This window comes from Aeromonas sp. s4, assembly GCF_040907855.1.
Taxonomy (GTDB): domain Bacteria; phylum Pseudomonadota; class Gammaproteobacteria; order Enterobacterales; family Aeromonadaceae; genus Aeromonas; species Aeromonas caviae.
Map to the genome: position 1 here is coordinate 1 of NZ_JBFOCP010000039.1, position 55390 is coordinate 55390.

Below are 55390 nucleotides of genomic sequence, written 5' to 3' on the forward strand. Positions count from 1 at the left end.
GCGGCTACATCGCACCCTGCTGGATGAACACTTCCGTATCAAGGGGAGGACAACCTGGTATGAGTCGGTAGAGCAGATGCAGACAGACCTGGACAGCTATCTGGATCACTACAACACCCAGCGGCCACATCAAGGCAGGATGATGGAAGGACAGACTCCCTACAGCATGTTCAAAAAGGGTCTGAAATTGATACCGAAGGAAGTGCGCACTAAAGTAGCGTAAACAAGACACCGGTTTGAGGCCGGTGTCAGGTGATAACTAGATCTGTACACATCACGAAATTCTATAATACCTAAACAACTCTGCAAGCTTACCTTTTGAGTACTCACCTCTCTGACAAAACTGGCTTTCAATTACTTCCCTATTCTCGACAAGAGCATTCGGCACTTCAGTTGTTTGGCTTTTGCTTGCAAGACCAATAATCGTTTGCAATATTTCGCAAGCGGTAGACTCATCATCTTCCCTGATTAAAAATTCGATAGTTTCACTTATAAAACAAAATGCTTCAGATGGACTCATTTTGCAGATGGCATCATCTCTAAACTTTTCAAAAAACCACTCATCCTCTATAGAGCCTGAGTTCCAATGCTGAATAGCCTCATTCAGTGCATCACGATATGACATAATCACCCCCTAATTTTGACACCACCCAAAAATCCTGACATCACATTTAAGAAGAGTTCAAATTTTCCAAGATCATTATCTATACTTATGAAAATATTAAACCATAAATCAATGCACTTCTGCATACTCTCTTCACAAAATCTCGACTACCCACATGGTCAAGATTTTAGATCTGCCCATATCTCTGTATAAAAACTCGCACATCTGGTACCCACAAAGGCGAAGTCCGTCACCATACCTTTCTTATTTATTATATCAGTACACTGCTCTCGTCCTTGACTCTCTTATAAAGTTACGCAACTAACACCTTCACCATCTCTGGCGTCCCTATTCCGACGAACCCTGACTCTGGATCATCAAAGGCACCAACCATTTTAAGAACCAGACCATTACTTTTAACAATCTCGCACAATAACCTTGTATCTATCAATTCACTAGCATTCCACCCTCTGCATATTAACGCATGAACTTCAAACTCTTCTGGCACAGCAATAAGATAGGAGCATGATTCCTCCTCCATCAAACTCACCACTGATTCAATTGACAACTCAGATAATTGAGCAGCACCAAATAACTTCAACTTTCCATCTGATTCTACTAGTTCTTCCAAAAAGTGAGCTGCGTGGCTTATCTCTACCCCTCGTTCCTTTAATCTCTTAAAAAGTTTATTGTGTCTTATAATCCGTGTATCACTTTGCCAAACTGAGTCACCAACAACACACCACAACTTAAATCCAGGTATTTTTTTAACAATAAGACTAAAAATAAACCTTAAAACTATAATTCGCGCTTCAAGGCGATTTCGAGAAGAAATCTGCCATCGAACGGCAGCTACCTTCAAATTAACCATTTGAGAAATTTCACTGAGATTGTACGTTTCGTTTTCTCTTGAAACGTCCAACGTGCATACAACATTAATATTAGTCATCAATGTCTTCACCAGCCTTGTCATTCAAGTGGGCCATCTATTTTCATGATCGCCATGGGTCCTGTTCATGACCTACAGTATTATCACTGATTTTACCGTTCTGGTATTTATTCCAGAGCCTAAATCTCATGTTGCAACGCACCTTCTTTGCAACCCTCGTCACCTCCTATGTAATGCTGGCAACGTTAGCAGCACTCGCCGTTGATCCGGTAGCCTTGGTGTTGATTTTGACACTCACATCAACATTAATAGAATATTACTCTATGAGGGATCATATATAAAATCATGATGTATCCGACATTACCAATGTGCACCTATAATATACATAGACCGTATCAAACATTGTTAAATACATCCAGATGATAGTCACCGGTTTCTTCCCAAGCATAAGGGAAAATAGCGTGACTCCCTCGACTCAAAATTACTTTTATGGCATCGACTACATTTAGGTTGAAAGTAGATGTTTTAGTTTCTCTAGATATAAGAGACGACAATTCATCTATCAACAGAGTAAAATCACCATCATGAACGGTCTCTTTAACGATTTCTTTTGAAAACAAAATACCACTTTCACTCTCAGATATAAAATTCAATATGAATTTAGCATTTTCCCGTGTTAGCCTAACGACACCATAAAAGATTACGTAATTATCACTAAAAACTGTTCTCTCGAGAATAAAGCTCAATGGTTGTCCATCAACAAGTTTATTTATCGACCTACTTAGTCCATTGTATCGCACAATACGAGAGTCCAATCTCCAAGAAGGGCTAACGATAAAACAGTATATATCTATTTTTTTAGAAAGATATTTATCCTCTATATAATTAAATATTATAGATGCAGAGTCTTTCCATGCCGAATAACTCTCACCGTTTACATAGATTTTAGTAACACTTACAGTGTCTTTCAGAGACGACTTGTCAAACCGATTAAACTCATAGTCATCATCACTCACCATACAATGATCACAAAAAAGTTTATTCATAGTGTTAATATTCATGATAGTTACTCATTAACCCCTTACCACCATTATTTAAATGCGCTTCTTTATATCCATTTACATCGGATAAATTATGGTCTTCGGGATGATATTGAACTTTATAACTGTCACCAAAGTCATACTCTATCGCCGTTCTTCTCGTACCTAACTTATCCGCGGGAAGACCTTTAAATGGGTTAAATGTGTCTGCGATGTCGGTATTTTTGCACCTCTTTTAGTAGCTCGAAAGGTCTGTCTCTTTGGCTTAAGCCGCTTTACATCCTTGGGATGTCGAATTTTTTCCCCCCGCAGCACCTTCTGTCTTGGTGGCAACTTTAGCAGCACTCGCCGTTGATCCGGTAGTCTTGATATCGATGAAACCAATATGAAGCATCTTGGCTCCTGAATCCAGCCTTGGAAGAGGGAAACTCTGCGATATGGCGATATGGATATGAGATTTACGATCAGGGATTACTTGTATTTTTCCATCCCCTCCCTTTACAACAGGATTTTCAGTGAAGTGTGAGAAAGAGTGATTCAGCAAGCTGCATATTAAAAACATCAAAGATATGAGCTTTAATAACTACAGGTTAATATCATCAAGAATTCTTTGAAGCTTATCGGGATCAGCAGCATTACCAAAATAATACTCTTTTCCTCCGTCAGCTTTAAATTCTTCAGGAGTTTTCATTTCATAAAGGACATCATATTTTCCTGACAATAAATCCTCCAACCCATCGGCATCATTCCAAGTTGATACTCTGATGTATGGACCTGAATCATCGTTGATCAATACAACTATTCGCTCACCTGTTTTTGAATCAATCATAGCCTTACCAATCAATACTCTTAAACCAACCTAGTTCTTCCTGGGCTGGGGCTATTTTCGTACTAAAACATCTTAATTCCGTTTAGGTCTCGTACGATCTGGTTTTTAGGAATTTACTTCCGTTTCTTTAACACGAGTTTTTGTCATATCGAACTCAGAGCCATCTTTGTATGTAATCTTAACTCCAAACTCACCTGGTTGACCACCTAATAGAATTGTATTTTTTGTGGTGCGAGTGGAGATTGTTCCAATTTCGTCTTCCCCCTTTACAACCCCCAGAGTCTCCTCTGCCTTGGTGGTAACTTTAACAGCACTCGCCGTTGATTCGGTAGCCTTTATCGATGAAACCAATATGAAGCATCTTGGCTCCTGAATCCAGCCCTGCGAGAGCGAAGCTCTGCCGATACTACTCAAGAGCAGTGACTCATATATCACGTTGAATGCTATAGAGTCAGGCATCAACCAGATTTTCAACTACACCCAACCAACTCGATTCTCGCTTCCTAGAATAGGAAACGAAGGCATCTTGCCATAATCACAGTGATCTTTCTTTTCGTGAACTACTTTAGTGATAGCTATATCTGCACAATCATCGTAACTCTTTGCAATGTCATTTAATCGGAGGTTACATCTCCAATATCAAACAGACCTAATTCTTTCTTATCCTTTGATTGATACCGAACAGTCGTTTTGTCAACCCATCTAATATCACCAATACGAGCATTAAATAAAAACTCATCCGGTTCTTCAGAGAAAAGGTGTTCATTAAGAAGCTCTTTACCATCATTATCTTTTATCACAATGAAACAGTTAAACGCTTCTTCATCATGACTTCCCACCAACTCAGCTGACATGCTTTTATTCCGACTTAACTTACGTTTTATTGTGTATAAATTCACAAAATTTTCTCGAACAACCATCTCGTACGCTTCATGAAAGGGGCTCTTCGGCCATCCTTCCATATCGCACAATGAAATAAGTGAGCTGTATAGTGCATCAAGAAGAAACCTTTTCTTGGCGATTATATTCAACCCCTCAAAATAGTCAAAATCGAACGTCTTATAATACTTAATCACTGAGCTACTTAACTCAGTGGTACCAACTCTTTCATCTGGCCCACAAAGTTTTACAACAACCCTATAAACACCATCTGTTTCTATAGGATCAAAGTGGCGCTCAAAATGGGCACAAACACATCTGCTGAACAGCGTGAATTTTCGTGCCAAACCAAGTTCAAGTTTAAATGCCCACAAACTAAATTCTGTCAGTTTCATATCCATACAAACCTATATTGTTTGGCCTTTTTTGATATGGCAGTTCATACTCTGGTTGGCGAATGCCTTCTTCAAAGTGGATTTTTCCTTCCCTCGATATTGCTCCAAATTCAATTGATGAGCCATCATCTTCAAGTTGATAATTGACTCCATGGGAAGCACTACTTTCATTAAGTCACTGATCGCTGATGTCTTTCTTTTCACTATCGATGTCTGTATCCTGAATCAGATAGAGAAACTGATTTTAAGTACTCATAGTCGCATCTCAGTGTACTTCTTTTCAACTCAGCTGATTTCTCTTCCTTGACTGCAACACTAGTAGCCTCCCCAGCAAGCAGGTACGAAGGGGGCTGGCATCATCACGGTTATTCTTATTTTCCGAACAACGTCATTGACAAGATTTCTGATACCAGTTCGAGTGTTGGCAACATGCTCAGCAGATAATCGGCAAGATAAGATTGTGAGCAATCTTGACATACATAACTTTTCTTCCGGGTTGTAAGCTACCCTCAAAAAAATGCATGAATATCATTCATGATTGATTACTCAAGATAACACTTCCATCACCTCCTCTCGGGTATGGGAGTAGTGACGCTTATTAGCAAACAACATTTTCTTTAATGTGGGAATGTCCAACAAGGACGTTAATTCTCCATCTTCAATGGTTGTGTCCCCTATAAAGATGATACTTTCTAATGATTGGCTGTGTGCAAGTGGCCTCAAAGATTTAACTGCCCCACAGTCAGTTAATACAATCTCTTTGAGGTTTTTTAGCTCACTCAAAATAGCTATATCATAAACTCTTTTACAGTTTTCAATTTCTACAATCTCTATCTGCTGACACTTATCTATGCCTGAAAGATCTTCTAGCTTAGGACAGTCGGCCAAATCTAGAATGGATAACGAGCTAAGTTCCTCTATTCCTGACAATGATTTTATTTTTTTGGAGGTTAGTTGTAGACGTCTTAATAAAGACATTCTATTAAGTTCTTTCAAGTTTTCTGAAGGATAGTTAACAATATTTAGCAGATTCAATTCATCACAAGAGAAAATCGTCTTCGCTTTAGGCCTCCAAAAAAGCTTAAGTACTTTTAATTTTTTTAGTTTGGAAAAATCAGGAGCCTTCGTAAACTCACACTGTAATCCTAAATAATAAAGATTACTGATAGACTCTAATGGAGTGATATCCTTGACACCACAAGAATAAATTTCAACGCCAGAAAGAGAAGGCAAGTAATTTATAAATGAAATGTCATTTCCATTCCAGCCTGCGGATTGACTTAAACGGAGCACTGAAATATTTTCTTTATCGATTATTGATTTAAAACTATCCGACCAAGGAGCTGTCAAGACAAGGCAACGTCCCATTCCATTTTCAACCTCATCGATAAAATATTTTTCATTATTTATCAAGGAATTACCTCCTATTTATACCAATGGGGTAAATGTTGTTTGATACGTTTTGGAGAAATGGGCAAGCATACCACCCATGGTTCTTAATTCGATGTTCCTCCGCCTACTCTTCATCTATCTTCCAAGTAAAATTCTGTAACATGAACATATTGATTACAGCCTAGCTAATTTTTATACTTATCTTAATAATCATAGGACTTAACAAATACTTATCGAAATATCAACTGACTCGAATCAATCATAATAGCCATTTTCAAAGACGATAATACTTTCAGCAGGTAATGATGTGTTGTCATCCGCATCAGGAGCGTATGCGCCAATCCCCAGCACATGGGATGTTAGCGAATCAGACTCTACTTCTAGGCCCTTGTCTTTATCTGAAAGATACGTGATCAAGTCCTTGAAATGAATTTTTAGCAAGTCCATTTCTTCGAACTCTGGAACCGCTGGTTCAGTAAACTCTATCGCCTCCAAAACGCCAGAGGCGTTGTAATATGCGAACACGCCCAAATTCTCAAAGTAATCACATGGGAAGACAGACTCCTCCGCTCTTTTAAAAGAGTCAAACACTCCCCCTAATAATAATCTCACTTGGTCAGGAGTCATGCCAAACTTGATTTTCCCTGCCCCCACAAAGGGGGAAATTAAAAATCGCATAAAATACTCTCACTTAAAAATCAGTCACATGCTACAGACATAGTTCAGCATTTCGTTTTGGCATCAAATGTTTAATGGAGTATTTCAATGATGCATATCAAATGACTTTATTCATTCTTTTGGGCAAGCGCTTAGCCCGACAGGGCACTACACCACAGCAATAATTTGACCGTATTTAATCCAAAATAAAAACGCCCCAGGCGGGGCGTTGTTTTCATGGCGGCCATTACATGGCGTTGGTGGATTCGAAGATCTTGTCGGCCGACGCTTCGACGAAGCCAGGGTAGAGCACGCCGTCGGCCTGCGGATAGCGCAGGGCAAACTCGTAAAAGCAGCTCGGGATGGTGCGCACGCCGTCGCTGAAGGGCACCTCGGCCTTGTCTGCCATGGTGGAGGATTGCTCCAGCATCACCTCGGGATCGCCCTTCACCTCGCCGCCAACGGTGTTGAGCACGAAGCCTGCCGCCTTGAGCGCCGCATTCACCTGCTGGATGGTGTCGAAGTCCTTCAGGCGGTTGATGTTGACGGTGAAGTGGTTGGCACGATAACCCCAGGCGGCCATCCAGGCGGCATACTCGCTCTCTGCCAGCAGGGTCTGGTAGTCGGTGTGAGAGACCTGCCAGGGCGCGCCGGCGTAGAGGAAGGCCGGGGTGTCGGTGAGGTGATCGGGTACCTGATCCACCAGCTTGTGGATGATGGCCTGGGCACCTTCGGAGAGCTCTTCCACCTTCAGCTCGCTGATGAACACCTTGGGCGCATCAGGATCTTTATGCTCGAAGTGTTTGGCATAGAGCTTCTTGGCCTTGAATACATACTCGCCCTTCTCTTCGTACCCCAGGGCGCGGAAGTGGGCCGCCAGTTTCTCGAGACCGAGCTTGGGCAGGTTGTAGGTCCGAAACGCCACGTGATCGTTGATGATGGGGGCACCGCCGCCCAGCAGTTGATGAACCTTGTGAGCACTGGGGGTGACCTGAATGTAGTTGTCCCACAGATGGCCAAACAGGGTGTCGATATCCTTTTGCATCTCTCTTTCCTTTGATTGCGGGTACAGACAGGGGCACCTGTTCAGTGCCCCTCTTTTATTTTCTTGTTATCAGAAGGTCAGACCGGGAGACAGCTGATCCGGCATAGCAGCCTTGCTGTCTTCGACGGAGGCGACCGGGTAAGCACAGTAGTCGGCGGCGTAGTAGGCGCTCGCCCTGTGGTTGCCGGAGGCACCGATGCCGCCAAACGGCGCGGCACTGGAGGCACCCGTGATGGGCTTGTTCCAGTTGACGATACCGGCACGGATGCGCTTGAAGAAGTGGTTCCAGTCCGCTTCATTGTCACCGAGCAGGCCGGCCGAGAGACCGAAACTGGTGGCGTTCGCCTTCTCGATGGCCGCATCGAAGTCGTCGTAGCGAATGAGCTGCAGCAGCGGGCCGAAGTACTCCTCATCCGGCAGCGCGCTGACCGCGGTCACGTCTATGATGCCCGGGGAGACAAAGCCGGTGCCCGCTTCTAGGTGCTTGAGGGCAAGCAGGCTTTCACCACCGAGGCGCTGCAGGTTGGCTTGCGCCTCGACCATGCCGAGTGCGGCCTTCTCGCTGATCATGGCGCCCATGAACGGCTGCTCGGCGGCGTCATAGAGGCCGACCTTGATCTGGCCGACCACCTCCACCAGGCGCTTGACCAGGGCATCGCCCCGCTCGCCTCGCTCGACAAACAGACGGCGCGAGCAGGTGCAGCGCTGACCGGAGGTAATGAAGGCGGACTGCACGATGGCATGGACGGCGCCGTCGATGTCGCTCACATCTTTCACGATCAGCGGGTTGTTGCCACCCATCTCCAGTGCCAGGATCTTGCCCGGCTGGCCGGCAAACTGCTGATGCAGGAAGTGGCCGGTACGGGAGGAGCCGGTGAAGAAGAGGCCGTCGATGTCCGTATTGCCCGCCAGCGCCTTGCCGGTGTCGACCTCCCCCTGCACCAGGTTGAGCACCCCCTTGGGCAGCCCCGCCTCCTGCCACACCTTGACCATGGCTTCAGCCACCATGGGGGTCAGCTCGGAAGGCTTGAACACGACCGCATTGCCGGCGATGAGCGCTGGCACAATGTGGCCGTTGGGCAGGTGGCCCGGGAAGTTGTAGGGGCCGAACACGGCCACGACGCCATGGGGCTTGTGGCGCACGAACGCCTTGGCGCCCGGCATGGGGTTTTCCACCGTGCCGGTACGCTCGTCATGGGCACGGATGGAGATGGCAATCTTGCCCTGCATGGCCGCCACTTCGGTGCGGGTCTCCCACAGGGGCTTGCCGGTTTCACGGGCGATGGTCAGGGCCAGCGCCTCCTTGTGCTCGCCGAGCAGGTCGGCATAGCGGCGCACGATGGCAAGGCGCTCTTCAAGGGCTAGATCGGACCAATGGTAGAAGGCCGTGCGGGCCGCCTTGACGGCCGCATCCACCTGGGACTGGCTTGCCGCCTCACCACGCCAGATCAGCTCGTTTTTGGCCGGGTCGATGGATTCGAACGGCTTGCCTTCACCGGCCAGCCACTGGCCATCGATAAACTGGACTAAAGACATCATCAATTCACTCCCTGTGGGTACGCAGGCCGCCTCGGCAGCCTGTCTCAATGCTGTGCTGCGGGGCGGGTCAATCCAGATCGACGACGCGCACCATGTCGCCATTTTCCACCTTGAGGGCGGCCGCCATCTTGGGCGGAATGATGGCTTCGTGCTTGTCCAGATCGACCCGGATGTTGCCGTAGCAGGCGCGGTATTGCTCGAACCTGGTGTTGCAGATGAGGTAGGTATGGCCGCCGATGGGCTCACCCACCAGCACCGCCAGCTTCTGGCTGCGGCGCACGCTGCGAATGTTCTTCACCTCGCATTCGACGGTGGGGCCGGCGTCGAAGATGTCGACATAGCCGCGATTCACGAACCCCTCATCCTGCAGCATCTTGAGGGCAGGCCGGGTCTTTTCGTGGGTCTTGCCGATGACGGCGCGCGCCTCGTTGCTCAGCAGATTGACGTAGATGGGGTACTTGGGCATCAGCTCGGCGATGAAGCGCTTCTTGCCGATACCGGTGAGATAGTCGACTGTGGGAAAATCCATCGAGAAGAAATGTTTTTGCAACCACTCGTAGAAGGGGCTGTGGCCGTTGCCATCGGAGACACCACGCATCTCGGCAAAGACGGTACTGTCAAACAGCTCGGGGTGTTCGGCCATGAACAGGAAACGGTGCTTGGAGAGCAGACGGCCGTTGAGCCCCTCGCGGGCGCATTCACGCAGAAACAGGGTGCAGAGCTCGGAATTGCCGGTGTAGTCGTTGGAGAGGGTGAGGGTTTCCACGACATTGTAGATGCCGAGCTTGGGGGAGGAGTGCACCACCTTGCCGATGTGATAGTTGTAGAACGCCTGGGACAGGCCGACCGCCGCGTCGATGGCGCAGGTACCGACCATCTCCCCGGTCTCCAGATCCTCGGCCACGAAGAAATAGAGGCACTCGCCCTTGCCGGCGGGCTTGTCCAGGAAGGTCTGGGTCGAGGCATCGATCTTGCGTTGCAGCAGCTCATCGTTGACCGGCAAGGATGTCATGCCGGTGCCGGATTCGATGGCACAGGTCTTGAGGCCGGCGAAGTCGCGCTGCTCGATAGGACGGATAACCAACATAAATGACAACTCCCTTTCATTGACGACAGGTGGGGTCCCGGCTCCTGCCGGGAGGGCTCCCCACCTCAATTTGGATCAGGCGTTGACCACCTGAGCGACCGCTTTCTCGAACCGGGCCAGCCCTTCCTTGATGTCCGCTTCCGGGATCACCAGGGAGGGAGCAAAACGCACCACGTTGGTACCGGCAACCAGCGCCATCAGACCCTGATCGATGGAGGCCAGCAGGAAGTCTCGGGAGCGGCCCTTGAAGTCATCGTTGAGCACGGCGCCCAGCAGCAGGCCCTTGCCGCGCACTTCGCTGAAGCAGTGGTACTTGGCGTTGATGGCTTCCAGCCCTTCGCGGAACAGCTGCTCGCGCTGCTTGATGCCGCTCAGCACTGCCGGGGTGTTGACCACGTCGATCACCGCCTCGGCCACGGCACACGCCAGCGGGTTGCCGCCGTAGGTGGAGCCGTGAGTGCCCACTTTCAGGTGGGAGGCGATCTCGGTGGTGGTCAGCATGGCCCCGATGGGGAAGCCGCCGCCCAGCGCCTTGGCGCTGGTGAGGATGTCCGGGGTGATGCCCAGGCCCATATAGGCAAACAGCTCGCCGGTTCGACCGACACCGGATTGCACCTCGTCATAAACCAGCAGGGCGTTGTGCTTGTCGCACAACTCGCGCACACCCTTGGCAAACTCGTCGGTGGGGCTGATGATGCCACCCTCGCCCTGCAGCGGCTCCATCACCACGGCGCAGGTGTTGTCGGAGATGACGGCAGCCAGCTCCTCCAGGTTGTTGTAGGCGACGTGGGTGATGTCGGCAGGCTTGGGACCGAAGCCATCGGAGTAGGCAGCCTGGCCGCCGACGCTGACGGTAAAGAAGGTACGGCCGTGGAAGCCCTGGTGGAAGGCGATGATCTGGGTCTTGTGGGCCCCGAACTTCTCGATGGCGTAGCGGCGGGCCAGCTTGAGGGCCGCTTCGTTCGCTTCGGCGCCGGAGTTGCAGAAATAGACCTTCTCGGCGAAGGTGGCGGCGACCAGTTTCTTGGCCAGGCGCAGGGCCGGCTCGTTGGTCATCACGTTGGAGAGGTGCCACAGCTTCTCACCCTGGGATTTCAGGGCCTCGACCAGTTTGGGATGGCAATGGCCCAGGCCATTGACCGCGATCCCGCCCGCGAAATCCACATACTCGCGGCCTTCCTGATCCCAGACACGTGACCCCTCGCCGCGCACCGGGATGATTTTGGCCGGCGCATAGTTGGGAACCATCACTTCATCAAACACTTCACGTGTCACTGCCAACAACTCTGACATATTGCTCTCCTGCTATCTCGCGGCAGAATAATCCACCGCCCAAAAGTTAAATCCGTGTAAACGTGGCGGAATTATCACAGAAAAAAAGTAAAAAGTCTGTAACTTAACCGCCTATAAGGAACAATGTTCGATTGCCTTTGAGATTTTAGGCAACCGCATTGCATAACGGCTCAGGGGGTGTTGGCAAGAGATAATTTGGACAGGGAGGAGGGTGAATAAAGTCTCAGGGAAATTTTTTTTTGCCTCATGACGGTTTTGAGACAAACATCTCAATTTTTTCAGGAAACGGCCAAAAAGTTGGCCAGCAACTGGTGCCCCTGTTCGCTCAAGATGCTTTCCGGATGGAACTGCACTCCCTCCAGCGCCAGTGTTTTATGCCGCAGCCCCATGATCTCGTCCTGGCTGCCGTCGGCATGTTCGCTCCAGGCGGTGACCTCGAAACAGTCGGGCAGCGACGCCGCCTCCACCACCAGAGAATGATAGCGGGTCACCCGCAGCGGGTTGTTGAGCCCCTTGAACACCCCCTCCCCTTTGTGACGGATGAGAGAAGTCTTGCCGTGCATCACCTGACGGGCACGCACCACCCGGGCACCAAAGGCCTGTGCCAGCGACTGATGGCCGAGACAGACGCCGAGGATGGGGATCTCGCCGGCAAAACGGGAGATGGCGGCCAAAGAGATGCCCGCCTCGTTTGGCGTGCAGGGGCCGGGAGAGATCACCAGATGGCGGGGGGCAAGCCGGGCTATCTCCTCCAGGCTCAACTCATCGTTGCGCCTGACCACCACCTCTTGCCCCAGAGCGCCGAAGTATTGCACCAGGTTCCAGGTAAAGGAGTCGTAGTTGTCGATGAGTAGCAGCATGCAAACACCCTGGGAATAAGACAGAGACGGTGAGCGGACAGCCCGTTGCGAGCGCGGGCAGACAAACGCCGCGCATTCTGGCATGTCTCTTTGCGTTAATAAACCGGCGATCACCTCACCTGCTGTGCAGTCTGTCCGCTCTTCAATGGCGATCCGGGCCTGTCGACCCCACCCGGCGGTGGGCCTTTCCCCGACCGGGCAGCATCAGCCGCTCCATGTCAGGATGGCAAGGTAAAAGAGACGGGAGGCGACCGGGAAAAGGGCACAGGACGTGACAGGCAGATGGGAAGGAGTCACCTTGGCAAGGGCTGACAACGGACCTCAGCGGTCCAGATAACGGCCCTGTTCCAGTTCCCGTTCCCGCTGGCACTCGGCCAGATAGATGGCAGCCGCGATGGCCGGGGTCTTGTGGTGCTTGTCGATGGCGTTGGAGACCATCAACTGCAAGGTATTGAGGCTCTTGGCCTTGCGAAACTTGCGCAGCCAGTGACCCTTGTCACCCAACTCTTCACTCAGGGTTTGTGATTCGACAGACATGCTTTCTCTTGGGGCAAAGCCCGTGTTTGACATTGGGGAGGTTGCGACAAACCGGAAGGTGTAAAACAAAGAAAGCCAGGCATCCACCCAGCTCTCTTCTACTACACCTTCCCAGTATGTCAGGCTCGAGGAACGAAGCCGACGACATCATATACGCTGATCAGGGTTTTTTCAGCCCTTTCACGCGCCTTTTGTGCGCCAGCCGCCAAAATGGCCTGCAGATGGGCCTCATCCTGACGCAGCTCGCGGAAGCGCGCCTGGATGGGTTCCAGCAAGGCGACCACGGCATCGGCCGTTTCACTCTTGAGGTGGCCGTACATCTTGCCTTCGAAGTGCTGCTCCAGCTCCGGGATGGAGCGGCCGGTCACACCGGACATCAGGGTCAGCAGATTGGAGACCCCCGGCTTGTTTTCGGGATCAAAACGCACCACGGCCGGCTCGTCGGAGTCGGTCATCGCCCGCTTGATCTTCTTGACGATCTGCTTGGGATCTTCCAGCAAGCCGATGAAGTTGGCCTCGTTGTCGTCGGACTTGGACATCTTCTTGGTCGGGTCCTGCAGGCTCATCACCCGGGCCCCTTCGGTCGGAATGAAGGGTTCCGGCAGGGTGAAGACTTCGCCATAGAGGTTGTTGAAGCGGGTGCAGATGTCGCGGGTCAGCTCCAGATGCTGCTTCTGGTCATTGCCAACCGGCACCTGATTGGCCTGATAAAGCAGAATGTCGGCCGCCATCAGCACCGGATAACCGAACAGGCCGACGTTGACGTTGTTCTCGAAACGGGCGGACTTGTCCTTGAACTGGGTCATGCGCGACAGCTCGCCCATCTGGGTGTAGCAGTTCAGGATCCAGCCGAGCTCGGCGTGCTGGGGCACGTGGGACTGGATGAAGACGGTGCTCTTGGCCGGGTCGATGCCCACCGCCAGATAGAGGGCGGCTGCGTCGAGGCACGCCTTGCGCAAGGCGGCCGGATCCTGGCGGGTGGTGATGGCGTGCAAATCGACGATGCAATAGAGGCAGTCGAAGTCATCCTGCATGCTGACCCACTGACGCAGGGCTCCCATGTAGTTGCCGATGGTCAGCTGGCCCGAGGGTTGGGCACCGCTCAATACGATTGGTTTAGTCATCAGAGTAGTAATCCTTGTTATCCGCCAGCCCGGTCTGGATCAGACCAGCAGGGCGTCGAGTTCGGCAAACTGCTCGCAAACCCAGTCGGGGCGGGAGTCTGCGATAGGGCGGCCATAGTTGTAGCCATAGGTGAGCCCCACCACCTTCATACCGGCGGCCTGGGCGGCCAGCACGTCATTTTCGGAATCCCCCACCATCAGGGTGCGGGACGGGCTGACACCCAGCTCGTGGCAGGCGTGCAACAGCGGCTCCGGGCTCGGTTTCTTGACGGGTACGCAGTTGCCCCCGAGCCAGAGTGCGAAACAGTCGCTGATGCCGAGGGCCTCCAGAATGGGCTGCACGAAGTGACTGGGTTTGTTGGTCACCACGGCCTGCTGGTAACCCAGCCCCTGCAGACGGCGCAGGCTCCGGGCCACTCCGTCATACATGGCCAGGCCTTCCAGCAGACAGGCCTGATAGTGACGGTCGAACAGGGGGCGGGCCTTGGCAAACTGCTCCGGGGCGTCGCGGTAATCGAGAGCCCGCTGGATCAGCTTGTCGGCGCCGTTGCCGACCCAGGTACGCACCACGGCCTCGTCGGCCTCGGCCAACCCCAGCTCCGCCAGGGTACGGTTGACCGCCAGCGCCAGTTGCGGGGCGCTGTCAATCAGCGTGCCATCCAGATCGAACAGCACCAGGTCAAAGGGGCGATCAGCGACGGACATGGGCAAGCTCCGCGCGCATCTGGTCGATCACCGCCTTGTAATCCGGCTTTCCGAAGATGGCTGAGCCCGCCACGAACATGTCGGCACCCGCCTCGGCAATCTCGCGAATGTTGTCGACCTTGACCCCACCATCGATTTCCAGGCGAATGTCGCGGCCGCTCTCGTCGATCAGGCGGCGCACCTGGCGCAGCTTGTCGAGGGTGCCGGGGATGAAGCTCTGACCGCCAAAGCCCGGGTTGACAGACATCAGCAGGATCACGTCCAGCTTGTCCATCACGTACTCCAGGCAGGTGAGCGGGGTCGCGGGGTTCAGCACCAGACCGGCCTGGCAACCCTGCTCCTTGATGAGGCCCAGGGTGCGATCCACGTGATCGGAGGCTTCCGGGTGGAAGGTGATCAGGCTGGCACCGGCCTTGGCAAAATCAGGCACGATGCGATCCACCGGCTTGACCATCAGGTGCACGTCGATGAGCGCTTCGATGCCGTAATCGCGCAGCGCCTGACAGACCATGGGGCCTATGGTCAGGTTGGGGACATAATGGTTGTCCATCACATCGAAATGGACCACGTCGGCCCCGGCGGCCAGCACCTTGGCCACATCCTCACCCAGACGGGCAAAGTCGGCGGAGAGGATAGAGGGGGCAATCAGAAAGTCTTTCATCAGCGTCATCCATTGGCAGCGTGGCAGAAAAAACGGCGCAATTTTATCGTAAAAGGGCGATGAAAACGACCCGCATCTACAGAACACGCCGCTCCGGCACCATGGCTGGCACACGATGCCAGGCGCGGCTCACGGAATGCCAGCGGCAGCATCAGAAATGACAACGGCCCCCTCAGGGACCGTTGTTCACTCAGCTGGCGGCAACCAGCTCCGCCTCACCGGGATAATAGCCCTGTTCGGGCTCGATGCCGGGCGGATAGAGTGCCAGCAGCTCGGCCACCTTGTTGCGACCACCGCCGTTGCGGCTGATGGTACGCTTGACCAGGATCTCGTCGAGCCGGGCGCCACGATAGAGCTCGCGGGTCAACTCGATGTCATGGTTGCTGATGAGCACGGGCACCCCTTTATGGGCGGCGGTGTGGCGAGCCAGCCTGGCCAGCAGCGCCTGATCGTCCAGGGTGAAACCGCCTGCCGAATAGGTGGTGAAACTCGCCGTGGTGGAGAGGGGGGCATAGGGCGGATCGCAGTAGATCACCCAGTCTTCCTCTGCACGGGCCATGGCGTCGGCATAGCTTTCGCAGATGAACGTCGCCTTCTGCGCCTTCTCGGCAAACGCCCACAGCTCTTTCTCCGGGAAGTAGGGTTTCTTGTAGGAACCGAAGGGAACGTTGAACCCCCCCTTCTTGTTGTAACGGCACAAGCCGTTGAAACCATGGCGATTCAAAAACAGGAACAACTGAGCCCGTTCAAACCCGGCCGCGGTCTGGTTGAACTGGGTACGGAGCCGATAATAGGCGGTCTTGTGGTTGTGCTCGGCCACGAACAGCTTGCGGGCCTCGCTGATGAAGCTGTCCGGCTGCTGCTTGAGGTGGTTGTAGAGGCCAATGAGATCCGGATTGATGTCGTTGAGCACATAGGCGTCGTAATCCGTGTTGAGAAACACGGATCCCGCCCCGACGAAGGGCTCCAGCAACACACGCCCGGCCGGCAAACGCTCGGCGATCTCTTCGACCAGGGAGTATTTTCCCCCGGCCCATTTTAAAAACGCGCGTGTTTTTTTCATGGAAGTCCGGTGTTGACAAGGCTATGCCCAAAAAAGGGGGGTGATTCTACCCCCTTCTTCGGGTGGCTGGCTATTGCTTCAATTCTTTTTGTATCTGGGCGAATGACTTGGGCCAGGGTTGTCCCTTGAGCAAGGCAGGCGACAGCTTGCGAATGGCCGCCTTGGCCTGGGCACTGCTGGCGTAGTCTCCCTGCACCACCACATACCAGGGACTGCCACGGAAGCGGGTCTTGTAAACCCACACCTTGCCCGCCAAGCCATGCTCGGCCACAAAGCTGTCTACCGCCTTGGTGTTGCTCGCCCCCATCAACTGGATGCTGTAGTGATTCTTCGGCTTCTTGTTGAGAGTCGCCACCGGCGTCAACGCCACCTTGGCCGCCGGGGCCGCTACCGGCGCTGTCTGCGCACCACTGGCCGGTTGAGCCTCTGTCCGGGCCGGGACACTGTTCGGGGCCGGATTCTTGACCTGGGCCGTCGTTCCGGTCGGGACCGCACGGGAACCACTCCCCACCAGCTCATCCACCACGGCCGTGGGCAAGGCGCCGCTGACGTTCGGCTGGTTCATCAATTTCTCGACCACTTCGTCGGAGATGACGACTCGGCGCCCCTCATAGTTGGTTGACTCCGTGGTGACCGTCTCGCTCTCGACCTTCTTGGGCAAGGGCTTGGCATCGGACTGCCAATCGCGGGCAACCTGATTCCCTGACGGGATGGCAGCGGCGCCACTGCTCGCCAGAGTACTCAAGGCCCCGCTCGCCGCACCGACGTTCACAGGATCGCTTGAGACGGGATCGGGCAACGCCGTCCCCTGGGACGGTGCCTGGGCGGGGTCCTGGCCTGCACTGTCGAACAGGGGCAGATAGCTCAGGGCCAGCAACCCGCCCGCCACCAGGGCAAGCACGATCGCTATCTTCTTGACGGGCAACTCGGCCTGACGTTTCTTGGGCCTTCTGTCGGTCATGGTATCCTCCAGTAACTGCATGATGGCTGACGGATGTCCGCCCGCCCCATTCAGGATCTCTTCCACTTTCGGCTTGGGCAAGAGGGCTGTCGGGATCTTGAGCTCTTTGGCCTTCTCATACAAGAAGATACGTTGCTCAGGAGCGCTCAGTGGCGCGACTTCCAGCTCGAGGGCTGGCATGGCTCGTCCCTTGAGGAGCGCCTTCTGGTTACGACACCAGGCGTCATCACCCGAGAGCAGGATGGCCAGTTTATGAGGAGATGCCAGGGTATCGTTGTGACGACAGAGCGCCCACAACTCCCCCACCAGCTCGGCAGGCAAGGTATCGGCACGTTCGATGATGAGCAGCAGTCTGGCAGGCTTGTCACCCACCATGCGAAAGAAGCTGTCCGCCAGGGCATCCTGCGCGTTGAACAGGGGACGTGCCACCACCTGCTGCAACAGCAACTGGCGCACATCCGCCATCTTCATGGACGGGCTGCCGATGAGGCTGGCCACCCGCACCGCATCGGGCAGTTGGGCAAGCAGCGACTCGCACAGTGTGCCACGGCCACTGCCTGGCTTGCCGGAGAGAAAAACAAAGGGGTGGTTGAACTCGATCAGGTGCAGCAGCCGGTCAACCAACTGCCGCTGAGAAGGCAGTTTGAGCAATTTATTAGTGGTCACGACCAGACTCGATCACCGCCATCAATTGCTCGTCTGTCACATCGGCCACGACCTGGGCCTGTCCGATCCCGATCGGCAGCACCAGCCTCAGTTTGCCTTCCAGCACCTTCTTGTCACGGCGCATATGGCGAATGAAAGCGGCAAAATCCATATCGGACGGTGCCTTGACCGGCAAATCGGCGGCCAACAGCAGATCGCGGACTCGCGCCACCTCTTGCGCCGTCATGTCGCCACGGGCCAGGGCCGTCTCGGCCGCCAGCATGGTTCCCGCCGCCACGGCTTCACCGTGCAGCCAGTTGCCATAACCCTTCTCCGCCTCGATGGCATGGCCGAAGGTATGTCCCAGGTTCAGCAAGGCGCGCACGCCGTGCTCGGTCTCGTCCTGACCGACCACATCGGCCTTGATCTCGCAGCAGCGGCGAATGGCATAGGAGAGTGCATCACCGTCGAGGCGCTGCAGGCGGGTCATGTTGGTTTCAAGCCAGGAGAAGAAGGCGGCATCCCAGATGATGCCGTATTTGATCACCTCGGCCATGCCGGCGGCAAATTCCCGGGCAGGCAGGGTCTTGAGGCAGTCGGTATCGATGATCACATGCTTGGGCTGATAGAAGGCACCCACCATGTTCTTGCCGAGGGGATGGTTGACGGCGGTCTTGCCGCCGACGGAAGAGTCAACCTGGGAGAGCAGCGTGGTAGGCACCTGAATAAACGGAATGCCTCGTTGGTAGCTTGCCGCAGCAAAGCCGACAACATCACCTATCACACCGCCCCCCAGAGCGATCAGAGTGGTATCACGACCATGGCTGGTTTCCAGCAGAGCAGACATGATCCGCTCGAAGGTCGCCAGGGTTTTGTAGGCCTCGCCATCGGGCAGGATCAGGTGTTCCACCTGAAAACCGGACAGCAACTGAATGATCTGTTCAAGATACAGGGGCGCGACCACGGTATTGGTCACTATCATGACCCGCTTGCCCTTGATCGTCTGCGCCAGTACCTCGGGGCGTTGCAGCAGACCGGCAGCTATCTCTATCGGGTAGCTGCGTTCACCCAGTTCGACCTTCAACCTTTCCATGGACGTCCTCTAATGAATTACATACCAATCAACTTGACGATTTGATTAGCGACAACTTTGGCACTCTGGTCATCCGTCTGGATGACAAAATCGGCAACCTCTTCGTACAGGGCGTTGCGCTCTTGCGCAAGACGCTCAAGCACTTCACGGGGCGGCTCTTCGGTTTGCAGCAAGGGACGACGCTTGTCTCTCTGGGTTCGCGCCAATTGCTTTTCAATGGTGGTTTCGAGGTAGACCACGATGCCGCGTGCGGAGAGTTTGTTGCGGGTTTCACGGCTCTTGATGGCACCGCCACCCGTTGCCAGCACGATACCCTGCTGTTCGGCGAGCTCACCGATCACCTTCTCTTCGCGGATCCGGAAGCCTTCTTCGCCTTCAACATCGAACACCCAGCCGATATCGGCACCACTGCGGCGCTCAATCTCATGATCTGAGTCGAAAAACTCCATGTGCAGTTGTTCTGCCAGATGTCTACCTATGGTGCTCTTGCCCGCACCCATGGGACCTATCAGGAAAATATTGCGTTTCTCAGCCATGTCTTTTCGTTAGTAATTACAAACTGTATGGCCCCGGTAAACACTCGACCGGGGTACCTATGAACCTTATCTTGCGATGGATCAGGAGGGGGATTATCTCAGTAGAAACCAGGACTGGCAACCGCAGCCCTTACGCCCCAGCCTCATCGGGGCGTAAGGTTATATGTGTTTTACTCTCACAAGTAAAGTTTTCAGAGGGCGTCGGTCACTATCCTCGGGGTCACGAAGATCAGCAGTTCGCGCTTCTTGTTTTCACTGGTGGTTTTCTTGAACAGATAGCCCAACCCTGGGATATCCCCCAGCAGCGGCACCTTGCTGACATCGCTCTTGATGGTCTGTTGATAGATGCCGCCAAGCACCAGAGTTTCACCGTTGTTGACCAACACCTGGGTGGTGATGGACTGGGCGTTGATGGACACCGCATCCCCGGTCCCGGTCGGCACGGTTTCACCCTTGGTATCCTGAGTCACGGTCAAGTCCAGGATCACCCTGTTGTCCGGGGTGATCTGCGGTGTGACCTTGAGGCTCAGCACCGCCTTCTTGAAGGTGACCGAGGTCGCCCCGCTGGAAGAGGACTCCACATAGGGGATCTCGGTCCCCTGCTCGATCAGGGCCGGCTTCTGGTTGGCCGTGGTGACACGCGGACTGGCGATGATCTCGGCCTTGCTCTCCTTTTCCAGAGCCGAGAGCTCAAGATCCAGAAGAGTACCATTGGCAAGACGGGCGACCTGGAACGCCAGCGTGCCGGCCGCGTTGGTCACCGGCAGGTTAACGTTGAGTCTGTCTTCTACGTTGGGGCGAGTGATGGTGGAACTGCCATCATTGTTTCCGGCGCCATCATTACCCTCTATGGTGCCCGAGGTGCCGTTGCCATGACCGTCTGTCTTGGTCACACCCCAGCGCACCCCCAGTGCCTCATCGAAACCATCATCAATGGTCACCATGCGCGCCTCGATCACCACCTGCTTGACCGGGATATCGAGGATATCCAGCATCCGCTTGACGTTGCTGATGACATCCGCCGTGTCCTTGACCACCAGCACGTTGGTACGTTCATCCACGCTGACCGCCCCTCTGGGGGAGAGCAGCTTGGTACTCTCGGAGGAGAGCAGGGCCGCCACTTCCGATGCCTTGGCATAGTTGATCTGCAGATACTCGGTGTAGAGGGGAGCAAGATCCGCCACCTGGTTGCGGCTCTCCATCTGCTGTTTCTCGCGAGCGGCAATCTCGTCCGCCGGCGCCACCAGCAGGATGTTGTTGTCCAGCCGTTTGTCCAGCCCTCTGACCTTGAGGATGATGTCCAGCGCCTGCTCCCAGGGCACGCCATCGAGACGCAGCGTGATGTTGCCGGAGACCGAGTCCGTGGTCACCAGGTTCAGATTGTTGAAATCGGCGATGATCTGCAACACGGTACGAACAGGAATATCCTGGAAGTTCAATGAGATGGGTTTTCCTTGGTACTGCTTCGCCGCCGTGGTGGCCACCCGTTTTTTCACCTCGATGATGAACATCTTGTCGGCCTGATCGTAACGGTAGTCAAACTGGCCGTTCACCGAGAGCTCGAACAGGGTGTCATTGCCCTGGCGGAACACCTCCACCTGGGAGACCGGGGTAGCAAAATCCTGCACATTGATGAGGTTGAGCTGATCATCAGGTACCCGGGTACCGTGGAACTTGGCCAGCACTTTCTGACCACGGCTGCTGACATCCACCGCCGCCGAACTGTTGTCCAGCGTCACGAGGAACTCCCCCTGCCCTTCCTTGCCACGGCGAAAATCCACGCCCTTGACCGAGTTGAAGTAGGCCCCCCCCATGTTTGCCTGAGACACGGACAACACCGGCTTGCCGGGGGCAACGGGCGAAGGAGCCACAGTAGGTGTGGAAGCCATGGCCGGCAGAGCCTGATATTGGGACTGGTTCTGGGCAACTCGCTGGGTGTCAATCAATGCAGACTGAGTCACCGGCTGGCTTCTGACGAGCGCAGACTGGCTGGCTGCAACAGGCGCCGCCGAGGAAGCGACCGGCTCCCCTGCCTTGTCTCCCAGCGCCACCAGCAATTTATTGCCCTGCTGATGGACCTGATAGGGGGTGAGCTGATCGAGGGCGATCTTGATGTCGAGCCCCTGCCCCTTCCCCTCCACCAGGAGGTTGTTCACCCCTTGCTGCTTGATGGGCAGGGGATTGACCGTCAGGGCACCGATGGCCCCGGGTACGTGCAGCAGAAGCTGATTGGGTTCATAGGTCAACCTGTCCGTAAAACCGCTGACCGGTTCGCTGAAGCTGAGCTCCAGCAGGAGTTGATCGGCCAGCAGGGGATTCACCTTGACCTCCTGCAACGCGGGTACTGCCCACACCTGAGTGCATCCGCCCAGCCACAGCAGCGCTACACCGGTCATCCTTCTTATTGTTGTTCTCATCTCTGCTCATCCCTGATCATAGTTTTGCGTCGAGATTGGCCATGGCCAGCTGGGTTTCTCGGGTGACCCAGCATCCTTTGCCATCCGGTACCGTCTCCATCAAGTCAACATGCGTGTTCGTTATCTTGATGACCCTGCCCTGATCCAGCCCCATGTGCTGGTTGAGCCCGACGCGCACGGCTTGCCCGTCCGGGGTTTTGATCAATGCCCACAACTGCCCCTGCTTGCCGATGGAGCCTTTCATGCTCAGGCTGGCAAGCGAGTAGCGTTCCAGCACCTCCTTTTCCCGATTGGCCACTATCTGGGCACAGTCCGGCTTGGCCTTGGCATCCAGCCTGGAACTGGTTTCCGGCTGGGGTGCAATGAACGGACTACGCTGATCGCTGCGTTGATAGACCATGGGCGAGAAGGGCTTTATCTCCGGCAAAGATTCGATCGGTACCGGCTTTCTGGCCTTGGTCTGTTTGACATACTCATCCATGTCCTCCTGTCCCCCACAGGCCGTCAACAGCAGCGCCGACAAGAGAAGTACGCCCGCTCTCATGCTCATGGCTTTTTCTCCACGGTTTTGCCGTTGTACTTGTAGGTCTTGGCCTGCATGGACATACCGATCAGCTCACCCCCCTTCCCCTGGCTGAGCTGGAAAGAATCCAGGATCACGATGCGCGGCAAAGCAGCCATGTCCGCCGTGAACTTGCCAAGTTCGTGATAAGTGCCCACGACCTCGATGCGCATGGGCAGCTCGGTGGAGAACTCGTGTTTCACCTCTGGCTCCCAGTTGATCCTGTTCAATGTCAAACCGTTGTCGGTGGCAATGAAGCTGATGTCATCCAGCAAACCGGCGACTTCGTGGGTGTTGGGCAGCTGTTTGAGCTGGGTGTCGACCAGATGTTCCAGCTGGACCATCTGCTTTCTGTATGCTTCCAGGTTCGCGGCCAGCATGGCCTTGCTCTCGAATTGTCCCTTGAGCTCGGTCTCTTTTGCGGCTTCACGACCCAGGGCCGCCAGGGAATTGGCAATCACGTAGTAATAGAGTGCCCCGCCAAGCAGAGCACAGCAGAAGAAGACAAAGATGCCCTTGGCGATCGGCGGCCAGCGGGCAATGTCATTGAGATCCAGGTCGTTGAGTTGTTGCAGGTTCATTTTTGCCCCTTAGCCACGTTGGGTAGCGCCGTGGCAATCTGGAACATCATGGAGAACTGGCTCAGGGCGATGGGGGCCACCTCGGCCGTGAAGATGGTGCTGAGCTGGGATTGTGTCAGCCAGCCGGACCCGTCGATTCGGCGCATCATGCTGGCCACCCTGCCATAGGCTTCGGTCTTTCCCTTCACATCTATCTTGTTGTTTTGCAAGGCAAGGCTATCAAGATACACCCCATTGGGGACCAGCACCGGCAGCTGATTGAACAGACGCACAGGGATGTTGCGGCGCATCTGCAACTGCTCGATGAGTTGCATGCGGTCAATCAACTCCTTGCGCCTCTCCTTGAGAAGCCTGATCTCCCCAAGCTGGGTGTCCAGGGTTACCATCTCCTGCTGCAACCGCTGATTGCGCTGCTGCTGGTAGCCGATCTGCTGCTGCACCAGCCAGTCTGCGGCAAAGGCGATGGCTGCCGTCCCCGCCAGGAACAGACCGAACAGGATGCCGAATTGTTTCTTCTGACGCTGCGCCCGAGCCTGCCGCCAGGGTAGAAGGTTTATATTTGACATGGTGTGAAGCTCCTCAGTGCCAGCCCGAGCGCCGTCATGTACTTGGCCCCATGAGTCAGCCCCCCCTCTCCCTGCGGCTTGCCAAAGAGTGCAAAGGGATCGGGGTGCAGCACCTCGCAGTTGAGCTCGCTGCCGATTTGTCCGGCCAGCCCCGGCAACAGGCTCCCCCCTCCGGTCAACACCAGCCTGGAGAGCTCCTTGTTCCCCGAAGAGCTGCAAAACAGCTGCACGTTGCGCCGTATCTGCAACACCAGGGTGCTGAGATGAGGCAACAGGACATCCACCTCATGATCCGCAGGCAAGGAGCCCTGGAGCTTGGCCAGTTCCGCCTCTTCCATACTCATGCTGTAAAAAGAGGCCAATGCTTGGCTGTATTGATCACCACCAAAATTCTGCAACCGGGAATAGATGACTTGGCCCCGTAGCAGGGCGGCGAAAGTCAGGGCGCTGGCACCGATGTCGACGATGCCAACCGGTTTCTCCGAGGTTTGCAGGTCGGGCAGGCAAGCCAGCACGGCGCGTCCGAGCGCATGGGCCCCCACATCCACCACCATGGTCGTCATGCCTGCCTCCGTCAGGGCACTGACCCGGCCACTGACGCTCTCGGTCCGCGCGGCACTGAGCAGGACCTCCTGACGCCCGTTGTCGCCCGCCATGCCGAGGATTTCAAAATCTAGGCTCACTTCATCAAGGGGAAAGGGGATGAGCTGCTCAGCCTCCAGGTGAACCTGGTTCTCCAGCTCGCTCTCGTTGATGTTGGTATCGACCTGAATGATCTTGGTGATGACGTTGGAACCGGTCACGGCCGTGGCCACGTTCTGGCAATCCCCTTGCACGAGCCGCTTGAGCGACTTGAGGGACTGACTGACCCGTTCAATGTCCTGAAGTTGATAGTCGACCAGCGTTCCTCTTGGCATGGGGATCTCGGCAACCGAACCGAGGTGCACCTTGCCGGGACGTCCGCTGATGGTGACGGCCTTGATGGTTTGACTGCCAAAATCAATGCCCGCCATGGAGACGAGGGATCCCTTACTTAATAGCCCAAACATATACACATCCATGCGTTATTGGGTTTTCGGACTTATTGTAGGACAGCGCGTCATGATGTGACGGCTTAACTCAATATAATGCTCTATCTATCAATGTCATAAAGTTTGTGTCAAAAGTTGACGCCCCTCTCCTTTCGGCCTTGATTGCCGCCCCCTTGGTAATTGTGCCCTGGAGTGCTACCCTCCCGCCTCTTCTCGGGGTCGCCTGTTTGCGGACAGGAAAACCTCGAATCCGCGAGGGTAAAAAGGCTATACTCTGCGCCCGTTGGCTAATTTTAAGACGATTGGTAGTTCTTCCATGCTGAAATGGCTCGTTCGCCTGTTTATTGTCATGATGCTGGGTGCTGTGCTGGGCGTTGCCAGCCTCATCGGCATCTACTTCTACATCAAGCCCCAGTTGCCGGACGTCAGCGCCCTGCGCGATGTCAAACTGGCTACCCCCATGAAGGTCTACAGCCGGGACGGGGAATTGATCTCCCAGTTTGGCGAAATTCGTCGCATCCCCCTGCGGCTGGACGAAATTCCCCAGTCCATGATCGATGCCGTACTCGCCACCGAAGATGCCCGCTTCTATGAGCACCCGGGCATAGACCCCATCGGCATCATCCGTGCCGCCACCGTCTGGGCCGTCTCCGGCCAGGCGCGTCAGGGCGCCAGTACCATTACCCAGCAGGTGGCCCGCAACTTCTTCCTGAGCAACGAGAAGACCCTGGTACGCAAGATCAAGGAAGTGTTCCTCGCCTGGCGCATCGAGCAGAACCTCTCCAAGGACGAGATCCTCACCCTCTATCTCAACAAGATCCCCCTCGGCTACCGGGCATTCGGGGTCGGCGCGGCCGCCCAGGTCTACTTCGGCAAGGAGGTCAAGGATCTGACCCTGGACGAGATCGCCATCATCGCGGGTCTCCCCAAGGCACCCTCCATGCTGAACCCGATCCGTTCCCCGGAGCGCGCCTTCGCCCGCCGCAACGTGGTGCTGGGTCGCATGCTGGAAACCGGCAAGATCACCCAGGCCCAGTATGACGAAGCCTCCAAGATGCCGGTCAAGGCCCGTTTTCACGGTGCCGAAACTACGCTGAACGCCCCCTATCTGAGCGAGATGGTACGCCAGAAGATGGTGGAGCAGTTTGGTGAAGATGCCTACACCATGGGACTGCACGTCTACACCACCGTCACCGCCAAGCGTCAGCGCGCCGCCCATCAGGCGCTGCTGGATGGTGTCTTCGACTACGACACCCGCCACGGCTACCGTGGCCCGACCGCCTTGCTGTGGAAAGCCGGTGAAACGGCCTGGGACTACGAGCAGATCATGGCCCATCTGGCCAAGCAGCCGACCTATCAGCCCCTGATGGCCGCCGTGGTCACCCAGCTCGGCGACAAGAGCGCCACCCTGGTGCTCAAGAATGGCAAACAGGCCGAACTGGGCTGGAATGGCATCAAGTGGGCGCGTGCCTTCATCACCGACGATCGCCAGGGCTTTGCCCCGAAATCGGCGCGGGATGTACTCAAAGTCGGCGCCCAGATCTGGGTCAGGGAGAAAGGGGAAGAGTTGCTGCTCTCCCAGATCCCCGACGTCAACGCCGCCCTGGTGGCCATGAACCCGCAAGACGGCGCCATCGAGGCCCTGGTCGGCGGCTTCAGCTTCGAGCTCTCCAAGTTCAACCGGGTCGATCAGGCCCGTCGTCAGGTCGGCTCCAACATCAAACCGTTCCTCTATGCCACCGCGCTGGAGCAGGGCTATACCCTGGCGTCCCTCATCAACGATGCACCGATCAACCAGTGGGATCCTGCCAAGGGCCCCATGTGGCAGCCCAAGAACTCGCCCGCCATCTATGAAGGGCCGACCACCTTGCGCCTCGGCCTTGCCAAGTCCAAGAACGTGATGTCGGTCCGCCTGATGCGCGCCATCGGGCTGGATACCTATATCGACGGCCTGACCCGCTTCGGCTTCGCCCGTGATCACATCTCCGCCAACGAATCCCTGGCGCTGGGTGCGGCGGAGTTCACCCCGCTGGAAGTGGTGCGCGGCTACTCGGTGCTGGCCAATGGCGGCTTCCAGGTCACCCCCTACTTCATCACCGAAGTAACTGACAGCTTCGGCACCCCCCTGTTTGAGGCCAACCCGGCCGCCGCCTGCCGCGACTGCGGCGTGCTGGCCGCCGCCGGTCTCGACAGCGCGGATGCCTATGCCAATACCACGGCAGACTGGAAGGCCCAGTGCCCCATCGATCCTGTCGTGCCCAACAACATGGCACCGCAGACCATCAGTGCCCAGAGCGCCTTCCTCATCACCGACACCCTGACCACCGCCATCTGGGGTGGCAATGGCTGGCGTGGTACCGGCTGGCGGGCAGCCCGTGACCTCAAGCGTCACGACATCTCGGGCAAGACGGGGACCACCAACGAATCCCGGGATGCCTGGTTCTCCGGCTATACCCCAAATCTGGTGGCCACCTCCTGGATCGGTTTTGACAACCACCAGCGCGGTCTGGGCCGGGCCGAGTTTGGCGGTGGTGCCGCCCAGCCCATCTGGATTGACTTCATGAAGACGGCTCTGCAACAGGTGCCCGAGCGCAAGATGCCGGTCCCCGAAGGGATCATGCAGGTCCGCATCGATCGTGAAACCGGTCTGCTGACCAATCGCGCCGATGGCAGTACCACGGAGGAGTTCTTCAAGGAGGGCACAGAGCCCACCCGCTACGCGAGCCAGATCTCCGATGGCAACCAGGTGTATGGCGGTGACGATGCGACCACAGACGGTCCCGTCTCCACCGACGACATCTTCTAGGTCCCCCTGGAAACAACAAAAACCGGCGCCCAGGCGCCGGTTTTTGTTTCGGGATGACGAGCGGGCTGCGTCAGCCCAGCAGGGCTTTCATCAGACTCGAGATGCGGGCCGCCAGCTCATTGAAGCAGGGGCGGCGAACCGAGTAGTGACGATAGAGCAGGGAGATGGTGCGCCCCGGCACGGGGTTGATTACCGGACGATAGCTGACGCCCCCCTCCTCCGGGTTGGCGGGCACGGCGAGCCTGGGCACCAGCGTCATGCCGCTGCCAGCGGCGACCATGTTGCGCAAGGTCTCCAGACTGGTGCCCTTGAAGCGCTGATCCTCACCGATGCCCGCGGCAAAACAGAAACCCATCGCCTGATCCCGCAGGCAGTGACCGTCGGCCAGCATCAGCAATTTCTTGCCCTTGAGATTGTGCAGGGGCACCGCCTTGGCGCTCGCCTCCGGGTGATGCTGAGGCACGGCCAGCCACATGGGCTCCTGATAGAGGGGGATGGCGCCAAACCCCTCCATCCCTTCCAGCTCCGCCAGCACGAGGCAATCCAGCTCCCCCTCCTCCAGCCGCTTGAGCAGCACTTGGGTCTGATCTTCGTAGAGGTAGAACTCCAGCTTGGGGAAGTGTTCACGCAGATCCTGGATGATGTGGGGCAGCAGGTAGGGGCCCACGGTGGGAATGAAACCGATGTGGATCTCGCCGGACATGGGCTCGGCGAAGTGCTGGCCTATGCTCTTGAGCTCTCGCGCCTCTTTGAGCACCTTGCGCGCCTGACGGGCCATGGCATCGCCGGCGGGCGTGAACAGCACCTTGCGGGAGGTGCGCTCGATGAGGATCACTCCCAGTTCATCTTCCAGCTTGCGCAGCTGGCCACTCAGGGTCGGCTGGCTGACAAAGCAGCGCTCCGCTGCCTTACGAAAGTGTTTCTCCTCTTCCAGCGCTACCAGATATTCGAGATCGCGAAGGTTCATAGGTACTGCATCCTGCCGTTCAATGAGGCCGATAGCATGCACAAGAACGGTGCGGGGGACAAGGGAGGCGCGCAGACGGGTCTGCCCTCTCCCTCTCCTTTGACAAGCCGCAGGCGATGGGCGAGAGACTCACCCCATCAGGGAGGTGATGTGATCCGCGAACGCCGCTGGCTCTCCCAGATAGGAGGAGACAGGCAGCGCAACGACGCGCTCCCCTTGCATCAATCCCAGGGTCGGGAACCCCTGCCCGCCGAGCCGGCGCAGCCACGCCTGGCTTGTGGCCAGATGGCCCACAAGATCGACCCGACCAAAGGCCAGGGCGAATGCTTCCGGTGTCAGCCCCTGCTCCCGCGCGAGCGCCGCCAGCCGTGTCGGGGAACCGACCCATTCCCCATCCCGGTAGTGGGTTTCCTGGATGCGGTGCAACAAGGCAAGGCCGTCGCCGCCAAGCTCGCTCACCGCCAGAACGGCGCGTATGGGCGGCTCGGAGTCGAGGAGCAGTGACTCGTTGAGCAGAAGCTCGTTGAAGTAGCGCTCACCAAAGCGCTGTCCGGTGAGGGCATGGATGCGCTCGTCATGGGGGCGCACATAGTCCCGCAGGGGCTGTCCCATGGCCTGGCGCCTGGCGCCCATCCAGAGGCCCCCCCCATGCAGTTCGATACGAAGGCCCGGGATCTCGGCAGCGGCTTTCAGCAGGGGGGCGGCGCCATAGCACCAACCACAGAGGGGGTCATAGACATAATGGAGGGTTGTTTGCGCTTCGTTCATCATCATTCTCGATTCAATGCTGGATAAAAAACCGGGCCCTCGGGCCCGGAAAAAAACACAGGGATGTAGGCGTCAGGGAGTTACCACTTCATCTCGCCGGTATTGACCTTGGCACCGATGGCCAGGCCATCGTCGACCGGCAGGGAGGGGTAAGCCTTCTTCAGCGCTTCAATCAGCTGGCCGGAGTGCTTGGTCTTGGCCAGCTCTTGCTCAAAGCGCTGCACGTAGTCACGGGTGAAGGTCACGGCTTCGGTACCCTTGGGCGCAGTCCCCAGGAAGTGACCCGGCACCACGCGCTCGGGTTTCAGCGCCAGCAGATTGTTCAGCGCCTTGACCCAGTGGCTGCGAGCGGCCTTGGACTGGCTGTCCGCCATCCAGACGTGCACGCCGCTGTAGACCGGCACACCGCCAAAGGCCGTCTTGATGGAAGGGGCCCAGAGGTAGGCATTCGGGGTGTTCATCTCTTTGATTTCAATCTTCTCGCCATCCAGGGTCAGGTGGCTGGCCGTCATCACTTGCGGCACGCTCAGGCTCTTGGGCGCATCCTTGCCCAGGATCGGGCCCCAGTAGCTCAGCTTGGCATCCTTGGTCTGCTTGATATGGTCGACCACATGCTGGTCGGCCAGCACCTTGACATCCGGGAACGCAGCCATGACGGGTTCCAGACCGAAGTAGAAGTCGGGGTCACCGGCACTGATATAGACAGTGGTCAGCTTCTTGCCGCTCTTCTTGATCATGTCCACCAGCGCCTGACCATGTTGCACATCGAACTGGGCATCGATCAGGATGGCCTCTTTGTCACCGGTTACCAGTGAGGAGGAGACGGGGAAGATGGCCTTCTCGCCGGGGTTGTAGACGGTCACGGTCAGGGGGGCCGCCAGGGCGGAACCCGTCATCAGGAGGCTGGTCAGGGTCAGGGTACGCAGTGTGTTGTTCATCAGATAACGCTCATCGGTGTGGATTAATGGAATGAGCGCAGTTTATTGCATCACCATCGATACAAATACCGCATAATGGGCGCATCACTGTTGCACAAATCGAGCATATAGGGGCACAAGATGGATAGGCTGACCGCATTGCGGGTCTTTGTCTGCGTAGTGGAACAGGGCAGCCTGAGCGGCGCCGGGGAGAAACTGGAGATGTCCCGTGCCATGGTGTCGCGCTACCTGGCCGAACTGGAACGCTGGATGGGGGCCAGATTGCTGCACCGCACCACCCGCCGGCTGAGCCTGACCGGGCCAGGAGAAGAGGCGCTGAACCGGGCCAGAGCCATGCTGGCCCTGGGGGAAGAGATGGAACACCTGGCCATCCGCCATGACGAGGCCCCCAAGGGGCAACTGCGCATCACCTGCAGCTACTCTCTCTCCGAAGCCCTGCTGGTCGGGGCGGCGAACGACTACCTGGCCCGTTACCCCGGCACGGCGATCGACATCTTGCTGCTGGACCGGACGGTCAATCTGGTGGAGGAGCGAATCGATCTCGCCCTGCGCATCACCAACGACCTCGATCCCAACCTGGTGGCCCGCAGGCTCGGCACCTGCCACTCGGTGGTGTGCGCCAGTCCCGCCTACCTGGCCCGCCATGCTCCGCCGCAGCAGGTGCAGGATCTGGCACTGCACAACTGCCTCACCTACACCTATTTCGGCAAGAGCCTGTGGGAGTTTCTGGGGCCCGATGGTCCCGAATCCGTCCCGGTGAGCGGCAACCTCAGCGCCAACATCTCCAACCTGCTGCTGGCCGCCACCCTGGACGGGGCGGGGATCAGCCTGCAACCCGCCTACTCGGTTCACCCCCATCTGGCAAGCGGCGCTCTGGTCCCCCTGCTCACCCCGTGGCAGCCCAAGCGCCTCGGCGTCTATGCCGTTTATGGCACCCGCAAACAGATGTCCCCCCTGCTGCGCAGCTTCCTCGACTTTCTCGTGGAGCGGATGGCGGACGATCCCCTGTGGCAGGAAGCCCCTCCCTCTCTCTGATCCCTGCGAGCCGCACAAAAAAGGGGCCTCGCGGCCCCTCTTTGCTCCATCCTGTGCCCGGTCAGGCTTCGAAACCGAATGCCTTGACCGGGGTCTCTCCCTCCTCGGCCTCCTGATCCTCCAGATAGATGTCGTGATAGGCGGCATAGATGGAGTAGTTGATGGCAGGCAGCACCACCAGCAGGCCCACCAGCATCAGGAGTGCGCCAAAGAAGATCAGCACGGCCCCGAGCAGCCCCCACCAGAGGAAGGGCCACATGTTGCGCAGACATCCCTTGAAGCTGAGCCTGGCTGCCTGCCAGACCCCGACCTGATGGAAGAGGATAAGGGCGGGGGCGAAGGTGATGGCCATCAGCACGGGAACGAACAGTGCCAATCCCACCAGGGCGCAGACGAGGAAGCCCTGTGCCTGCTCCGGGGTCAGCGCCAGGGAGCCCGGATCCGCGGACAACAGGCCGGTGAGTCCCCACTGGTGCAGCAGGAATACGCAGATCATCAGGATCCCCATGATGAGGCCGAGCACCATCAGGCCCCCCAGCATCAAGGGGGTCAACCGATGGCGGAAACCGGCAAAGAAGTCGCCAAATTGCAGCGCCTCCCCATGGTGACCCCGCCGCGCCACCGCCACCCAGCCAGCCCCCCACACCATGTAGAGCAACTGGGAGATCAAGCCCCCCGCCGGCAGCTGATCCAGCACGATGCCCACCACAAACCAGAGCACTATCATGGCCACGCTGGCACCCATCCCCTTGTTGAAGATGTCGAATCCGGTGCGGATCCAGATCCAGCCCTGTCCTATGCCATGGCGTTTGGGTTCGTGGCGCAGGGCCCTGTCACTGTTCATCATTGACCTCGTCGAAAAATAGGGGCGAAGCGGCGTCTCCCCAGGGCACGCTCACCGTGACCATGATGGGGCAGGTGCGTACTACCTGGCCAGGCCGCCGGGTCGGGGAGAGCCTCATCTTGTAGTCGGTGACCTGGGTCGCCGCCGAGTAGGGTACCGCGATGGCGGTATCGAATGGAATAGGGGTCAGGGCCCCTGTCCGGCCATGCCCACCGCGACCCGGCCTGGCTGGTGGTGAAACGGTTGTCGCTCGCGAGCGCCCCCAAGATGCGGTAGCGCAGCGGCCCCCTGCTCAGGCTGGCAAGGTCGAAGGGAAGGCTGGCACCCGCAACCAGAGCATTCACCTCGCTGCAATGGCGTGTCCGTTGCGTCTTTCTGGGCCGCAGCCGACGAGTTTATCGCCCACGGTTGACGGACAGCACCGCCAGAATGTGGCATCATCTCCCCCCTCTTGCTTTCCCCCTGATCCGATGGAGCCATCATGCGCCGCCTCTTCTTTCTTCTCCTGCTGCTCGGCAGCCCTGCGCTTCACGCCGAACCGGGGTTTATCAGCCGCCTGCTCAACCACCCGGTGCCGGGGGGCGTGGCCGTGGTACCACTGGGAAGCGGGGCCAAGGCGCCCGCAGTGCGCTATCAGGACAAGCCTGTGCTGGTGGTACAGGAAGACGGGAAGACGTGGATCGCCATCGTCGGCATCCCGCTCAAGAGCGCGCCCGGCCCCCATCAGGTGACCACCAGCGATGGCCGCACCTTGAGTTTCACGGTCGGCACCAAGCACTACCGTGAGCAGCACATCAAGCTCAAGAACAGCCGCCAGGTCAATCCGCTGGCCGAAGACATGACCCGCATCAACCGGGAGCTTGCCGAACAGACCCGCGCCTACCAGACCTTCAGCCCGGCTCAGCCGAGCAACCTGCTGTTTGACAAGCCGGTCCAGGGCCCGCTCTCCAGCCCCTTCGGGCTGCGCCGCTTCTTCAACGGCGAGGAGCGCAACCCCCACTCCGGCCTCGACTTTGCGGTCGGAGCCGGCACTCCCATCAAGGCACCAGCCGCTGGCAAGGTCATCCTCATCGGCAACTACTTCTTCAACGGCAATACGGTGTTCGTCGACCACGGCCAGGGCCTCATCAGCATGTTCTGTCACATGTCGAAGGTGGACGTGAAGCTGGGCCAGAGCCTGCCCCGCGGCGGCATCGTCGGCCGGGTCGGCGCCACCGGCCGCGCCACCGGTCCCCACATGCACTGGAACGTCAGCCTCAACGACGCCCGCGTCGACCCCGCCATCTTTATCGGCGCCTTCAAGCCCTGAGGCCGGCGACCTGCCGCCCACAGGCAGGGGCACTCAAAATGAAAAAGGCAGCCGAGGCTGCCTTTTTCATGGACGCATAACCACATCTCAGGCAGCGCTGTGCTGGCGCCCCTCCCTGTTCATCGCCCGCCACATCACCAGGACCAGCAGAGTGCTGCAAGTGGGCAGCGCCAGCCAGACACCGGCCACTCCCCACAGGGAGGAGAAGCCCCACAGGAAACCGCCGATCAGCACCAGCTTGCCGCCGGTGAGCAGGGAAGCGATGCGGGCCCGGTTGATGGCCTGGAAGTAGGTGGCCCCCACCAGCAGCAAGCCTTCCATGGGCAGTCCCCAGAAGTAGAGCCAGATACCGAGGCTGGCCACCGGCAACAGGGCAGCATTGTCCCCCGCAAACAGATAAACCACTGCCTCCGGCCACAGATACAGCGGGATCATCCCGCACAGTGCCACCGCCATGGTCACTCCCAATGCCAGGTTACGCACCCGCAGCACCCGTGCCCAGTTGCCCGCCCCGGCATTGAAGCTGGCGATGGGTTGGATGCCCATGGCGATCCCCTCGAAGATGAGATAGAAGAAGGCCTCGCTGTAGCTGATGACCCCATAGGCGGCCACGTGCAGCGAAGTGCCCACCGAGAGCAGCGCCTTGTTGTGCAGCGCCAGCACCACCGAGAGGTAGAGGTACATCAGAAAACTCGACACCCCGAGTCGCAATGTCTCCCCCATCAGCCGCCAGTCGGGCACCAGGGTATCCCAGCGAATGCGCAACTGGCTGCGGGGGGTGAAGAAGTGCCACAGGCACAGGCCCCCGGTGACCGCCTGGGAGAGCATGGTCGCGATGGCGGCCCCCGCCAGCCCCCAGGGGATCACCGCCATCAGCAGGTAGTCGAGCAGCACGTTGAGCACGCCGCCCCCCACCAGGATCCAGGTGGTGAGGCCGGGTCGCCCGTCGTTGCGCAGCAGGGCGGTAAAGGCCATGGAGAGCACCGCGAACACCCCGAGCCAGGCGTACCACTGCAGATAGGCGAAGCCTGCGTCGAAGATGACCCCCTGCGCCCCCATCCAGACAAGCATGGCCTCGCCGTAACGAATGCCAATGAAGGCGAGCAGCGCGGAGGCGATGAGCACCATCACCAGGGCATTGCCGACGATGTGGCGCGCCCTGGCCTGCTCCCCCTTGCCCAGATAGAAGGAGGCCAGCGACGAGGATCCCATGCCGATCAGGGCACCCACCGCGTAGAGCACGGCGCAGATGGGGTACGCCAGCATCATGCCGGCCAGCCCGTCCTGGCCCAGGATATGGCCGACGAAGATGCCGTCTATGGTGACATAGATGCCGGTGACCAGCATGGCGGCCACCGTGGGGGTGACGTAACGCAAGAAGAGGCGGGAAAGGGGGGCCGTGCCCAGATCGACGGAGGACATAAATTGCTCAATGAAGGGGAACGGCCAGAATAATAGCCAAACAAGACCCGGATCACCCGTTATTTGTGCCGTGGATCATTCATCTTGAGGGCTTTACCCGCCCCGGCCCCTGCTTTAGGCTAGGGCGACTTCTCCTGAACGGAAACGTGCGCCATGTTGCAACGCCTGCTCTGTCTGATGCTCTGTCTCAGCCTGTTCCCCTTCTCCGCTGTCCAGGCTGATGATGCCATCACTCAGGTAGAGGAGCTGCTGCAAAGCATCCCCAAGACTGATACCCCGGAAAACCAGCAACTGCGGGAGAGCTACCAGCAGGCGCTGCAATATGCCCGGGATGCCCAGCGCTACCGGGAACAGGGCAAGGCCTACCAGCAGATCCTCATCGACTACCCCAAGGAGTCCGCCCGTCTCAAGGAGGGGCTGCACAACTATCAGCCCCAGTCCCGCCCGTCCCTCTCCTCCCTCAAGGAGGATGCCCTGCGCCAGGCCATCAGCCTGAGCAGCAACCGCCAGCTCAACCTGCGCAAGGAGCGTCAGGCGGTGACCGACAGCCTCAACCAGCTTGAGAGCACGGGCCAGGAATATCACCTGCGGGTCGACGAGTTGCGCAAGCAGTTGCTCCAGACCCGCTCCCTGCTCGATCGCCTGAGCTTCAGCAACGAGTCGGACAGATTGCAGGAGGCCCAGCAACTGGCCACCCGACTCAAGGAACAGAGCCTCTCCGACCGGATCCAGATGCTGGAGCTGGAGCAGCTCTCCGCGCAGCAGCGCAACGATCTGGGCAAGCTCAAGCTGCAGGAGCTCAACCTCGCCATCACCGACGAGGATGAGTGGCAGACCAGTCTGCTTGCCCAGCAGAACCAGCTGCGCCGGGACAAGACCGAGCAGGCCCTGGCCGAGAGCGAACGCCTGCGCCGCCAGCTCACCTCTGACCTCCCCCTCTTGCAGGAGCAACAGCAGCAAAACCAGGCCCTCTCCCTGCAACTGGGGGCCCTCGAGGACCAGATTGAACGGGTGCAGGACGAGCAACGGGGGGTGGACACCTCCCTCTCCGGGCTCAACGAGCTGGTCAATTCGGTGCGCGAACAGCTGGAGTGGTTGCAGATAAGCAACGCCTACGGCGAGAACCTGCGCAGCAAGCTGGCCGATCTGCCCGCCTACTTCCCGCTGGAGCGGCTGGAGTCCGCCATCGTCAAAGCGCGTATGGCCAAATACCAGTACGAGACCGAGCAGGATGCCCTGAAGGATCCGGTGCAACTGCGCAACAGCCTGCTCAGTGGAGACGGCATCACCCTGGACAGGGCCCAGCGCGCCGTGCTGGACAACCTGCTCAAGGCGAGGCGGCAACTGCTGACCCGGCTCAACGATGCCTCCGACACCCTCATTCAGGAGCAGACCCGCCTCAAGCTGCTCTACAGCCGCCAGAACAGCAAGATCGACGAGATCCGCGAACTCAGTGCCAGCCATCTGTTCTGGATGCCGGACGTGCGCCCCCTGAGCCCGGCGGTGCTGCTCGGCGTCCCGGCCGCCCTCGGCCTTGCCTTCAACCCGGCCAACTGGCTGCAACTGCCCAGGGCCATCGCCGAGAACAACCCACTGAGCCTGACCCTGGCTGGCCTCGGGCTGCTGGGGCTGGCCTGGTGCTGGCTGAAACTGGCCCGCCACCTCATTCAATACAGCCAGTACATTGCCCCGCGCATCGGCAAGGTAACCCAGGACAAGTTCAGCCTCACCAGCCGGTTGCTGGTGCGCTCCGTGCTCGCCGCCCTGCCGCTGCCCGCCATGGTGCTCATGGTGCACGGCCTGCTGGACGGCGCCTGGCAATATCCCTTCGCGGTGGCGGTGGCCCGGGGCCTGGGTGAAATCTGGTTCCTGCTGCTGGCCCTACTGGTGGCGCGCCACCTCACTCTGGAGAAGGGGATCCTCATCCTCCACTTCCGCTGGCAAAAGGAGCGGGTGCAGCGAGTGTGGGGACAGTTTCGTACCCTGCTGCTGGTGCTGATCCCGAGCTTCTTCGTACAGGGCATGGCGAGCAGCTATCAGGAACACGCCTTCTACGACTCCCTGGGACGCCTCGCCTTCATCATCGGGGCCCTCTGGCTGCTGCTCTTCTTTGCCCGCCTCAACCGGGAAAAACTGCCCCTCACCTGGGGTCAGGCAGACATGACCAAGCCCCATCTGCTGCACCACTTCATCTGGAACAGCCTGATGCTGGCCCCGCTGCTGGCGGTGCTGGGCGCCCTGTTCGGCTACTTCTACACCTCCCGCACCCTGCTGCGCCAGCTGGAGCTGAGCCTGCTGGCGGGGCTCGGCTGCCTGCTCGTCTACTATCTGGCCCACCGCTGGATGCTGATCCAACGCCGCCGACTCGCCTTCGATCGCGCCAAGCAGAAGCGGGCCGAGATCCTGGCGCAGCGGGAGCGGGAAGAGGACGATCTCAGCTCCGAGATCCCCGATGTGGTGGAGGAGCCCGAGCTGGATCTGGATACCATCAGCGCCCAGTCCCTCGGCCTGGTGCGCACTCTGCTGATGCTGGGCTTCACCATGCTGGTGGTGGTGCAATGGTCGGATCTCAACTCGGCATTCAGCTTCCTCAGCAGCATCGAGGTGTGGCAGGTGAGCAGCAAGGTGGCCGGCATCGAGCAGCTCTCCGCCATCACCCTGCAGGATCTGATGCTGACCGTCTTCGCCTTCATCCTGACGGTGGTCACCGCCCGCAACCTGCCAGGGTTGATGGAGCTCACCCTGCTCCAGCACCTGAGCCTCTCCCCAGGCACCGGCTTCGCCCTCACCACGGTGAGCAAGTACCTGGTACTGCTGATTGGCGCCCTCACCGGCTTCTCCATGCTCGGCATCGACTGGTCCAAAACCCAGTGGCTGGTGGCAGCACTCTCCGTGGGGCTGGGCTTCGGGTTGCAGGAGATCTTCGCCAACTTCGTCTCCGGCCTCATCATCCTGTTCGAAAAACCGATCCGCCTGGGTGACACCGTCACCATCCGGGATCTCACCGGCACCGTCACCAAGATCAAGACCCGCGCCACCACCATAGTGGACTGGGACAGGAAGGAGATCATCGTCCCCAACAAGGCCTTCATCACCGAGCAGTTCATCAACTGGTCCCTGTCCGATGCCATCACCCGGGTCCGCTTGCGCATTCGCATCGGCCTGACCCAGAATCCCAAGCAGGTACAGCAACTGCTGGAGCAGAGCGTGCGCGAGTCCACCCTGGTGCTGGATACGCCCGCCCCGGAGGTGTTCCTCATCGAGTTCACCGACTCGGCCCTCATCTACGAGATCCGGCTCTACGTCAACAACATGGATCACCGGATGCCCATTACACACGAGGTACATTCCCTGATCCTGGAGAAACTCGGCCAGGTCGGCATGCATCTGCCACATCAGCAGATCGACATCCGGATGAGCCGGGGATGAAGCCCCCAAAGACGACAACAGGAGCCATCATGCAGATCATTGCCCATCGCGGTGCCAGCGGCCTGGCCCCGGAGAATACCCTCAAGGCGATGAGCCTGGCGCTGGATCTGGGTGCCAAAGCCATCGAGCTGGACGTGCAGTGGGCCGACGGAGAGCTCTGGGTCTTCCACGACCGGCGGCTGGAGCGCTGCACCAACGGCCAGGGTGTGCTGACCGGGCAATCCCGGGAGTACCTGGCGAGCCTGGATGCGGGGGACGGGGAGCGGATCCCGACCCTGTGGCAGGTGATGGCACTGGTGGCGGGGCGCTGCGAACTGCACATCGAGCTAAAGGGCGCCCACACCGCCGAGCCGGTGGCCGCCCTGACCAGGCGGGCCGAGGCCGAGCTTGGCTTTACCCAGGCGCACTGGATCGTTTCCTCCTTTCATCATCCCGAGCTGTTACGCTTCAAGGGACTGCGACCGGAAATCAGGATCGGCGCCCTGACCGCCAGCCTGCCCCTCGACGGCGCCGCCTTCGCCGAGACGCTGGGGGCCTGGTCACTGAACTGCGACGTGGATTTCGTCGACGAGACCCTGGTGGCGGATGCCCATCGCCGGAGGCTCAAGATCCTGGTCTATACAGTCGACGAAGTGAGTGATGGGAGCGCCCTCGCCAGCATGGGTGTCGATGGCATCTTCACCAACCGACCAGATCGATTCAGCTGAGTATCGGCGCGGCCTGGCAGGCCACAAGGAGGTGAAAAGAATTGAAAAAATGCGGTGCATCGGGATACATAAAGTCCATAGCCAGCCGATACAGAGTTGGCTCATAACAATAACAAACACCATGGATCTCTGACTGACGCTCACAAGGATGTAAACATGAACCTATCCATCAAGAACAAGCTGGTCCTCTCCATCGGGGCCATCATTCTGGTCATCACCGGCCTGCAGGTCTGGTACAACACCTCCCAGTTGCGCAGTGAAACCCAGCGGCTGATCTGGAGCTTCATCGACGACAGCTCGGTCGCCAACGTCAAGGGGATCTCCCGCTGGCTCGACGCCCGCATCAATCTCGTCACCGCCACCAAGGAAGCCTTCGCCAAGGAAGACGAGCCCCTCAGCCACCTGGCCCAGTCCATGAATGCGGGCAACTTCGATCTCGTCTACGTGGGCACCAAGGATGGCCGGATGATCCAGAGCAAGCCGACCGATCTGCCGGCCGGCTACGATCCGCGCCAGCGCCCCTGGTACAAGGACGCCATGGCCGCCGGCAAGCTCGCCATCACGGCTCCCTATGCCGACATCACCACCGGCCAGCTCATCATCACCATCGCCGAGCCCTTCAGTCGCGGCAACACCGACGGCGTCATCGCCGGTGACGTCTCCATCGACGGTCTGGTGAAAGACGTGCTCGCCATGAACTCGGAAGGCACCTATGCCATTCTGGTGGACAGCAACGGCACCATCATCGCCCACCCGGACAAGGATCTGACCCTCAAACCCGCCACCGCCATCTCTCCGGAACTGACGGCAGCCAAGGTCAACGAGCTGGCCCATGACAACACCATCTCCGAGATGGATATCAGCGGCAAGGCGAGCGTGTTCGATCTCACCGAGATCCCCAACACCAACTGGTATTTCGGCATCGTGGTGGATGAAGCGGTCGCCTACCAGTCCGTCTCCCGCATGGTCACCTCCGCCCTCATTCAGGGATTGCTGACCATCCTCATCGTGGCGGGCTTCTCCTATGTCGCCATCAACGGCTCCCTGGCGCCGCTGAAAACCCTGGGCGAGGCAATTGCCGATCTCTCCCGCGGCAACGGCGATCTCACCCGTCGCATCAAGATCGAGCGTGAAGACGAGGTCGGTACCGTCGCCAAGCACGTCAACACCTTCATCGAGCGCATCCACGTCATGGTGCAGGACATCTCCAACTCCTCCACCCAGCTCAACCAGCAGGCCAGGTCTTCCCACGACATGGCGGAGAAATCCAACCAGGGGCTGGCCCGCCAGCAAAACGAGATCTCCCAGATTGCGACCGCAGTGCACGAGATGTCCGCCACCGCCGTCGAAGTGGCCAGCAACGCCGAGCAGACCGCGGAAGCGGCCCGCAGCTCCTCCAGCAGTTGCGAGCACGGCAAGCAGGTGATTGCCCGCAACCAGCGCTCCATCACGGATCTCGCCACCCAGGTCAAGCAGGCCTCCGGCATCATTCAGGAACTGGAGAAGAACGCCCAGGAGATCAACACCATCCTCTCCACCATCCAGGGCATCGCCGAGCAGACCAACCTGCTGGCGCTCAACGCCGCCATCGAGGCCGCCCGGGCTGGCGAGCAGGGACGCGGCTTTGCCGTGGTGGCCGACGAGGTGCGGGTGCTTTCCCAGCGCACCCACAGCTCCACCGTCGAGATCCGCAGCATGATCGAGACCCTGCAGCGCAACACCCAGGGCGCCGTCAGTACCATGCACGAGGGTCAGCTGCTGGCCCAGAACAGCGTGGAAGATGCCAACGATGCGACCCAGGCGCTGGAGCAGATCACCACCTCCATCAACCAGATCTCCGACATGGCGACCCAGATCTCCAGCGCCGCCGAGGAACAGCGTGCCGTCACCGACGAGGTGAGCCGCAACATCCAGGCGGTCAAGGATGTCTCGGACGAGCTGGCAGTGGATGCGGACAGCTCCCGCAATCTGTCGGCCCAGCTTAAAAATATTTCAGGTGAATTGAATAATCAGGTCGGCATGTTCCGCATCTGATCGACCATGGGAAGAAAGGGGCCGTTCAGGCCCCTTTTTTTATAAACCCTTTTTGTTTCAACGGTTATAATCCCCTTTCGAGACCCTCAGTCCTGTGATCGACATCTCCTTTTGCCCATGTGTGGGAGACGGGTCCAGTCTGTCATGGCTATATTCGCATTACTTTTTTGATGCCTAACCTCGATATGTCATCGTGATAATAGTTATCATTAAACTGTTTTGATAAAAAACTTAAAAACTTTATGGGTAATACCCAAAAAGAGAGGCATTTCTCATTTTTTTGAAAGAAAACTACGTATAATCTTGGAGTTAAAATCACCAGAGTAGCGAGTACGGCTGATCCAGATCACTGATGGATGGCGATAATGACGGCATTTTCATCCAAGGAATGGGGTGGTTGTAATAAAAATCACCGTTGCCAAGCACTAAAACAAAGCAGTTTGACTTGCATCAAGCCTGAATTTTTTTCATAGAGCAAAATCGTGCCCAGCAAATCTATCCCTAAGGAGGCAGATGTGGATATTATCAAGACCGATGTTGCCATCATCGGTGCCGGTGGCGGTGGCCTGCGTGCCGCAATCGCCATTGCAGAAGCCCACCCGGAGCTGGAGATCGCCCTGATTTCCAAGGTCTATCCGATGCGCAGCCACACAGTGGCCGCCGAAGGTGGCGCCGCAGGCGTCGTTCGTGATGACGACTCCCTGGAAAACCACTTCAACGACACCGTCTCCGGTGGTGACTGGTTGTGTGAGCAGGACGTAGTCGAGTACTTCGTCAACAACGCCACCAACGAGATGATCCAGCTGGAGCACTGGGGTTGCCCCTGGAGCCGCAAACCGGACGGCAAGGCCAACGTACGCCGTTTCGGCGGGATGAAGATCCCCCGCACCTGGTTCGCCGCCGACAAGTCCGGCTTCCACATCCTGCACACCCTGTTCCAGACCTCCATCAAGTACCCGACCATCAAGCGCTTCGACGAGCACTTCTGTCTGGATCTCATCGTGGAAGATGGCCGTGTCCAGGGTGTCGTCACCTTTGACATCCAGAACGGCATCACCCGCTTCATCCAGGCCAAGTCCGTGGTGCTGGCCACCGGCGGCGCAGGTCGTGTCTATCGCTACAACACCAACGGTGGCATCGTCACCGGGGACGGCATGGCCCTGGCCTACCGCCACGGCGTACCGCTGCGGGACATGGAGTTCGTCCAGTATCACCCGACCGGTCTGCCGGGCACCGGCATCCTGATGACCGAAGGTTGTCGTGGTGAGGGTGGCATCCTGCTCAACAAGGATGGCTATCGCTACCTGCAAGATTACGGTCTGGGCCCGGAAACCCCGGTCGGCCAGCCGAAGAACAAGCACATGGAGCTGGGTCCGCGCGACCGTCTCTCCCAGGCCTTCTGGCAGGAGCAACAAAAAGGCCGCGTGATCCAGGGCCCCATGGGCGACGTGGTTCACCTCGACCTGCGCCACCTTGGCGAGAAGTACCTGAAAGAGCGTCTGCCCTTCATCTGCGAACTGGCCAAGGCCTATGTGGGTGTGGATCCGGTGAAAGAGCCGATCCCGGTCCGTCCGACTGCCCACTACACCATGGGTGGCATCGAAACCGACGGCAAGTGCGCCACTCGTCTGGCCGGTCTCTATGCCGCTGGCGAATGTGCCTCCGTCGGTCTGCACGGCGCCAACCGTCTGGGTTCCAACTCCCTGTCCGAGATCGTGGTCTTCGGCAAGGTGGCCGGTGAGCAGGCAGCCGAGTTTGCTGCCACCCAGCAACACGGCAACACCCAGGCGCTGGTCGCCAAGGCCGAGGCGCTCATCAAGCAGCACCTCTCCCTGCTGGACATCGACGGCACCGAAAACCCGGCGGATATCCGCAACGAACTGGGCATGTCCATGGAAGCCGGTGTCGGTATCTACCGTACCGAAGAGCTGATGCAGGGCACCATCGACAAGATCAACGAGCTGAAAGCCCGTTACAAGAAGATCAAGATCAACGACAAGTCCTCGGTCTTCAACACCGACCTGCTGTACGCCATCGAGCTGGGCTACATGCTGGATGTGGCGGAAGCCATGGCGCACTCCGCCATCAACCGCAAAGAGTCCCGCGGTTCCCACCAGCGTCTGGACGGTTACGAGGAGCGCGATGACGTCAACTTCCTCAAGCACACTCTCTCCTTCTACAACGGCGAAGGGGCCCCGACCATCGACTATTCCGATGTGAAGATCACTAAATCCCAACCGGCCAAGCGCGTGTACGGTTCCGAGGGTGAGAAACAAGACGAGGCTAAGAAGAATGGCTGAGATGATCGAAATTGAAATCCTGCGCTACCGTCCCGAGCAGGATAACGAGCCCTGGATGCAGACCTTCCAGGTGCCCTACCTCAAAGAGATGTCCCTGCTGGATGCGCTGCAATACATCAAGGATCATCTGGACTCTACCTTGAGCTTCCGCTGGTCCTGCCGGATGGCGATCTGCGGCTCCTGCGGCATGATGGTCAACGGCATTCCGAAACTCGGTTGCAAGACCTTCCTGCGCGACTACCTGCCTGGCAAGATGACTATCGAACCGCTCAACAACTTCCCCATCGAGCGCGATCTGGTGGTCGACATGTCCGACTTCATCGAGAAGCTGGAGAGCATCAAGCCCTACATCATCCCGTCCGAGCCGCGCAATCTGTGCGATGGCGAGTACACCCAGACGCCGGCTGACATGGCGAAGTATCACCAGTTCTCCATGTGCATCAACTGCGGTCTGTGCTACGCGGCCTGCCCGCAATATGGCATCAACAAGAAGTTCACCGGTCCGGCAGCACTGGCACTGGCCTATCGCTACAACGCCGACAACCGCGACAGCGCGTCCAAGGAGCGGATGAAGATCATCAGCCAGGACGAGGGCGTCTGGGGCTGTACCTTCGTGGGCTACTGCTCCGAAGTGTGCCCGAAAGGCGTGGATCCGGCCGCCGCCATCCAGCTTGGCAAGGTCGAGAGCGCCAAGGACTACATGATCGCCATGTTCAAGCCGGACTGAGACCAGGAGTGAGACCATGAACAACACCCAAAGCAAACGTAAGCCTTACGTGCGCGAGATGAAGAAAGACTGGTGGCTGAAGAATGCCTTCTACACCGGTTACATGATCCGCGAAGGCACCAGCATCTTCGTCTCCATCTACGCCGTCGTGCTGATGTGGGGTCTGCTGCGCCTGGTACAGGGTCAGGAGGCATTCAACGGCTGGCTGGAATCCCTGCAAAGCCCCATTGCCATCCTGTTCCACGTCATCGCCCTGGCAGCCTGCCTGTTCCACGCCAAGACCTGGTTCGCACTGGCACCGAAAGCCATGCGCATCTTCCGTGGCGAAGACCTGGTGCCGGAGAAGCCGATCGTCATCGCCCAGTATGTGGCGCTGGCGGCGGTATCCCTGCTTGTCCTGATCATCGTGGCCTGAGGAGAAAACCATAAGACGTTCTGACGAACCCGGTTATTGGTGTCTGTTTGGTACCGGGCTCTCACTCAGAAACGTTGGCCACGATCACTCAATCATGATTTGAGGAAAAAATATGAGACGTTCTGACGAGCCAATTTACTGGGGTCTGTTTGGTGCGGGTGGAATGGTGGTTGCCATGCTGCTGCCGGTCATTGTCCTCATCACAGGTCTGCTGGTGCCCATGGGCATCATGGACGTGGAGACCATGAGCTACGAGCGCGTGCTGGCATTCGCCAGCTCCTGGTGGGGTGCCTGCATCCTGCTGGTGATCATCGCCCTGCCCGTCTGGCACGGCATGCACCGCATCTACCACGGCCTGCATGATCTGGGGATCCACACCACCAAGCTGCACCACTATGTGTTCTATGGCTTCGCCTTCCTGGTGTCCGCCATCACCGTCGGCCTGCTGATGGTGCTGGTGCTCCAGTAAGCCCATCCTGACTGCATGACAAACCGGGCCCAGTGCCCGGTTTTTTTATGACCATCTTCCGCGGTTCATCTCCATCCGGCAGCTGGCCTGCACGCTCGTTCGGCATCCGTCACCAGAGTCGCGGTGCCGGTTCACGACCGTTTTCCGCGTAGTAGAGCGACGGCAGAAACTGCGCCAGATAGCTGAACTCGCTGTAGCAGTGGCGCATCAGGTTGAAACCTACCTCGTCCGGCACCTCGTCAAACGGATTGGCGCAGGCCTTGCCCAGCAGAAAACGACTGCGCAGCACACAGCCATAGGGGGTATCGCGCGCCAGGTGCAGCATCTCGCCATCCAGCGGCGCACCGTTGTCATCCAGCGCCACCTCGTCGCCAAAGCCGATACGGGCGCAGATGGCGGCAGAGAGAGCCTGCGTCTCCCGCGCCTCGTGTAGCGATTGCGGGGCGAACACCTCTTCGGCACCGTGGAACTTGAGGCGAGCTGCCACCGGCGGCAGCTCGGCAAGCCACTCCACCGCCTCTATGCTGGCTCCCACGAAGCGCTCCCCTTTTTTCCAGTGATGATCCCAGCCCCGGTGCTCGACATGATCGTGGGGGTGCCACCACCTGATGTGCTGGGTCGTCTCGAAGAAGGTGAACCACCAATCCAGCATGCGCCCCTTGCAGCCGTGCAGATCGGTGCGGATGGCGACCGTCAGCAGGCCGTCGGTGCTGCGGGTCAGACCCATTTCCAGGCGAAGGGGTTGCGGACTGAGCAACTCATTGATGTCATTGACGCCCCAGGGGGCAAACAGGGCAGAAGGATGCATGATATGACTCCCATAAATTTAGGAAACGAAGTTCGTTTCTTAAATTACGCTATGCCTGTATGCTGGGTCTGTCAATGCTTTCCAGGAGCCCATATGTCGCACCAGAACGATGAAGAAACACGCTCACGAGGCCGTCCGGTCACCCCGGAAGCCAACCTTCGCGCCGCCCTCGCCGAGGCGACGCTGACCTTGTTGCTCAAGGGAGGCTACAGCGCTGCGACCGTGGATGCGGTGGCCAAAGAGGCGGGGGTTGCCAAGAAGACCCTCTACCGCTTCGCCGCCAATCGCGACGAGCTGGTGGCGCAGGCGGTGCGCAGCTGGACCGATGCCTTCCAGCCGGCCTTCGAGCAGGATGCCGCCCATCCAGGCGCGCTGGGGGAGATGCTGGAGCTGGGCTTGCAGGCCATAGCGGGACAGGTGCTGAGCGCACCGGCGGTGGGCATGTTCCGGCTGCTGCAACATGAGTTCGCGGGGCGCGATACCCTGCTGGCGGCCTATCAGGAGAACGGTATTGCCCGCGGCAGGGCGACCCTGGCCAGCTGGCTGCAGCGCCAGCAGCAACTGGGCTGGCTGCGCGAGCTGGACGCCGCCCAGACCAGCGATCTGCTGCTGGCGATGACCATGGCGGAGCCGCTGCGCCAGATGGCGCTCGGCTTGCTGGCGCCGGGCAGCGACATCCGCGAGCGCATCACCGCGGCCGTTGCGCTGGTGCTGCCCGGCTTGATGCGAGGGTAGGCGTCCTTCCTCAGCATGCCACCTCCTGCCATTGAGCCAACAAGGGAGCAGGAACGTTGCCATAACGCACCAGCGGGGTCTGGTGCCACTCCGCCAGCTTCTGGATGGCCTTGCCCAGATCCTGGGCCAGGGTCCGGGTCACCCTGATCCCGTCTTCCAGATAGAGGCTCTTGACCTCGAACACCCCCTCCTTGCGATGGGCCTTGGCGTCCATCCTGCCCACCAGCTTGCCGCGATGCAGCAACGGCAGCACGAAATAACCGTACTGGCGCTTGGGGGCCGGGGTATAGCACTCGATGCGATAGTCAAAACCAAACAACTCGCTGGCCCGCTTGCGATCCCACACCAGCGGGTCAAAGGGCGAGAGCACGGCGGTGTGGCTCGCCTTGAGGGAGCCCGCCTGGGCCCGGACCAGTTCATCGGCCAGGGAGGCGTGAACGAAGGCTCCGTGCTGCCACCCCTCCACTCGTACCGGCAACAGCTCCCCCTCGTCCGCCAGCTGGTGGAGCAGGGCGTCGTATTTCCCCCGTTTAAGGCGATAGTAATCCGCCACCCAGCCGGTCTTGACCAGCCCCAGCGCCCGGCAACTGGCTCGCACCATGTCCCGCCGGGCGAGATCAGGACTCGGCAGATCCCGCTCGTCATTCCACTCCGGCATGACCCGCTCGGCGAGATCGTAGACCCGCTGGAAATTGCGCCGTTCGCGCACCATCAGCTGGCCTGCGGTAAACAGCACCTCCAGATGGCGCTTTTCGGGCTTCCAGTCCCACCAGCCGTTGCCCTTGTCCCCCTTGCGCTCGAAGTCTGCCGCCCGCACCGGGCCATCCTGGCGTATGCGCTCGACTATCTGCGCTATCTCGCCGCCGTGGGTCTTGAGCCACTGGGCGGAGAACTTCCAGCCCATGGCGGCGGGATCCAGCATGCGATGGCGCAGCAGCCGGTAATCTTCCCGGGGGACGAAACAGGCCTCATGAGCCCAGTATTCGAAGAGGTCACCATCGGCCAGCAGTTGTTCCAGCCAGCGCGGATCGTAGTGGCCGAGACGGCTGAACAGCACCAGATAGGGGCTGCGGGCCACCACGGAGATGGTGTCTATCTGCAGCAACGCCATGCGGCGAATGCAGGCGAGCAGGTCGGCGGGGGTTGCTCTGGCGCGGCGCGGGGTCAGCAGCCCCTGGGCCGCCAGTTGCAGGTGGCGGGCGTCTTGCAATGAGAGGTGGGGGATCGACATGGAGATAGGGGCATCCGTTCCTGGGTATCAGGCCACCAGCATGCCCAACTCATGGCCAAATGAAAACGCCCGGCTCAGGGTTTGGTGAACAGCGCCACATCCGCATGAGGAAACTCGACCTCAGCCTGCCAGCGGACCGCCAGGGCACGGAACGAGGCCTCTGCGAAGAAGACGATGTGAGTGGGATCGTGGCGATAGCGCCAGGTCTTGAAGCGCTCGTCCCCCAGCACCCGCTGGGTCTGCAACACCAGCACCCCGCCGGGCTTGAGACAGCCCCAGAGCGTGTCCAGCACGGCACGGGGGGTGGCGATGTGCTCTATCACCTCGGTGCTGGTGATGAAGTCGTATTGCCTTGTCAGGCACTCTGGGTCGTCGGCATAGAACTTGTCGTAGCCCGCCATCTCGAAGCCCGCCTCCCGCCCCATGGCGATGAGGGCGGGCCCGGGGCCGCAGCCAAAATCGAGACCGCTGGCAGGAAGCGACACCCGGGCCAGCACCTCGCCAAAGGCACGCATCAGAAAGGCCCGGTAGCGGGGATCGTCCACCCGGTTGTCGTGCCCGTCATAGACCGCCTTCTCGGCCCCCTCGTCCAGGTGATCCGCCTCGTCCATCCAGACCAGCTCGCACGCCAGGCAGCGGTAATAGCCCTTGCCCGCCACCGGCAGGACATGGTGCCGAGGGGAGAGACACAGGGGACAGTGAACAGGGGATGACATGGCAGCTCCTCGGGTGGCGACAGCGGGGCAGATTGCCTGCCACGCCCGCTGCTGGCAACTGTTTTGTCTGGTGCCCCCATCGCCCCCCGTTCACCCCCCGTCAGTTTTTTTCGTCTTTTTTTGCGCCTTAAGGGTTTCTTAAGTTTGCCCTTTTACTCTCATCCCATCGCAAGAGAAGGAGCCAACCATGACCATCGAGATCCAAGCCCCCTACCGGTTGATCCTGGCCGAATCCCCGCAGCAGGTCATGGCGCTGCAAACCTATATCCAGGCCGCCTATACCCTCGAGTTCAACGCCCGCATTCCCCATTTCCTGCCCTGCCTGCTCGGGCTCTACCGGGCAGATGGCGTGCTGGTCGGTGCCTGCGGCCTTAACCAGGCCTGCCATGGCGAGCACGAGCAACCGCTCTATCTGGAGCAATATTTGGAGCAGCCTGTCGAGGCCGCCATCGAGACCCGTCTCGGGGTACGTCCGGCCCGCCACCGCATCATCGAAGTGGGCAATCTTGCTTGCAGCGAACCGGGTCACGCCCGCCTGATGTTTGCCGCGCTGTGTCGTCTGCTGTGTGATAACGCCCTGGACTACGTGGTGTTCACCGGTACCGCCAAGCTGCGCAACAGCTTTACCCGCCTGCGTCTCAACCCGGTGGAGCTGGCCCCCGCCCAGGCCCATCAGGTGGGAGAGGATGCCAGTGCCTGGGGCGAATACTACCGCTGCCAGCCCAAGGTGATGGCAGGCGACATCAACCAGGGGCGCGAGGTGCTCGCACAGAGCAGCCTGCTGCTCAACCTGCTGGGGCCCATGCCCCGCCTTTTTAACCATGCCAACATCGACAGGAGGTGCGCGCAATGACGCTGTTCGACACCATCGCCCACCATGCCAGCCAGACCCCGCACCAGCCTGCGCTGCTAGGCAGCCAGGGTGAGCTGGATTACCAGAGCCTGTGGCAGCAGATCCAGCAACTGGCTGGAGTGCTGCAAGGGGCCGGCATCCGCCGCCTGGCCCTGCAACTCGACAACGGCCTGCCCTGGGCACTGATCGATCTCGCCTGCACCTGGGCCGGCATCGTGGTCATCCCGGTTCCCCACTTCTTCAGTCCGGCGCAGCAGACGTGGCTGCTGGAAAGCAGCGGAGCAGACGCCCTGGTCGGCCCGGAGCACCAGGGGTGGCAAGCCGCCTCGCCCCTCGTGCTCATGGCAGGCAGGCCCGATGAGCAGGCCGTTCCCCTGTGGCGCCGCATCCCGGCCCGCCTCCCCGAGCTGCCGGCGGGCACCGCCAAGATCACCTATACCTCTGGCACCACGGGGCAACCCAAGGGCGTCTGCCTGTCGCTGGAACAGATGACGGCGGTCTGCGGATCCCTTGCCCTGCGGGTGGCCCCTGCCCGGGTTGAGAAGCACCTGACCCTGCTGCCCCTCACCACCTTGCTGGAGAACCTGACCGGCTTGTATGTACCGCTGCTGACCGGCGCCTGCAGCCGCATCCCTTCCCTGGGGGAACTCGGCTTCTCGGGCTCCAGCAAGCTGGATCCTGCGGCCCTGGCCCAGGCACTGCTGCGCTGGCCCAGCCACAGCCTGGTGCTGGTACCCGAGTTGCTGCGCCTGCTGCTGGCTCTGTGCCTCAATACCCCTGCCCTGGCGACACAGCTCGGCACCCTGCGCTTCGTCGCCGTGGGCGGCGGCAAGGTCGCCCCCGAACTCATCGCTCACGCCCGTGCGGCGGGGCTGCCGGTCTACGAGGGATACGGTCTCTCCGAATGCGGCTCCGTGGTCGCCCTGAACGGCCCCCACGGGGATCGTCCCGGCAGCGTCGGCCTGCCTCTGCCCCACTGCCAGGTGACGATCGCCGCAGACGGCGAAGTCATGGTCAGCGGCAGCGCCATGCTGGGCTACCTGGGGGAAGAGGGCGAGACGGGCAGCCAGATCGCCACAGGGGATCTGGGTCGGATCGACGAGGAGGGCTATCTCCATATCACGGGGCGCAAGAAGAACGTGCAGATCACCGCCTTTGGCCGCAACTTCTCCCCGGAGTGGGTGGAAGCCCAGGCCCAGCTCTGCCCGGCCATCGCCCGCATCGTCATCTTCGGTGACGGTCAGCCCGCCAACGTGGCCCTTATCCAGCCGCTGCCGGGCAGCCAGTCCCAATTGCCAGAGCAGATTGCCCGGCTCAACCAGCAGTTGCCCGATTACGCCCGCATCCATCACTGGTTGCCGGTCGCCCTGGATCAGCTCCCTGGCCTCCTGACGGCCAACGGGCGCCCCCGTCGCAACGAGATTTATCACCATTTTTCCCGGCAGATCAGCCAATGCCTCACAGGAGAGACCTCATGAGCTTCTACCAGACCCTGCAACAAGCCACCGCCTGCGAGCGCGAACGCCTGTTCAACGCCCCCATCATCGAGGCCTGCCGCCGCGGCGACATCAGCCGTGACACCTACCTCGCCTTCCTGGCACAGGCCTACTACCACGTGCGCCACACGGTGCCGCTCCTGATGGCCACCGGCGGCAAGCTGGGGCAGGAGTACGAATGGGTGCGTGGCGCCATCAGGGAGTACATCGACGAGGAGTACGGCCATCAGGAGTGGATCCTGAACGACATCCGTGCCTGCGGCGGTGATGCCGAGGCGGTGCGCCACGGCCAGCCGGGCCTGCCCATCGAGTTGATGGTGGCCTTCCTCTACGACCAGATCCAGCGCGGCAACCCAATGGGGTTCTTCGGCATGGTGCAGGTGCTGGAAGGCACCAGCGTCGCCATCGCCCTGACCGTCGCCGACCAGCTCAAGAGCGGTCTGGGTCTGCCGCCCCAGGCCATGAGCTACCTGAGCTCCCACGGGGCCCTGGACCAGGAGCACCTCAAGTTCTTCGAATCCCTGATGAACCGGGTGGAAGATGCTGCCGATCAGGCCGCCATCATTCACGCCGCCAAGGTGGTCTACCGCCTCTATGGCGACATGCTCTATCAGCTCACGGGATCATGCCAATGAAGCTTGAAGGCAAACGCATACTGCTGACTGGCGCCAGTGGCGGCATTGGTGAAGCCCTGGCCCATGAACTGGCGGCCCAGGGTGCCCATCTGCTGCTGCACGGTCGTCGGGCCAGCGCCCTGGAGCGCCTGCGCCGGGAGCTGCCTCATCCGGATCGCCACCAGACGGTGACGGCCGATCTTGGCTCTCCCCATGAGCGGGCGCAGCTGCTGCAACATCCGGCCCTGGACGAGGGGCTGGACGTGCTCATCAACAGTGCGGGCTGCAACCAGTTCGCCTGGCTGGAGGATCAGAGCAGCGAGCAGGTGACACGCCAGTTGCTGCTCAACGTCGAGGCGCCCATCCAGCTCACCCGGGCCCTGCTGCCCCGGCTGCGCAAGCCCGCCATCATCATGAACATCGGCTCCAGCCTCGGGGCCATCGGTTTTGCCGGCTACAGCGTCTATTGCGCCAGCAAGTTCGCCATGCGCGGCTTCAGCGAGTCTCTGGGGAGGGAGCTGGAGGGAACCGGCATCAAGGTGCTGCACTTTGCCCCCCGCGCCACCCGCACCCACCTCAACTCCGAGGCGGCCTATGCCATGAATGCCGAGCTCGGCACCCGGACCGACAGCCCACAGGACGTGGCCGAGGAGGCCGTCATCGCCCTGTGCAACGAGACGCGCCGCCGCTGGCTTGGCTGGCCGGAAAAGCTCTTTGTGCGGCTCAACGGCCTGCTGCCCGCCTTGGTGGACATGGCCCTGGCCAAGCAGCACCCGGTCATCGAGCGCCACGCCCGCCGCACCGCCTCCCCTGCCCCCGATCACAGGAGCGATCCCGCCTGTGCGACAAACGAGAAGGAACATTGAGATGAAGCACACCACTTTCCGTCCCCGATTTGGTCACGGCCCCCTGTTGCTCGCCCTGGGAGGCCTGCTGGCAAGCGGTCTGGCACAGGCCGCCGATGCCCTGCCCACCATTCAGCAGGAGTGGGCCCACTGCCAGTACCAGCAGACCGGCAACGCCAAGGAGAGCTGCCTGGAGAGCCTGAGTGCCAAGGCCGATGAGGCGAGCGCCAAGGAGGCATTTCGCACCGATCTGCTGATCTGGTCCGCCATCGTCAAGAGCACCTGGGCGGGGGCCAAGGGCGGCCTCGGCGCCCTTGGTCTGGTGAAGGAGGCCAAGGCCAAGCTCGAGATCGCCATCAAGCAGGATCCCAAGGCGCTGGAAGGCTCGGCCTACACCAGCCTGGGCTCCCTCTACTACCAGGTACCGGGCTGGCCGGTGGGCTTTGGTGACGACGAGAAGGCGGAGAAGCTGCTCAAGCAGGCGCTGGCCATCAATCCCACCGGCATCGACCCCAACTTCTTCTACGGCGACTTCCTGCTGGATCAGGGTGACAAGGCACAGGCGAAGGTCTATCTGGACAAGGCCCTGGCCGCCCCGGCGCGCCCTGGCCGCGAGGTGGCGGACGAGGGCCGCAGAATGGAAATTCGCGAGCGTCTCGCCAAGCTGTAAACACAAGCAGCACAGTGTGCTATTTCAACTCTGCCCACCAGCTTGCATACTGGTGGGCAGTGTCGTTTGAGGGAGAGAACAATGCGGATCCTGTTGGTGGAAGATGATGTGATGCTGGGAGACGGCATGGTGGATGCCCTGCGCAGCAGCGGCTACACGGTGGACTGGCTCCAGCAGGGGATGCCGGCCCTCTCGGCTCTCAAGAGCGAGGAGTTTGCCGCCCTTGTCCTGGATCTCAACCTGCCGGACATCGACGGCATCAGCCTGCTGCGCAAGTTGCGCCGGGAGGGGCAGACCCTGCCCGTGCTCATCCTGACCGCCCGTGATGCCCTGGACGACCGGGTGCTGGGGCTGGATGCAGGCTCCGACGACTACATGGTCAAACCCTTCGCCCTGCAGGAGCTCAACGCCCGGCTGCGCGCCCTGGTGCGGCGCAGCAAGGGGCAGGCCCAGGCGGTGCTGGAGTACGGGGAGCTGCAGCTCTTCCCCGCGTCACAACAGGTCACCTATCGGGGCGAGCCGGTCAAGCTCACCCCCCACGAGTACAAGCTGTTGCAGGAGCTCATCACCCAGAGCGGCCGGGTATTGAGCCGGGATCAACTGCAACAGAGCCTCTACGGCTGGGACGAGGGGGCAGAGAGCAACGCGGTGGAGGTGCACATTCACCACCTGCGCAAGAAATTCTTCCCCGAGCTCATCCGCAACATTCGCGGCGTCGGTTACATCGTGCCCCAGCTCGACGTCCAGGGCGCAAGAGGAGCCTCCGCCCCATGAGCCGTGTCCGTTCCATCCGCCGCTTCCTGCTCTCCGGCATCCTGGCCCTGGTCAGCCTCAGCCTCGCCATCAGCGGCCTTATCGGCTACCTGCAGGCCAACCACGAGATGGAAGAGCTGTTTGATGCCCGTCTCGCCCAGTCCGCCCGCATCACCAACCAGTTGCTCAGCCGCTATCTCAAGCAGAGCGGCGAGCTGCCGCGCAACGGCACCGTATACCAGGAGTGGGTGCAGGCCGTCCCCGAGACGCCCCACATCGAGAAGGGCGGCTTCTTCCAGTTCGGCCAGGACAACGAATTCACCCCCTATGGCCATGAATTCGAACACAACCTCTACTTCCAGTTGCTGAGCGAGCAGGGCGCCGTGCTGCTGCGCTCGCCCAATGCCCCGGCCCAACCGTTGACCACCCTGGAGCGGGGCTTCAACAGCGAGACCAAGGATCACCACGAGTGGCGCACCTTTACCCTCTACAACGAAGGTGAACAGACCTGGCTCATCGTGGCGGAGCGGGATGACGAACGCAGCGAGCTGGCCAGCAAGATGGCCACCCTCACCATGCTGCCCCTCTTCATCACCCTGCCCTTCCTGCTCGGTCTGCTGTGGTGGCTGATCACCCGGGGGCTGTCACCGCTGCACCAGCTGGCGCAAGCCATCGGCGAGCGTCATCCCGCCAACCTGAGCCCCCTCAATCTCGCCATCAAGGCCGAGGAGCTGACGCCGCTGGTGGGGGAGATCAACCGGCTGATGCACGCCCTCGCTGACACCCTGGATCGGGAGAAACAGTTCACCAACGAGGCCGCCCACGAGCTGCGCACGCCCCTCGCGGTACTGCGCATCCACAGCGAGAACGCCATGACGGCCGAGGATGATCAGAGCCGGGAGCAGGCCCTGCGCAAGATGCTCTTGGCCCTCGATCGCAGCGATCGGCTGATCCGCCAGTTGCTGACCCAGGCCCGCATCGACAACCAGCAGAGCCCGGCCCTCACCGCCCTTCCCTTGTTCCCCTTGTTGCAGGGCACCCTGGCGACCCTGGCCCCCATCGCCCTGAAAAAGGATCAGCAGCTGTCCCTGGAGGGCGCCGAACAGGTGCAGGTAATGGGACAGGCGATGTTGCTGGAGCTGATGTTCGGCAACCTCATCGACAATGCGCTGCGCTACACCCAGGTGGGCGGCGAGGTCGCCGTGGTGGTGAGCCAGGTGGGCAACCGGATTCGGGTGGATGTGCGGGACAACGGCCCCGGCATCCCCACCGCCGCCCTCTCCCGGTTGTGCGAGCGCTTCTTCCGGGTCAATCCCCAGCAGGGGGATGGCGTGGGCCTTGGCATGGCCATCGTCTCGCGCATCGCCCAGCTTCACGGAGCGGATCTCGACATCCACAATCGGCCTGAAGGGGGGCTCGAAGTGAGCGTGCTGCTGCCCGCCTCGCGCCAGGCATGACGGGTCAGCCTTTGGGCACGCCATGAAAAACGGGGGCCAGGCCCCCGTTTT

The 55390-nt window shown here is 59.0% G+C and carries 53 protein-coding genes; 19 read left to right on the forward strand and 34 right to left on the reverse strand.

Annotated elements, in window-relative coordinates; genetic code table 11:
* Nucleotides 1-223, forward strand: a 223-nt coding sequence (locus AB5Y89_RS12815) for an integrase core domain-containing protein (protein WP_368223883.1), incomplete at its 5' end; no start/stop codon positions are given.
* 51 nt (nucleotides 224-274) lie between these two features.
* Here AB5Y89_RS12815 and AB5Y89_RS12820 read toward each other — a convergent pair.
* From AB5Y89_RS12820 to tapM, 26 genes are all read right to left on the reverse strand, one after another.
* Complete coding sequence (locus AB5Y89_RS12820; protein ID WP_342040877.1) at nucleotides 275-625, reverse strand: hypothetical protein; 351 nt, start codon at nucleotides 623-625, stop codon at nucleotides 275-277.
* A 292-nt stretch (nucleotides 626-917) separates the two neighbouring features.
* The gene (locus AB5Y89_RS12825; RefSeq protein WP_139737946.1) at nucleotides 918-1565 is read right to left on the reverse strand and encodes a hypothetical protein; all 648 of its coding nucleotides are present in this window, start codon (nucleotides 1563-1565) and stop codon (nucleotides 918-920) included.
* A 323-nt stretch (nucleotides 1566-1888) separates the two neighbouring features.
* Complete coding sequence (locus AB5Y89_RS12830) at nucleotides 1889-2554, reverse strand: hypothetical protein (protein WP_319859109.1); 666 nt, start codon at nucleotides 2552-2554, stop codon at nucleotides 1889-1891.
* 562 nt (nucleotides 2555-3116) lie between these two features.
* The gene (locus AB5Y89_RS12835; RefSeq protein WP_139737944.1) at nucleotides 3117-3362 is read right to left on the reverse strand and encodes a hypothetical protein; all 246 of its coding nucleotides are present in this window, start codon (nucleotides 3360-3362) and stop codon (nucleotides 3117-3119) included.
* A 105-nt stretch (nucleotides 3363-3467) separates the two neighbouring features.
* On the reverse strand, nucleotides 3468-3836 hold the full coding sequence (locus AB5Y89_RS12840; RefSeq protein WP_139737943.1) for a hypothetical protein: 369 nt from the start codon (nucleotides 3834-3836) through the stop codon (nucleotides 3468-3470).
* 140 nt (nucleotides 3837-3976) lie between these two features.
* Entirely contained in the window at nucleotides 3977-4636 is a 660-nt protein-coding gene (locus AB5Y89_RS12845) for a hypothetical protein (protein ID WP_139737942.1), read from the reverse strand.
* Nucleotides 4637-5182: 546 nt separating this feature from the next.
* Nucleotides 5183-6049 carry a leucine-rich repeat domain-containing protein gene (locus AB5Y89_RS12850; protein WP_342040879.1) on the reverse strand — a complete coding sequence of 289 codons (867 nt, stop codon included), beginning with the start codon at nucleotides 6047-6049 and terminating at the stop codon, nucleotides 5183-5185.
* Between the two features lie 234 nt (nucleotides 6050-6283).
* On the reverse strand, nucleotides 6284-6706 hold the full coding sequence (locus AB5Y89_RS12855) for a hypothetical protein (RefSeq protein WP_368212226.1): 423 nt from the start codon (nucleotides 6704-6706) through the stop codon (nucleotides 6284-6286).
* Nucleotides 6707-6932: 226 nt separating this feature from the next.
* Entirely contained in the window at nucleotides 6933-7730 is a 798-nt protein-coding gene (locus AB5Y89_RS12860; protein WP_039039589.1) for a DUF1338 domain-containing protein, read from the reverse strand.
* A 69-nt stretch (nucleotides 7731-7799) separates the two neighbouring features.
* Nucleotides 7800-9269, reverse strand: coding sequence for a succinylglutamate-semialdehyde dehydrogenase (astD, locus tag AB5Y89_RS12865; protein WP_368223941.1), 1470 nt, complete (start codon nucleotides 9267-9269; stop codon nucleotides 7800-7802).
* A gap of 67 nt (nucleotides 9270-9336) precedes the next feature.
* Entirely contained in the window at nucleotides 9337-10356 is a 1020-nt protein-coding gene (gene astA, locus AB5Y89_RS12870; protein WP_039039587.1) for an arginine N-succinyltransferase, read from the reverse strand.
* 75 nt (nucleotides 10357-10431) lie between these two features.
* Nucleotides 10432-11649 (reverse strand): aspartate aminotransferase family protein, encoded by a 1218-nt coding sequence (locus AB5Y89_RS12875; RefSeq protein ID WP_039039586.1) that lies wholly within the window; start codon nucleotides 11647-11649, stop codon nucleotides 10432-10434.
* Nucleotides 11650-11927: 278 nt separating this feature from the next.
* The gene (locus tag AB5Y89_RS12880) at nucleotides 11928-12509 is read right to left on the reverse strand and encodes an aminodeoxychorismate synthase component II (RefSeq protein WP_041215622.1); all 582 of its coding nucleotides are present in this window, start codon (nucleotides 12507-12509) and stop codon (nucleotides 11928-11930) included.
* 321 nt (nucleotides 12510-12830) lie between these two features.
* Nucleotides 12831-13046 carry a hypothetical protein gene (locus AB5Y89_RS12885; protein WP_010673831.1) on the reverse strand — a complete coding sequence of 72 codons (216 nt, stop codon included), beginning with the start codon at nucleotides 13044-13046 and terminating at the stop codon, nucleotides 12831-12833.
* A 119-nt stretch (nucleotides 13047-13165) separates the two neighbouring features.
* Entirely contained in the window at nucleotides 13166-14170 is a 1005-nt protein-coding gene (gene trpS, locus AB5Y89_RS12890; RefSeq protein WP_010673830.1) for a tryptophan--tRNA ligase, read from the reverse strand.
* A 39-nt stretch (nucleotides 14171-14209) separates the two neighbouring features.
* Nucleotides 14210-14875 carry a phosphoglycolate phosphatase gene (locus AB5Y89_RS12895; RefSeq protein WP_049636543.1) on the reverse strand — a complete coding sequence of 222 codons (666 nt, stop codon included), beginning with the start codon at nucleotides 14873-14875 and terminating at the stop codon, nucleotides 14210-14212.
* A complete protein-coding gene (gene rpe, locus AB5Y89_RS12900) occupies nucleotides 14862-15536 on the reverse strand; it encodes a ribulose-phosphate 3-epimerase (RefSeq protein ID WP_010673828.1) in 675 nt (224 codons plus the stop codon). The genes AB5Y89_RS12895 and rpe overlap by 14 nt, the downstream gene beginning before the upstream one ends.
* A 190-nt stretch (nucleotides 15537-15726) precedes the next feature.
* Nucleotides 15727-16599 (reverse strand): Dam family site-specific DNA-(adenine-N6)-methyltransferase, encoded by an 873-nt coding sequence (locus AB5Y89_RS12905; protein WP_049636544.1) that lies wholly within the window; start codon nucleotides 16597-16599, stop codon nucleotides 15727-15729.
* Between the two features lie 70 nt (nucleotides 16600-16669).
* Nucleotides 16670-18226: an SPOR domain-containing protein gene (locus AB5Y89_RS12910; protein WP_263308414.1), complete on the reverse strand. Its 1557-nt coding sequence runs from the start codon at nucleotides 18224-18226 to the stop codon at nucleotides 16670-16672.
* A complete protein-coding gene (gene aroB, locus AB5Y89_RS12915) occupies nucleotides 18216-19298 on the reverse strand; it encodes a 3-dehydroquinate synthase (protein WP_039039582.1) in 1083 nt (360 codons plus the stop codon). The genes AB5Y89_RS12910 and aroB overlap by 11 nt, the downstream gene beginning before the upstream one ends.
* Before the next feature lie 17 nt (nucleotides 19299-19315).
* Nucleotides 19316-19834 carry a shikimate kinase AroK gene (gene aroK, locus AB5Y89_RS12920; protein WP_010673824.1) on the reverse strand — a complete coding sequence of 173 codons (519 nt, stop codon included), beginning with the start codon at nucleotides 19832-19834 and terminating at the stop codon, nucleotides 19316-19318.
* Nucleotides 19835-20025: 191 nt separating this feature from the next.
* Nucleotides 20026-22251 carry a type IV pilus secretin PilQ gene (locus tag AB5Y89_RS12925; RefSeq protein ID WP_368223942.1) on the reverse strand — a complete coding sequence of 742 codons (2226 nt, stop codon included), beginning with the start codon at nucleotides 22249-22251 and terminating at the stop codon, nucleotides 20026-20028.
* Between the two features lie 16 nt (nucleotides 22252-22267).
* Nucleotides 22268-22795 (reverse strand): pilus assembly protein PilP, encoded by a 528-nt coding sequence (locus tag AB5Y89_RS12930; protein WP_029314119.1) that lies wholly within the window; start codon nucleotides 22793-22795, stop codon nucleotides 22268-22270.
* Between the two features lie 2 nt (nucleotides 22796-22797).
* Complete coding sequence (tapO, locus tag AB5Y89_RS12935; RefSeq protein ID WP_041212566.1) at nucleotides 22798-23394, reverse strand: PilO family type IV pilus biogenesis protein TapO; 597 nt, start codon at nucleotides 23392-23394, stop codon at nucleotides 22798-22800.
* On the reverse strand, nucleotides 23391-23960 hold the full coding sequence (gene tapN / locus AB5Y89_RS12940; protein WP_316286431.1) for a PilN family type IV pilus biogenesis protein TapN: 570 nt from the start codon (nucleotides 23958-23960) through the stop codon (nucleotides 23391-23393). Before tapN ends, tapO begins: the two co-directional genes overlap by 4 nt.
* Nucleotides 23948-25009, reverse strand: coding sequence for a PilM family type IVa pilus assembly protein TapM (gene tapM / locus AB5Y89_RS12945; RefSeq protein WP_041212565.1), 1062 nt, complete (start codon nucleotides 25007-25009; stop codon nucleotides 23948-23950). Before tapM ends, tapN begins: the two co-directional genes overlap by 13 nt.
* Before the next feature lie 298 nt (nucleotides 25010-25307).
* Here tapM and AB5Y89_RS12950 point away from each other — a divergent pair, with 298 nt between their 5' ends.
* The gene (locus AB5Y89_RS12950) at nucleotides 25308-27797 is read left to right on the forward strand and encodes a penicillin-binding protein 1A (RefSeq protein ID WP_010673818.1); all 2490 of its coding nucleotides are present in this window, start codon (nucleotides 25308-25310) and stop codon (nucleotides 27795-27797) included.
* 70 nt (nucleotides 27798-27867) lie between these two features.
* Here AB5Y89_RS12950 and oxyR read toward each other — a convergent pair whose 3' ends face one another.
* From oxyR to AB5Y89_RS12965, 3 genes are all read right to left on the reverse strand, one after another.
* A complete protein-coding gene (gene oxyR, locus AB5Y89_RS12955; protein ID WP_010673817.1) occupies nucleotides 27868-28764 on the reverse strand; it encodes a DNA-binding transcriptional regulator OxyR in 897 nt (298 codons plus the stop codon).
* A 129-nt stretch (nucleotides 28765-28893) separates the two neighbouring features.
* Nucleotides 28894-29538 carry a DsbA family protein gene (locus tag AB5Y89_RS12960; RefSeq protein ID WP_043155970.1) on the reverse strand — a complete coding sequence of 215 codons (645 nt, stop codon included), beginning with the start codon at nucleotides 29536-29538 and terminating at the stop codon, nucleotides 28894-28896.
* Between the two features lie 74 nt (nucleotides 29539-29612).
* Complete coding sequence (locus AB5Y89_RS12965) at nucleotides 29613-30470, reverse strand: Vmh family MBL fold metallo-hydrolase (RefSeq protein ID WP_368223943.1); 858 nt, start codon at nucleotides 30468-30470, stop codon at nucleotides 29613-29615.
* A 120-nt stretch (nucleotides 30471-30590) separates the two neighbouring features.
* Between AB5Y89_RS12965 and AB5Y89_RS12970 the strand changes: the two genes are divergently transcribed.
* Nucleotides 30591-31505 (forward strand): LysR family transcriptional regulator, encoded by a 915-nt coding sequence (locus tag AB5Y89_RS12970; protein ID WP_029314115.1) that lies wholly within the window; start codon nucleotides 30591-30593, stop codon nucleotides 31503-31505.
* Between the two features lie 61 nt (nucleotides 31506-31566).
* Here the strand turns inward: AB5Y89_RS12970 and AB5Y89_RS12975 are convergent, their stop codons facing one another.
* Nucleotides 31567-32349 (reverse strand): BPSS1780 family membrane protein, encoded by a 783-nt coding sequence (locus AB5Y89_RS12975; RefSeq protein WP_045525644.1) that lies wholly within the window; start codon nucleotides 32347-32349, stop codon nucleotides 31567-31569.
* Between the two features lie 481 nt (nucleotides 32350-32830).
* Here AB5Y89_RS12975 and AB5Y89_RS12980 point away from each other — a divergent pair, with 481 nt between their 5' ends.
* Complete coding sequence (locus tag AB5Y89_RS12980) at nucleotides 32831-33658, forward strand: M23 family metallopeptidase (RefSeq protein WP_039039573.1); 828 nt, start codon at nucleotides 32831-32833, stop codon at nucleotides 33656-33658.
* Nucleotides 33659-33745: 87 nt separating this feature from the next.
* Here AB5Y89_RS12980 and AB5Y89_RS12985 read toward each other — a convergent pair whose 3' ends face one another.
* Nucleotides 33746-35080: an MATE family efflux transporter gene (locus AB5Y89_RS12985; RefSeq protein WP_042880248.1), complete on the reverse strand. Its 1335-nt coding sequence runs from the start codon at nucleotides 35078-35080 to the stop codon at nucleotides 33746-33748.
* 153 nt (nucleotides 35081-35233) lie between these two features.
* Between AB5Y89_RS12985 and mscM the strand changes: the two genes are divergently transcribed.
* The 7 genes from mscM (at nucleotide 35234) to frdD (ending at nucleotide 45161) form a co-directional block, all read left to right on the forward strand.
* Nucleotides 35234-38509, forward strand: a complete 3276-nt coding sequence (gene mscM, locus AB5Y89_RS12990) for a miniconductance mechanosensitive channel MscM (RefSeq protein ID WP_045525588.1) — start codon at nucleotides 35234-35236, stop codon at nucleotides 38507-38509.
* 29 nt (nucleotides 38510-38538) lie between these two features.
* Nucleotides 38539-39216 carry a glycerophosphodiester phosphodiesterase gene (locus tag AB5Y89_RS12995; RefSeq protein ID WP_368223944.1) on the forward strand — a complete coding sequence of 226 codons (678 nt, stop codon included), beginning with the start codon at nucleotides 38539-38541 and terminating at the stop codon, nucleotides 39214-39216.
* Nucleotides 39217-39372: 156 nt separating this feature from the next.
* Nucleotides 39373-41250: a methyl-accepting chemotaxis protein gene (locus tag AB5Y89_RS13000; RefSeq protein WP_010673807.1), complete on the forward strand. Its 1878-nt coding sequence runs from the start codon at nucleotides 39373-39375 to the stop codon at nucleotides 41248-41250.
* A 515-nt stretch (nucleotides 41251-41765) separates the two neighbouring features.
* Nucleotides 41766-43550 carry a fumarate reductase (quinol) flavoprotein subunit gene (gene frdA, locus AB5Y89_RS13005; protein ID WP_010673806.1) on the forward strand — a complete coding sequence of 595 codons (1785 nt, stop codon included), beginning with the start codon at nucleotides 41766-41768 and terminating at the stop codon, nucleotides 43548-43550.
* Complete coding sequence (locus AB5Y89_RS13010; RefSeq protein WP_005298338.1) at nucleotides 43543-44277, forward strand: succinate dehydrogenase/fumarate reductase iron-sulfur subunit; 735 nt, start codon at nucleotides 43543-43545, stop codon at nucleotides 44275-44277. Before frdA ends, AB5Y89_RS13010 begins: the two co-directional genes overlap by 8 nt.
* A 16-nt stretch (nucleotides 44278-44293) precedes the next feature.
* On the forward strand, nucleotides 44294-44692 hold the full coding sequence (locus tag AB5Y89_RS13015) for a fumarate reductase (protein ID WP_049636550.1): 399 nt from the start codon (nucleotides 44294-44296) through the stop codon (nucleotides 44690-44692).
* 112 nt (nucleotides 44693-44804) lie between these two features.
* Nucleotides 44805-45161 carry a fumarate reductase subunit FrdD gene (gene frdD / locus AB5Y89_RS13020; protein WP_010673803.1) on the forward strand — a complete coding sequence of 119 codons (357 nt, stop codon included), beginning with the start codon at nucleotides 44805-44807 and terminating at the stop codon, nucleotides 45159-45161.
* A 109-nt stretch (nucleotides 45162-45270) separates the two neighbouring features.
* Here the strand turns inward: frdD and AB5Y89_RS13025 are convergent, their stop codons facing one another.
* Complete coding sequence (locus AB5Y89_RS13025; protein WP_226044585.1) at nucleotides 45271-45969, reverse strand: hydrolase; 699 nt, start codon at nucleotides 45967-45969, stop codon at nucleotides 45271-45273.
* A gap of 93 nt (nucleotides 45970-46062) precedes the next feature.
* On the opposite strand from AB5Y89_RS13025, the gene AB5Y89_RS13030 reads away from it, so the two are divergent.
* Entirely contained in the window at nucleotides 46063-46704 is a 642-nt protein-coding gene (locus tag AB5Y89_RS13030; protein ID WP_368223946.1) for a TetR family transcriptional regulator, read from the forward strand.
* A gap of 10 nt (nucleotides 46705-46714) precedes the next feature.
* Here the strand turns inward: AB5Y89_RS13030 and AB5Y89_RS13035 are convergent, their stop codons facing one another.
* Both AB5Y89_RS13035 and AB5Y89_RS13040 read right to left on the reverse strand, forming a co-directional pair.
* Nucleotides 46715-47935 (reverse strand): winged helix-turn-helix domain-containing protein, encoded by a 1221-nt coding sequence (locus AB5Y89_RS13035; protein ID WP_368223947.1) that lies wholly within the window; start codon nucleotides 47933-47935, stop codon nucleotides 46715-46717.
* 74 nt (nucleotides 47936-48009) lie between these two features.
* The gene (locus tag AB5Y89_RS13040; RefSeq protein ID WP_202042871.1) at nucleotides 48010-48651 is read right to left on the reverse strand and encodes a class I SAM-dependent methyltransferase; all 642 of its coding nucleotides are present in this window, start codon (nucleotides 48649-48651) and stop codon (nucleotides 48010-48012) included.
* Nucleotides 48652-48838: 187 nt separating this feature from the next.
* Between AB5Y89_RS13040 and AB5Y89_RS13045 the strand changes: the two genes are divergently transcribed.
* From AB5Y89_RS13045 to AB5Y89_RS13075, 7 genes are all read left to right on the forward strand, one after another.
* Nucleotides 48839-49504, forward strand: a complete 666-nt coding sequence (locus tag AB5Y89_RS13045; protein ID WP_202042870.1) for a thermostable hemolysin — start codon at nucleotides 48839-48841, stop codon at nucleotides 49502-49504.
* On the forward strand, nucleotides 49501-50982 hold the full coding sequence (locus AB5Y89_RS13050; RefSeq protein WP_219596701.1) for an AMP-binding protein: 1482 nt from the start codon (nucleotides 49501-49503) through the stop codon (nucleotides 50980-50982). Before AB5Y89_RS13045 ends, AB5Y89_RS13050 begins: the two co-directional genes overlap by 4 nt.
* Nucleotides 50979-51635 carry a TenA family transcriptional regulator gene (locus tag AB5Y89_RS13055; RefSeq protein WP_039039563.1) on the forward strand — a complete coding sequence of 219 codons (657 nt, stop codon included), beginning with the start codon at nucleotides 50979-50981 and terminating at the stop codon, nucleotides 51633-51635. The genes AB5Y89_RS13050 and AB5Y89_RS13055 overlap by 4 nt, the downstream gene beginning before the upstream one ends.
* The gene (locus tag AB5Y89_RS13060; protein ID WP_368223950.1) at nucleotides 51632-52480 is read left to right on the forward strand and encodes an SDR family oxidoreductase; all 849 of its coding nucleotides are present in this window, start codon (nucleotides 51632-51634) and stop codon (nucleotides 52478-52480) included. The genes AB5Y89_RS13055 and AB5Y89_RS13060 overlap by 4 nt, the downstream gene beginning before the upstream one ends.
* Before the next feature lies 1 nt (nucleotide 52481).
* Nucleotides 52482-53129: a tetratricopeptide repeat protein gene (locus AB5Y89_RS13065; RefSeq protein ID WP_113977499.1), complete on the forward strand. Its 648-nt coding sequence runs from the start codon at nucleotides 52482-52484 to the stop codon at nucleotides 53127-53129.
* An 81-nt stretch (nucleotides 53130-53210) separates the two neighbouring features.
* Nucleotides 53211-53903: a response regulator gene (locus tag AB5Y89_RS13070; protein WP_041215642.1), complete on the forward strand. Its 693-nt coding sequence runs from the start codon at nucleotides 53211-53213 to the stop codon at nucleotides 53901-53903.
* Nucleotides 53900-55339 (forward strand): ATP-binding protein, encoded by a 1440-nt coding sequence (locus tag AB5Y89_RS13075; protein WP_045525604.1) that lies wholly within the window; start codon nucleotides 53900-53902, stop codon nucleotides 55337-55339. Before AB5Y89_RS13070 ends, AB5Y89_RS13075 begins: the two co-directional genes overlap by 4 nt.
* The last annotated feature ends 51 nt before the right edge of the window (nucleotides 55340-55390 follow it).

Coding starts and splice junctions, on each gene's coding strand:
- AB5Y89_RS12875 (WP_039039586.1), bottom strand. CDS start 11,649: ATGTCAGAGTTGTTGGCAGTGACACGTGAAGTGTTTGATGAAGTGATG.
- AB5Y89_RS13060 (WP_368223950.1), top strand. CDS start 51,632: ATGAAGCTTGAAGGCAAACGCATACTGCTGACTGGCGCCAGTGGCGGC.
- AB5Y89_RS13065 (WP_113977499.1), top strand. CDS start 52,482: ATGAAGCACACCACTTTCCGTCCCCGATTTGGTCACGGCCCCCTGTTG.
- aroB (WP_039039582.1), bottom strand. CDS start 19,298: ATGGAAAGGTTGAAGGTCGAACTGGGTGAACGCAGCTACCCGATAGAG.
- aroK (WP_010673824.1), bottom strand. CDS start 19,834: ATGGCTGAGAAACGCAATATTTTCCTGATAGGTCCCATGGGTGCGGGC.
- AB5Y89_RS13010 (WP_005298338.1), top strand. CDS start 43,543: ATGGCTGAGATGATCGAAATTGAAATCCTGCGCTACCGTCCCGAGCAG.
- AB5Y89_RS13000 (WP_010673807.1), top strand. CDS start 39,373: ATGAACCTATCCATCAAGAACAAGCTGGTCCTCTCCATCGGGGCCATC.
- AB5Y89_RS13055 (WP_039039563.1), top strand. CDS start 50,979: ATGAGCTTCTACCAGACCCTGCAACAAGCCACCGCCTGCGAGCGCGAA.
- AB5Y89_RS12880 (WP_041215622.1), bottom strand. CDS start 12,509: ATGCTGCTACTCATCGACAACTACGACTCCTTTACCTGGAACCTGGTG.
- oxyR (WP_010673817.1), bottom strand. CDS start 28,764: ATGAACCTTCGCGATCTCGAATATCTGGTAGCGCTGGAAGAGGAGAAA.
- astA (WP_039039587.1), bottom strand. CDS start 10,356: ATGTTGGTTATCCGTCCTATCGAGCAGCGCGACTTCGCCGGCCTCAAG.
- AB5Y89_RS13040 (WP_202042871.1), bottom strand. CDS start 48,651: ATGTCATCCCCTGTTCACTGTCCCCTGTGTCTCTCCCCTCGGCACCAT.
- AB5Y89_RS12950 (WP_010673818.1), top strand. CDS start 25,308: ATGCTGAAATGGCTCGTTCGCCTGTTTATTGTCATGATGCTGGGTGCT.
- AB5Y89_RS12860 (WP_039039589.1), bottom strand. CDS start 7,730: ATGCAAAAGGATATCGACACCCTGTTTGGCCATCTGTGGGACAACTAC.
- tapM (WP_041212565.1), bottom strand. CDS start 25,009: ATGTTTGGGCTATTAAGTAAGGGATCCCTCGTCTCCATGGCGGGCATT.
- trpS (WP_010673830.1), bottom strand. CDS start 14,170: ATGACTAAACCAATCGTATTGAGCGGTGCCCAACCCTCGGGCCAGCTG.
- mscM (WP_045525588.1), top strand. CDS start 35,234: ATGTTGCAACGCCTGCTCTGTCTGATGCTCTGTCTCAGCCTGTTCCCC.
- AB5Y89_RS13070 (WP_041215642.1), top strand. CDS start 53,211: ATGCGGATCCTGTTGGTGGAAGATGATGTGATGCTGGGAGACGGCATG.
- AB5Y89_RS12980 (WP_039039573.1), top strand. CDS start 32,831: ATGCGCCGCCTCTTCTTTCTTCTCCTGCTGCTCGGCAGCCCTGCGCTT.
- AB5Y89_RS12975 (WP_045525644.1), bottom strand. CDS start 32,349: ATGAACAGTGACAGGGCCCTGCGCCACGAACCCAAACGCCATGGCATA.
- AB5Y89_RS13015 (WP_049636550.1), top strand. CDS start 44,294: ATGAACAACACCCAAAGCAAACGTAAGCCTTACGTGCGCGAGATGAAG.
- astD (WP_368223941.1), bottom strand. CDS start 9,269: ATGATGTCTTTAGTCCAGTTTATCGATGGCCAGTGGCTGGCCGGTGAA.
- AB5Y89_RS12925 (WP_368223942.1), bottom strand. CDS start 22,251: ATGAGAACAACAATAAGAAGGATGACCGGTGTAGCGCTGCTGTGGCTG.
- AB5Y89_RS12930 (WP_029314119.1), bottom strand. CDS start 22,795: ATGAGAGCGGGCGTACTTCTCTTGTCGGCGCTGCTGTTGACGGCCTGT.
- rpe (WP_010673828.1), bottom strand. CDS start 15,536: ATGAAAGACTTTCTGATTGCCCCCTCTATCCTCTCCGCCGACTTTGCC.
- AB5Y89_RS13035 (WP_368223947.1), bottom strand. CDS start 47,935: ATGTCGATCCCCCACCTCTCATTGCAAGACGCCCGCCACCTGCAACTG.
- AB5Y89_RS12845 (WP_139737942.1), bottom strand. CDS start 4,636: ATGAAACTGACAGAATTTAGTTTGTGGGCATTTAAACTTGAACTTGGT.
- tapN (WP_316286431.1), bottom strand. CDS start 23,960: ATGTCAAATATAAACCTTCTACCCTGGCGGCAGGCTCGGGCGCAGCGT.
- AB5Y89_RS12855 (WP_368212226.1), bottom strand. CDS start 6,706: ATGCGATTTTTAATTTCCCCCTTTGTGGGGGCAGGGAAAATCAAGTTT.
- AB5Y89_RS13075 (WP_045525604.1), top strand. CDS start 53,900: ATGAGCCGTGTCCGTTCCATCCGCCGCTTCCTGCTCTCCGGCATCCTG.
- AB5Y89_RS12820 (WP_342040877.1), bottom strand. CDS start 625: ATGTCATATCGTGATGCACTGAATGAGGCTATTCAGCATTGGAACTCA.
- AB5Y89_RS13025 (WP_226044585.1), bottom strand. CDS start 45,969: ATGCATCCTTCTGCCCTGTTTGCCCCCTGGGGCGTCAATGACATCAAT.
- AB5Y89_RS12970 (WP_029314115.1), top strand. CDS start 30,591: ATGGATAGGCTGACCGCATTGCGGGTCTTTGTCTGCGTAGTGGAACAG.
- AB5Y89_RS13030 (WP_368223946.1), top strand. CDS start 46,063: ATGTCGCACCAGAACGATGAAGAAACACGCTCACGAGGCCGTCCGGTC.
- AB5Y89_RS12830 (WP_319859109.1), bottom strand. CDS start 2,554: ATGAATATTAACACTATGAATAAACTTTTTTGTGATCATTGTATGGTG.
- tapO (WP_041212566.1), bottom strand. CDS start 23,394: ATGAACCTGCAACAACTCAACGACCTGGATCTCAATGACATTGCCCGC.
- AB5Y89_RS13050 (WP_219596701.1), top strand. CDS start 49,501: ATGACGCTGTTCGACACCATCGCCCACCATGCCAGCCAGACCCCGCAC.
- AB5Y89_RS12995 (WP_368223944.1), top strand. CDS start 38,539: ATGCAGATCATTGCCCATCGCGGTGCCAGCGGCCTGGCCCCGGAGAAT.
- AB5Y89_RS12965 (WP_368223943.1), bottom strand. CDS start 30,470: ATGAACAACACACTGCGTACCCTGACCCTGACCAGCCTCCTGATGACG.
- AB5Y89_RS12985 (WP_042880248.1), bottom strand. CDS start 35,080: ATGTCCTCCGTCGATCTGGGCACGGCCCCCCTTTCCCGCCTCTTCTTG.
- frdD (WP_010673803.1), top strand. CDS start 44,805: ATGAGACGTTCTGACGAGCCAATTTACTGGGGTCTGTTTGGTGCGGGT.
- AB5Y89_RS13045 (WP_202042870.1), top strand. CDS start 48,839: ATGACCATCGAGATCCAAGCCCCCTACCGGTTGATCCTGGCCGAATCC.
- AB5Y89_RS12835 (WP_139737944.1), bottom strand. CDS start 3,362: ATGATTGATTCAAAAACAGGTGAGCGAATAGTTGTATTGATCAACGAT.
- AB5Y89_RS12895 (WP_049636543.1), bottom strand. CDS start 14,875: ATGTCCGTCGCTGATCGCCCCTTTGACCTGGTGCTGTTCGATCTGGAT.
- AB5Y89_RS12885 (WP_010673831.1), bottom strand. CDS start 13,046: ATGTCTGTCGAATCACAAACCCTGAGTGAAGAGTTGGGTGACAAGGGT.
- AB5Y89_RS12905 (WP_049636544.1), bottom strand. CDS start 16,599: ATGAAAAAAACACGCGCGTTTTTAAAATGGGCCGGGGGAAAATACTCC.
- AB5Y89_RS12960 (WP_043155970.1), bottom strand. CDS start 29,538: ATGATGATGAACGAAGCGCAAACAACCCTCCATTATGTCTATGACCCC.